The organism is Streptomyces sp. NPDC051740 (assembly GCF_044453165.1).
Taxonomy (GTDB): domain Bacteria; phylum Actinomycetota; class Actinomycetes; order Streptomycetales; family Streptomycetaceae; genus Streptomyces; species Streptomyces atrovirens.
Map to the genome: position 1 here is coordinate 526,003 of NZ_JBITCL010000002.1, position 55,675 is coordinate 581,677.

The following is a 55,675-nucleotide window of genomic DNA, read 5'->3' on the forward strand; positions in this document are numbered from 1 at the left end:
TCAACTGTCAGTGGCTGACATTACTGTCGAACGTATGACTAGTCAGACCACCATCGACAAGACGGGGCCGGGGGACGGCACGCCGGACGCCCCGTCGGACGGGACCCCGGGCAAGGGGCTGCGCGGGCACCCCTGGTTCACCCTCATCACCGTTGCCGTGGGCGTCATGATGGTGGCCCTCGACGGCACCATCGTGGCCATCGCGAACCCGGCCATCGGCAAGGACCTGGGCGCCACCTGGACCGATCTCCAGTGGATCACCAACGCCTACTTCCTCGCCCTCGCGGTCTCCCTGATCACCGCGGGCAAGCTCGGTGACCGGTTCGGCCACCGGCAGACCTTCCTCATCGGCGTGGCGGGCTTCGCCGCCTCGTCGGCGGCCATCGGTCTGTCCGACGGCATCACGATGGTCATCGTCTTCCGTGTCTTCCAGGGTCTGTTCGGCGCCCTGCTGATGCCGGCCGCCCTCGGTCTGCTGCGGGCCACGTTCCCGGCCGAGAAGCTCAACATGGCGATCGGCATCTGGGGCATGGTCATCGGCGCCTCCACCGCGGGCGGCCCGATCCTCGGCGGTGTCCTCGTCGAGCACGTCAACTGGCAGTCGGTGTTCTTCATCAACGTGCCGGTCGGCGTCCTCGCCGTCGCGCTCGGTGCGTGGATCCTGCTCGACCACCGCGCGGAGAACGCGCCGCGCTCCTTCGACCTGCTCGGCATCGCGCTGCTGTCCGGTGCGATGTTCTGCCTCGTCTGGGCCCTGATCAAGGCCCCCGAGTGGGGCTGGGGCGACGTCCAGACCTGGTCGTTCATCGTCGGCTCGTTCGCCGGCTTCGGGGCCTTCGCCTTCTGGGAGACGAAGGTGAAGGAGCCGCTGATCCCGCTGGCGCTGTTCCGCTCCGTACCACTGTCCGCGGGTGTCGTGCTGATGGTCCTGATGGCCATCGCCTTCATGGGCGGCCTGTTCTTCGTCACCTTCTACCTGCAGAACGTGCACGGCATGAGCCCGATCGACGCCGGTCTGCACCTGCTCCCGCTCACCGGCATGATGATCGTCGGATCGCCGCTGGCCGGAGTGATGATCACCAAGGTCGGTCCGCGCATCCCGCTCGCCGGGGGCATGGCCCTCACCGCGCTCGCCATGTACGGCATGTCCACGCTGGAGACGGACACCGGCAGCGGTGTGATGTCCCTCTGGTTCGCCCTGCTGGGTCTCGGTCTCGCGCCCGTCATGGTCGGCGCCACCGAGGTCATCGTCGGCAACGCGCCGCTCGAACTCTCCGGTGTCGCCGGTGGTCTCCAGCAGGCCGCCATGCAGATCGGCGGCAGCCTCGGTACGGCCGTGCTGGGCGCGGTGATGGCCTCCAAGGTCGACAACGACCTCGTCGGCAACTGGGCGGACGCGGGGCTGCCGAAGCTCACCCCGGAGCAGCTGGCACAGGCCGAGCCGCTGGTCCAGCAGGGCATCGCCCCCGTGGCCGAGGGCACCCCGGCACAGATCGCCGCGAAGATCACCGACGTCGCCCACGACACCTTCATCTCCGGCATGAGCCTGGCGTCCCTGGTCGCCGCCGGGGTCGCCGCCGTGGCGGTGCTGGTCGCCTTCCTCACCAAGCGCGGTGAGAACGCGGAGGCGGGCGCGGGCGTCGGCCACATCTGAATTCACCGCGGAAGCGGGGGTACCCGTCATGTCAGCCAACCCTTCAGGGAGTTGATGATGGCGAGCTTCGGACACGGAACGCGCAGGCACCCCCGCACACGTGGCCGGACGTGGTCACGGTCCGGGCCGGATCGCGCGACGCTCGGGATCATCGGAACCATCTGCGCGGTCGCCGGTTTCTTCGTGCTGGGGATCATCCTCGGCCCGGTGGCGATCGTCTGCGGGTGGCTGGCCATGGGCCGCAGCTGGACGGGTTCCCGTTCGGTACCGGCCCTGGTCGCCCTCGTCCTGGGCGCCATCGACACGCTCCTGGCCGTCATCTTCCTGGCCGGAGCGACCACGTCGGGCTATTCGATGTTCTGACGTGGCGTCAGTGGAGAGGCCCCCGGCACAACGCCGGGGGCCTCTCCACGTACAGAGCTGCGGGCAGTCGCGCCTCCCCCAGCGCCCGAAGGGCCTGGGAGGTACCCCCAGGGCGATGGGGGTCCCCCCGCTCATGGGGGTCCCTCCGCTCGAGCGAAGCCGGGAGTGGGGGAGAAGCCGGGAGTGGGGGGAGGCACCGTGCCGCCACGCGCCCCCCACCCCGCCCGAGCCCTACGCGTCGCCCCCCGCCGCCCCGGGGTCGGCCGCGGCCACGTCCAGCAACTGGTACCGGTCGATCGCCTGCTTCAGCACCGACCGGTCCACATGCCCCTCCCGCGCCAGCTCCGTCAGCACCGCCAGCACGATCGACTGCGCGTCGATGTGGAAGAACCGCCGCGCCGCCCCCCGCGTGTCCGCGAACCCGAACCCGTCCGCGCCCAGCGACTGGTACGTCCCCGGCACCCACCGCGCGATCTGGTCCGGCACCGACCGCATCCAGTCGGACACCGCCACCACCGGCCCCCGCGCCGCCGCGAGCTTCCGCGTCACGTACGGCGTGCGCTGCTCCTCCTCCGGGTGCAGCAGGTTGTGCCGCTCGCAGTCCACCGCCTCGCGCCGCAGCTCGTTCCAGGAGGTCGCCGACCAGACGTCGGCCTTGACGTTCCACTCCTCCGCGAGGATCCTCTGCGCCTCGATCGCCCACGGCAGCGCGACCCCGGACGCCAGGATCTGCGCCGGGAGCGAGCCCGCCGTGCCCTCGCTGAAGCGGTAGAGGCCCTTGACGATGCCCTCCGCGTCGACGTTCTCGGGCTCGGCGGGGTGCTGGATCGGCTCGTTGTACACCGTCAGGTAGTAGAAGACGTCCTCGCCGTGCGGGTGTTCCTCGTCGGAGCCGTACATCCGGCGCAGCCCGTCCTGCACGATGTGCGCGATCTCGAACCCGAACGCCGGGTCGTACGCGACACACGCCGGGTTCGTGGACGCCAGCAGCTGCGAGTGGCCGTCCGCGTGCTGGAGACCCTCACCGGTCAGCGTCGTACGCCCCGCGGTCGCACCCAGGACGAAACCGCGCGCCATCTGGTCGCCCATCTGCCAGAACTGGTCACCGGTGCGCTGGAAACCGAACATCGAGTAGAAGACGTACACCGGGATGAGCGGCTCGCCGTGCGTGGCGTACGCCGATCCCGCCGCGATCAGCGAGGCCGTGCAGCCGGCCTCGGAGATGCCGTCGTGCAGCATCTGCCCGTTCGGCGCCTCCTTGTAGGCGAGCAGCAGTTCCCGGTCCACCGACTCGTACTGCTGGCCGAGCGGGTTGTAGATCTTCGCGCTCGGGAAGAACGAGTCCATGCCGAACGTACGGTACTCGTCCGGCGCGATCAGTACGAACCGCTTGCCGATCTCCTTGTCCCGCATGAGGTCCTTGAGGAGCCGGACGAAGGCCATGGTCGTCGCGATGGACTGCTGGCCGGAGCCCTTCTTCACGGTCGCGTACGTCTTGTCCTCGGGCAGCCGCAGCGGCTTCGACCGCACCACCCGCGTCGGCACGTACCCGCCGAGCGACTTGCGGCGGTCGTGCATGTACTGCATCTCCTCCGTGTCCGGCCCCGGGTGGTAGTAGGGCGGCAGACCGGACTCGAGGTCCTGGTCGGAGATCGGCAGGTGCAGCCGGTCCCGGAAGTGCTTGAGGTCGGTGACCGTCAGCTTCTTCATCTGGTGCGTGGCGTTGCGGCCCTCGAAGTTCGGGCCCAGCGTCCAGCCCTTGACCGTCTTCGCGAGGATCACCGTCGGCTGGCCCTTGTGCTCGACCGCCGCCTTGTACGCCGCGTAGATCTTGCGGTGGTCGTGACCGCCGCGCCCCAGGTGCAGGATCTGGTCGTCGGTCATGCCCTCGACCATCGCGCGCAGCCGGTGGTCGTCGCCGAAGAAGTGGTCGCGGATGTACGCGCCCGACTCGGTGGCGTACGTCTGGAACTGGCCGTCCGGCGTGGTGTTCATCCGGTCGACCAGGATCCCGTCCCGGTCCTGTGCCAGCAGCGGGTCCCAGGTGCGGTCCCAGATCAGCTTGATCACGTTCCAGCCGGCGCCGCGGAAGACCGACTCCAGCTCCTGGATGATCTTTCCGTTGCCGCGCACCGGGCCGTCGAGCCGCTGCAGGTTGCAGTTGACGACGAAGGTCAGGTTGTCCAGGCCCTCACGGGCGGCGAGGGTGAGCTGGCCCAGCGACTCCGGCTCGTCCATCTCGCCGTCGCCGAGGAACGCCCACACGCGTGAGCGCGAGGTGTCCGCGATGCCGCGCGCGTGCATGTAGCGGTTCATCCGCGCCTGGTAGATCGCGCCGATCGGGCCGAGGCCCATCGACACGGTCGGGAACTCCCAGAAGTCCGGCATCAGCCGCGGGTGCGGATACGACGACAGGGTGTACGGCGCCTTCGACTTCTCCTGGCGGAAGCCGTCCAGGTGCCGCTCGCTCAGCCGGTCCAGCAGGTACGCGCGGGCGTAGATGCCGGGGGAGGCGTGCCCCTGGAAGAAGACCTGGTCGCCGCCGTCGCCCTCGTCCTTGCCGCGGAAGAAGTGGTTGAAGCCCACGTCGTACAGCGACGCGGAGGAGGCGAAGGTGGCGATGTGGCCGCCGACCCCGATGCCCGGCCGCTGCGCGCGGGAGACCATCACCGCGGCGTTCCAGCGGGTGGCGTTGAGGATCTTGCGCTCGATCTCCTCGTTGCCCGGGAAGAACGGCTCGGCGCGGGTCGGGATCGTGTTGACGTAGTCCGTGCTGCGCATCTCGGGCACGGCCACGCGCTTCTCGCGGGCACGTTCGATCAGTCGCAGCATCAGGTAGCGGGCCCGCTCCCGGCCGCGCTCGTCGACCGCGGCGTCGAGGGAGTCGAGCCACTCCTGGGTTTCCTCGGGATCGAAGTCAGGAACCTGACTCGGAAGGCCGCCAATGATGATCGGGTTGCGATCGGATGCGGAAGCCACGCTGTTCCTTACCTGTCAGAGGGCCGTGAGGCGGGCCGCTGTTTTTTCACCGGTACGGCCCGGATTGCGCCGCTCCCCATGGTCCACCTCGGGGCCGTCGGCGTCATCTCTACCGGGAGGTAATCCGGAGCCGGGACCAGTACGGTGTTCATGGGGCTCGTCCATTCGAGTCTTCGTACACGTAGACGGTTCCCAAAGGGCCAAACGGGGCACAAAGGTGTGGTGTGCGTCACTTCAGGCCATGATGGTGTGCCTGGAGTTGCGGTGACCCGGCCAGGATCGTCACCGTTTCGGCGGTCTGTACGGCCGGGTACTTGCGCGATCCGTCCCGCCCGTGTGGACTACGGCCAATGCTTCGCGCACGCGCGTGGCTGAGTTATTCCCAAGACATGATCAGGAGGCAACCCGTGAGCGCGACCGCGGACCACGCGGAGGAGCGGACGAACCCTGCCGCCAGGCTGGGTTTCCAGCCCGGGCAGGTGGTCCAGGAGATCGGCTACGACGACGACGTCGACCAGGAGCTCCGCGAGGCCATTGAGGGCGTCATCGAGAGCGACCTTGTCGATGAGGACTACGACGACGTGGCTGACGCCGTTGTGCTGTGGTTCCGCGACGACGACGGCGACCTGACGGATGCGCTGGTGGATGCCACCACGTACATCGAAGAGGGCGGCGCGATCCTGCTTCTCACGCCGAAGACAGGCCGTTCGGGCTATGTGGAGCCGAGCGACATCTCGGAGGCGGCCACCACGGCGGGCCTGACGGCGGCCAAGAGCGTCAGTGTGGGCAAGGACTGGAGCGGCAGCCGGCTGGCGACGCCGAAGGCGGCCAAGTCCAAGCGGTGAACCACCCCCGGACGGGCCGGTCGCGTCACGCGTCGGCCCGTCCGTCGGCCTGTCGTACTCCCTGCGTAGGGTGGTCGGAGCGAACCACCCCGAAGGGATGAACACGACGATGGCGATCCAGGTCGGCGACAAGGCCCCCGACTTCGAACTCAAGGACAACCACGGGGCGACCGTGAGGCTGTCCGACTTCCACGGGCGGAAGAACGTGGTGGTGCTCTTCTATCCGTTCGCCTTCACCGGCGTGTGCACCGGCGAGCTGTGCGAGGTCCGCGACCGGCTGCCGCAGTTCTCCGACCGCGACACCCAGGTGCTCGCCGTCTCCAACGACTCCATCCACACCCTGCGCGTCTTCGCCGAGCAGGAGGGCCTGGAGTACCCCCTGCTCAGCGACTTCTGGCCGCACGGCGACGTCTCGCGCGCGTACGGCGTCCTCGACGAGGACAAGGGGTGCGCCGTGCGCGGGACGTTCATCATCGACAAGGAGGGCGTCGTGCGCTGGACCGTCGTCAACGCCCTGCCGGACGCCCGTGACCTGAACGAGTACGTCAAGGCGCTCGACACCCTGTGATTCTTCGGCCGCGGGGCCTGCGGCGGCCGGGAACCCGTCACTAGGATCGAATCGTTGATCCGACATCCGACGCACTACGGGGCACCCCGCCCCAGGACACCAATGGAGGACTCGTGGGAGTCAGCCTCAGCAAGGGCGGCAACGTATCGCTGACCAAGGAGGCGCCGGGCCTGACCGCGGTCATCGTCGGTCTGGGGTGGGACATCCGCACCACGACCGGTACCGACTTCGACCTCGACGCCAGCGCCCTGCTGCTGAACAGCGGCGGCAAGGTCGCCAGTGACGCGCACTTCATCTTCTTCAACAACCTGAAGAGCCCGGACGGCTCGGTCGAGCACACCGGTGACAACCTCACCGGTGAGGGCGAGGGCGACGACGAGCAGATCAAGATCAACCTCGCCGGGGTCCCCGCCGACGTCGAGAAGATCGTCTTCCCGGTCTCCATCTACGACGCCGAGAACCGCCAGCAGTCCTTCGGCCAGGTGCGCAACGCGTTCATCCGCGTCGTCAACCAGGCCGGCGAGGCCGAGATCGCCCGTTACGACCTGAGTGAGGACGCCTCCACCGAGACCGCCATGGTCTTCGGTGAGCTGTACCGGCACGGCGCGGAGTGGAAGTTCCGCGCCATCGGCCAGGGCTACGCCTCGGGCCTGCGCGGCATCGCGCAGGACTTCGGTGTGAACGTCTGAGAGGCCCCACAGGGCGGCCACGCCCGAGCCCGGCCGCCTGCCGCGGCCACACCGCCCGGCGCCGCACGGTTTACGTGCGGCGCCTGGGGGGCGCCCCCTCTGGGGGAGCGCAGGACCACCTGAGAAGCATCGCCACCCGGGGAGGGACCAGCATCATGGGCGTCACGCTTGCCAAAGGGGGCAACGTCTCCCTGTCCAAGGCCGCACCCAACCTCACGCAGGTCATGATCGGGCTCGGCTGGGACGCGCGCTCCACCACCGGAGCCGACTTCGACCTCGACGCCAGCGCGCTGATGTGCAGCGGCGGCCGGGTCATGGGGGACGAGTGGTTCGTCTTCTACAACCAGCTCAAGAGCCCGGACGGCTCGGTGGAGCACACCGGTGACAACCTCACCGGTGAGGGCGAGGGGGACGACGAGTCCCTGCTGGTCGACCTCCCCAAGGTGCCGGCCCAGTGCGACAAGATCGTCTTTCCGGTCTCCATCCACATGGCCGACGAGCGCGGCCAGGCCTTCGGCCAGGTCAGCAATGCCTTCATCCGCGTGGTGAACCAGGCGGACGGCCAGGAACTCGCCCGCTACGACCTGAGCGAGGACGCGTCCACCGAGACCGCGATGATCTTCGGCGAGCTCTATCGCTACCAGGGCGAATGGAAGTTCCGTGCGGTGGGACAGGGGTACGCGTCGGGGTTGCGGGGCATCGCTCTAGACTTCGGAGTCAACGTTTCGTAAAGCCGATCACGGCAGCGGGGGAGACCCGTTAACACACCTGGGGTAGCCAGTGGTTCTGAAAACCTTCGGCTGGTCGTTCGCGGTCACCGCGCTCGGTCTGGTCGCAGCGATCCTCTTCGGGGGGTGGACCGCCTTCGGCATCGTGGCGATCCTCTCGATCCTCGAGATCTCGCTGTCCTTCGACAACGCGGTGGTCAACGCCGGCATCCTGAAGAAGATGAATGCCTTCTGGCAGAAGATCTTCCTCACCATCGGCATTCTGATCGCCGTCTTCGGCATGCGGCTGGTCTTCCCCGTCGTGATCGTCGCCGTCAGCGCCCAGCTCGGCCCGATCGAGGCGGTCGATCTCGCGCTCAGCGACAAGGACCGTTACCAGGAACTGGTCACCGACGCCCACCCGGCGATCGCCGCGTTCGGTGGCATGTTCCTGCTGATGATCTTCCTGGACTTCATCTTCGAGGACCGGGACATCAAGTGGCTGGCCTGGCTGGAACGCCCGCTGGCCAAGCTGGGCAAGGTCGACATGCTGTCGGTCTGCATCGCGCTGATCCTCCTGCTGATCACGTCGATGACCTTCGCCACCCACGCCCACCTGCACGCCGGTCCCGCGGACAAGGCCGAGACGGTGCTGCTCGCCGGGGTCGCGGGCCTGATCACCTACATGATCGTGGGCGGGCTCTCCGGCTACTTCGAGGACAAGCTCGAGGAGGAGGAGGAACACGAGCACGAGGAGGAGGAGAAGGCCGCCCGCGAGGGCAGGCCCCGCACCGCGGTGGCCATGGCCGGCAAGGCCGCGTTCTTCATGTTCCTCTACCTGGAGGTCCTGGACGCCTCCTTCTCCTTCGACGGCGTCATCGGCGCCTTCGCCATCACCAACGACATCGTCCTGATGGCACTCGGCCTGGGCATCGGCGCCATGTACGTGCGGTCCCTGACCGTCTACCTGGTCCGCCAGGGCACCCTGGACGAGTACGTCTACCTGGAGCACGGCGCGCACTACGCCATCGGCGCCCTGGCGCTGATCCTGCTCGTCACCATCCAGTACGAGATCCCCGAGCTCATCACCGGCTCCATCGGCGTCATCCTGATCGGCGCCTCCTTCTGGTCCTCCGTCCGCCGCAACAAGCGGCTCGCACAAGCCGAGGGGAACGCCGACGACAAGACCGAGGTCCCCTCCGGGGTGTGACAGCCCTCCGGGTGAGGAACGCTCTCGACGGGGCGGCCACCGAGGACCACTCCTCGGGGCCGCTCCGTCGGCCGTCCGGGAGTCCCGGCGGCCCGAGCGGGGTTCGGCGACTGGACTTGGGGCGGGAATGGGTTTCCTGGACGGACTGCGGCGCGGACGTGAGAGCGCCTTCGACTCGGGCAGCGCGGCCAGCAATGCCATCGAGCTGACCAAACGGCACGGTCAGGTGTCCCTGACCAAACAGGGAGCGGCCACCGGCCATCTGCGGATCAACCTGAGCTGGCGGATGCGCACCTCCGACTTCGGCGGTCCCCAGCGGGAGAGCCTGCTGCGCCACCCCCTCAAGGCGCTCAAACCGCCGGAGGTCGTCGGCCACAGCCAGTCCATGGTCAACGTCGACCTCGACCTGGGCTGCCTGTACGAGCTCCAGGACGGCACCAAGGGCGTGGTCCAGCCCCTCGGCGGCCTCCTCGGCGACGTCAACGCCGCGCCGTACGTCAAGCTCAGCGGCGACGACCGGTTCGGGTCCGGCTCGGGCGAGACCATGTACGTCAACCTGGACCACCGCGAGAACATCAAGCGCCTGCTGGTCTTCGCCTACATCTACGACCAGACGCCCGCGTTCGACCGGACGCACGCCATGGTCACGCTCTACCCCAGCAACGGCCCGCGGATCGAGATCGGCCTCGACGAACGCCACCCCCAGGCCCGCTCCTGCGCGGTGGTGATGATCGAGAACGTCAAGAACGAGATCATCGTCCGCCGCGAGGTGAAGTTCGTGTACGGATTCCAGGCGGAGCTGGACCGGCTGTACGGGTGGGGGCTCCAGTGGGGGAGGGGCTTCAAGACGAAGGCCGATCGCTGAGAAGCCCTTGATCGCGTGGGCGTCGGCCCGTCAGCGCCCGATGAACTGCGGACCCTGCGGCGGAAGCCGGAAGTCCGGGTCGGGGGAGACGGCGGCCGGCGGCGGGAAACCGTACCCGCCCGGCGCCCCGGCGGCGGCCGTGGCGGGCGCCGGCGGGTATCCGTAGGCGGGCTGGCTGGTCGGCTGGGGATAGCCGTAGGCCGGCTGCGTGGCCGCGGGCTGCTGCGGCGGATAGCCGTACGCGGGCTGCGCGGGCACCCCCGCCGGCTGCTCGGGCGGCAGCGGCCGGGACACCTCGGGCACCGGCGGGGCGAGCGGGGCCTGCGGCTGCGTCAGGGCCTCGGAGGAGGTCCGGTCGGAGGCCGGTACGTGCGCCGTCGGGGGCGGAAGCTGGGTGACGTCGGAGGCGTCGGGCTCCTGCGCGGCCTCCGACTCGTCCACCGAGATGCCGAAGTCGGTCGCCAGACCCTTCAGACCGTTCGAATAGCCCTCGCCGAGCGCCCGGAACTTCCAGCCCTCACCGCGCCGGTACAGCTCACCGCAGATCAGCGCGGTCTCCTCGCCGGTCTCCGGCTTGATGTCGAAGTACGCCAGCGCGTCCCCGTCGGCGGCCTGCGCGTCGTACAGCAGGATGCGCAGGTCCCGTACGCGGTCGAAGGCGACGCCGTCCGCCGACGCGACGAGCAGAATCCGGCCGACACCGGGCTCGACACCGGCGAGATCCGTCTGGATCGTGTCGGTCAGGCCCTCGGCGACGCGCTTCTTGCCGAGCCGCCACACCTGCCCGGCAGGATGCCGTGGCTGGTTGTAGAAGACGAAGTCCTCGTCGGAGCGCACACGACCGTCGGGGCCGAGGAGCAGCGCGGAGGCGTCGATGTCCGGCACCCCCTGCCCGGACGGCCAGCGCAGCACGGCACGTACCGTGGTGGTCTCGAGAGGGACGTTCGACCCCTTGAGCATCGCGTGCGTCATGCGGTCATCCTGCCTTCTCCGTCCTGGTCACGACAACGCGGGGGTTGGGGTCGACACGGCGGGGTTACCTGAAGTTCACGCCCCGAGGGAACCGCCGACATGGATCCCTACGTACTATTACCGGCCACCTTCCGACATTCCATAGCTTCCATAGATTCCAGAGAGGCCACGGGGGAGTTCAATGCAGCATTTCGGGCACCTTGCCCCTGCGGTGCGGAAACGTCTCTTCTACCGGGAGCCCGGCGAGTTCACGCCGGACTCCCCGGCCCGGCTGCTCTCCGCGGCCCTCGGCGCCACTCTCTACAGCCCCGCGACCCGGCCCCGGCTCGCCGACGACGTCGTCAAGCAGGGCGGAAACGGTGTGGTCTCCATGGTGCTGTGCCTGGAGGACTCCATCAACGACGCCGACGTACCCGCCGGTGAGGAGAACCTCGTACGGCAGTTCACGGACCTGGCCGGCCGGCCCGGGGCGGATCTTCCGCTGCTGTTCATCCGGGTCCGCACCCCCGAACAGATCCCCGACCTCGTCCGCCGCCTCGGTCCCTCCGTCGCGCTGCTGTCCGGATTCGTACTGCCGAAGTTCACCGCGGAACGCGGCCTGCCGTTCCTGGAGGCGCTGACCACCGCCGAGGCCGAAAGCGGCCACCGGCTCTTCGCCATGCCCGTGCTGGAGTCGCCCGAGCTGCTCTACCGCGAATCCCGCGTCGAGACCCTCGAAGGAATCTTCCGCGCCGTCGACAAGTACCGCGACCGCGTGCTCGCACTGCGCCTCGGCGTGACCGACTTCTGCTCCTCCTACGGGCTGCGCAGAGGCCCCGACATGACGGCGTACGACATCCAGGTCGTCGCCTCCGTGATCTCCGACGTGGTGAACATGCTGGCCCGGGCCGACGGCACCGGATTCACCGTGACGGGGCCGGTCTGGGAGTACTTCCGGGTCCAGGAGCGCATGTTCAAGCCACTCCTGCGGCAGAGCCCCTTCCACGAGGTGCAGGCCGTGGCACTGCGCGAGAAGCTGATCGAACACGCCATGGACGGCCTGCTGCGCGAGATCTCCCTCGACCGGGCCAACGGCCTGCTGGGCAAGACCTGCATCCACCCCTCGCACGTACTCCCCGTGCACGCGCTGTCCGTCGTCAGCCACGAGGAGTTCAGCGACGCCCAGGACATCCTCCGGCCGGAACGCGGCGGCGGGGGTGTACTCAGGTCGGCCTACACGAACAAGATGAACGAGGTGAAACCCCACCGCGCCTGGGCCGAGCGGACCCTGCTGCGCGCCGAGGTCTTCGGCGTCACCAACGAGGACATCGGCTTCGTGGAACTGCTCGCGGCGGGCCTGGCCGAGTGACCGGGACGGAGAAGACTGTGAACGAGGGGATGCGCCACCCGGCGCGTCACGGAACCCGGGTCGGCGAGGACATGTGGTCCGGCAGCTGGGTCACGGAGCGGCTCGGCGTCGAGCTGGCCGGGGACGAGAGCCTGCCCGGACTGCTGGGGCTGGCGCTGCGCCGCAATCCCAAGCGGGCCCACCTGCTGGTCTCCAACGTCCTCGGCAAGCACGTCCCCCAGTCCCCGTCCGTCGTGTACGGCCACGGCGTCACGCTCGGCCGCCGGGTGCGCGAGCTGCTGGGTGACTCGGCGGAGGACGCGGTCGTCCTGGGGTATGCGGAGACCGCGACCGGCCTCGGCCACTCCGTCGCCGACGGCCTGGGCGTCGCCCCCTACCTGCACTCCACCCGCCGCCCGGTCGTGGGAACCGCCACGGCCGGCGGCTTCGAGGAATCCCACTCCCACGCCACGTCCCACCTGCTGCTCCCGGAGGACCCGTCCCTGCTGGCCGGGGACGGCCCGCTGGTCCTGGTCGACGACGAGTTCTCCACGGGGAACACGGTGTTGAACACCGTTCGGGATCTTCATGCGCGGTATCCGCGGGGGCGGTACGTCGTGGTCGCCCTCGTCGACATGCGGTCGCCCGCCGACACCGGCCGCCTGGACGAGTTCGCCCGCGAGATCGGGGCACGCATCGACCTGGTGACGACCGCGTCGGGCACGGTGCGGCTGCCTGACGGCGTCCTTGAGAAGGGGCAGGAGCTGGTGGCGCGGTACGAGGGTGCCACGAAGGGTGATCGGTCGTCTGCGGCTGCGTCGGGGCCGGTCGCGCAGTTCCCCGCGCCCCTTGAGGGAGATGCCCGTACCCCGGGCCTGGAAGCCGGTGCCCGGACTCACCCTCCGGGGGCGCGGGACGTAGTCGAATCTGCGGCTACCGCAGCGTGGGCGCGACCAGCCGCATCCGGCCCGCACCCGGCCGACGAGCCCGGCCGCGCCACGCGAGTGGACCTGAGCTGGCCGGACGGCCTCCCCGACGGCGGCCGCCACGGCTTCACCCCCGCACACCGAGCCCGCCTCGAACACGCACTCCCCGGCATGGCCGCCCGCCTCGCGAAGGCACTCCCCGCCAAGACGCACCGCGTCCTCGTCCTCGGCTTCGAGGAACTGATGTACACCCCGCTGCGCCTGGCAGGCGAGCTGGAGCGGACCATCCGCGCCGACGTACGCTTCTCCACCACCACCCGCTCGCCCGTCCTCGCCGTCGACGACCCCGGCTACGCGATACGCACCCGCCTGGTCTTCCCCGCCCACGACGACCCCGCCGACGGCCCCGGCGAGCGCTACGCCTACAACGTCGCCGGCGGCGGCTTCGACACCGTCGTCGCCGTCGTCGACTCGGCCGCCGACACCCCCGCGCTGCACGCGCCCGGCGGCCTGCTCGCCCGGCTCGCCGCGCACACCCCGCAGGTCCTCCTCGCGGTCGTACCGTCCTACGTGCCCGCACCCCAGGACGTTCCCAAGGACGCCCGACCGGACGCCCCCGAAAGGCCCGCCACCATGCTGCCCGAGCCCCTCAGAGGCCCCGCCTTCTCCTCGTACGCGCCCGAGGAGGTCGGCTGGCTGCTCCAGGACCTCTCGGACGTGACGCTGGAGGCGCCGACCGAGGAGCGCGAGGAGGCCATCCAGAGCGGCGGCGCCCACTACGCGGAGTCGCTGCCCGTGGAGTACCAGCCGAGCGAGCAGTATCAGGAACTGTTCCACGCGGCCCTGAACGAGTCGGCGGCCCGTCTGGCCCACGCGGTGGGCGTGGTCACCGAGACCGTGCTCGCCGAGCGGTCGCCCCGGCCGGTACTCGTCTCCCTGGCCCGTGCGGGCACTCCCGTGGGCATCCTGATGCGCCGCTGGGCGCAGTACCGCCACCATCTCGACCTCCCTCACTACGCTGTTTCGATCGTCCGCGGCCGGGGCATCGACGCCAACGCGCTGCGCTGGCTGGCCGCCCACCACGACCCCCGGGACGTGGTCTTCGTCGACGGCTGGACCGGCAAGGGCGCCATCACCCGCGAACTCGCCCAGGCAATCGAGGAGTTCGAGAAGGCCGAGGGTGTCACCGGCTTCGACCCGGAGATCGCGGTCCTGGCCGACCCCGGCTCCTGCGTCCGCACCTACGGCACCCGCGAGGACTATCTGATCCCCTCCGCCTGCCTCAACTCCACGGTGTCCGGCCTGATCTCACGCACCGTGCTCCGCGCCGACCTGGTCGGCCCGCACGACTTCCACGGCGCCAAGTTCTACCGCGAACTCGCCGGCGCGGACCTCTCGGTGGCCTTCCTGGACGCCGTCTCCGCCCGCTTCCCGGAGGTCACCGACGCCGCCTGCGCCCAGGCCAAGGAACTCCTCTCCACCGACCGCACCCCCACCTGGGAGGGCTGGGCGGCGGTCGAACGCATCAGCGAGGAGTACGGCATCCACGACGTGAACCTCGTCAAGCCCGGCGTCGGCGAGACCACCCGGGTGCTGCTGCGCCGGGTGCCCTGGAAGGTGCTCGCCCGGGCCGGAGCCGGCAGCGACCTCGACCATGTACGCCTCCTCGCTCAGCAGCGGGGCGCCCCCGTCGAAGAGGTCGACGGACTCCCCTACACCTGCGTCGGACTGATCCACCCCCGCTACACCCGTGGCGCCACCGGCGCCGACGGCAAGGCGGTGACCCGCTGATGCCCGTCATCGTCGCCAGCGACCTCGACCGCACACTCATCTACTCCGCCGCCGCCCTCGCCCTGACCATGCCGGACGCACGGGCACCCCGGCTGCTGTGCGTGGAGGTCCACGAGAGCAAACCCCTGTCCTATATGACGGAGACGGCGGCCCAACTCCTCACCGACCTCGGCGACGAGGCCGTGTTCGTCCCCACGACGACCCGCACCCGCAAGCAGTACCAGCGCATCAACCTCCCCGGCCCGCCGCCGACCTACGCGATCTGCGCCAACGGCGGACACCTCCTCGTCGACGGCGTGTCCGACCAGGACTGGCACACCCGGGTGCTCGCCCGGCTGGCCGACGAGTGCGCCCCGCTGTCCGAGGTCCAGGAACATCTGCTGCGGACCGCCGACCCGGTCTGGGTGCGCAAGCACCGGGTCGCCGAGGACCTCTTCGCCTACCTCGTCGTCGAGCGGGAACTGCTGCGCGAGGAGTGGGTGAAGGAACTCGGGGAGTGGGCGGAGAACCGCGGTTGGACCGTGTCCCTCCAGGGGCGCAAGATCTACGCCGTGCCCAAGCCCCTCACCAAGAGCGCGGCCATGCACGAGGTCGCCCGCCGTACCGGAGCCGATCTCACCCTCGCCGCCGGCGACTCCCTCCTCGACGCCGACCTGCTCCTCGCCGCCGACCAGGGCTGGCGCCCCGGTCACGGCGAACTCGCCGACGACGACTGGACGGCCCCCGCGATCAGGGCCCTCCCCGAGCGGGGCGTCCTGGCCGGCGAGCGCATCCTGCGCGAATTCCTGCAGACGGTGCGCTCACCTCGGTGAGACCGTGAGGCCGGGAGGCCGGGAGGCCGGGGCGTCAGCGGTGGCGTCGCAGGCTCATCGTGTCGGCGGAGTCGTACCCGTGGGCGGGTACGTCCCCGCCGGCGTACTCGGCACCGGCGGCCGGGTGCGACGGGCGTATGTGATCCGTGCCCGCTCGCCCGTCCCGCCGCCGGCGGCCGTCGCCCGAGCGCAGCAGCCGCAGCACCACGAACGCCACCAAGGCCAGCGCGGCCACGCCGAGGACCACCTTCGAGTACGCCGACACGATGGTCGACACCTGCTCCCAGTTGTCCCCCAGCGCGTACCCCGCGAGCACGAACGCGGTGTTCCAGATCGCGCTGCCCAGCGTGGTCAGACCGAGGAACATCGGCAGCCGCATGCGCTCCACACCGGCCGGCACCGATATGAAACTGCGGAAGAGCGGAATCATCCGGCCGAAGAACACCGCCTTCGGCCCGTGCCGCAGGAACCAGGCCTCCGTCCTCTCGATGTCCGCGACCTTCACCAACGGCAGCCGCCCCGCTATCGCCACCGTCCGGTCCCGGCCGAGCAGCGCGCCCACTCCGTACAACGCGAGCGCGCCGATCACCGAGCCGGCGGTCGTCCACAGCAGCACGGCGAGCAGACCCATCCGCCCACTGCTCGCGGCGAACCCCGCCAGCGGCAGGATCACCTCGCTGGGGATGGGAGGGAAGAGGTTCTCCAGCGCGATGGCGAGGCCGGCCCCGGGAGCGCCCATGGCGTCCATGAGGTCGTTGACCCACTGCGGTCCGGCACTCCCGTCCGCGGCCGCTGTGATCGTGTGCGCTGCGATGGCTGTCATGCCTGCCACGCTAGAGAACCGGAGCTGAAGGAACGCTGAGGAAAGCCGCACGACGCCTTGCGGTACTCCACAGCCGCAATTGCGGTTTTCCGCAGTGTGCCCCCATGCCGCGTCCGACTAGCCTCGCGATCATGCGAGACATGGTGCGGCGCGTGACGCGGTGCGCGGTGGGGCTGATCTGGGGCGCCGCCGCGGCCGTCGTCGAGCTGCTCTACACCGTCCTGGCCGGCCTGCTCCTCCTGCTCGTCGTGGCCTGGCCGCGCGGCCGTCGCGCCGTGCTCCGCCCGGTCCTCGCGGGCGCGCGAGGACTGACGGAACTGAACCGCACCCGGCTGCGGACATGGCTGGGAGCACACACCTCACCCGCGTACGAGGACACGCAGGCCCTGGGATACCTGGCCTGCCGCTGGACCCTGGGTGTCCTGGGCGCGGTGGTGATGCTCTCGGTGGCGATCGGCCTCGGGTACGGCACGTCGTGGCTGTACCTCTGGCTGCTGGTCGACGAGATACGCACGCCCGGAGCGGTCACCCTCACCTCCCTCGGAGGGCTCTTCCTGCTCTTCCTCGCCGTCCAGGGGATAGTCGGCGTGGCCGAACTGGAGGGGAAGCTGGCCCGCCGTCTGCTGGGCCCCCGCCACCAGGACGCGCTGGAGCGGCGCATCGCCGAGCTGTCCGCGAGCCGCGCGGCCGTGGTCGACGCGGTGAACGACGAGCGGCGGCGCATCGAGCGGGACCTGCACGACGGAGTGCAGCAGCGTCTGGTCGCGCTCGGCATGCTGCTCGGCCGCGCCCTGCGCAGCGAGGACCCGGCCCGCACCGACCGGCTGCTGCGCCAGGCCCACGGGGAGAGCCGGCACGCCCTGGACGACCTGCGCGAGGTGGCGTGGCGGATCTATCCCACCACGCTGGACGAGGCAGGGCTGCGGGCGGCGCTGGAGACGGTCGCCGAGCGGGCCTCCGTCCCGGTACGGGTGGAGTACGGGCTCACCGGGGAGCCCGAGCGGGCGGTGGGGACGGTCGTCTACTTCGTCGTCTGCGAGGCCGTCACCAACGCGGTGAAGCACGCGACACCGACCCGGATAGTGGTCGAGGTCGGATCGAAGGAAGGAGCGTTGTACGTGAGTGTCGAGGACGACGGCAAGGGCGGCGCGAACGCGACGGGCAGCGGACTGTTCGGCCTCGCCCGGCGGGTTGCCGCACTCGACGGGCGTCTGGAGGTGCGCAGTCCGCCGGGCGGACCGACCCTGGTGACCGCGGAGCTGCCATGCGCCTGATCCTGGCCGAGGACTCCACCCTGCTCAGAGAGGGCCTGGTGCGGCTGCTGGCGGAGGAGGGACATCAGGTGCTGGCCGCCGTCGGCAACGCGGAACTGCTGCTGCGGGCGGTCGCCGAGGACCCGCCGGACGTGGTGGTCGCCGATGTGCGGATGCCGCCCACGCACACCGACGAGGGACTGCGCGCGGCCCTGGAGATCCGCCGGCGCTGGCCGTCCGTGGGGGTGCTGGTGCTCTCGCAGTACGTGGAGAAGCGGTACGCGACCGAGTTGCTGACCGGTGAGTCGGAAGGAGTCGGCTATCTGCTCAAGGACCGTGTCGTCCAGGTCGACGAGTTCCTGGACGCCCTGGAGCGGGTGGCGCAGGGACGCGCCGCCTTCGACCCGGAGGTCGTACGGCAGCTGCTCGGCCGTACGACCCACACCGACCCGCTCGCCCGCCTCACCGCGCGGGAGCAGGCGGTGCTGGCCGAGATGGCGCAGGGGCACACCAACGCCGCCATCGCGCGGCGGCTGCACATCTCGCAGAGCGCGGTGGAGAAACACACCAACGCGATCTTCGACAAGCTCGGGCTGACGGGGGGTGAGGGCTATTCGCGCAGGGTGCTGGCGGTGCTGCGCTACCTCGGCAGCTGATGCTGCGCTGTCCGGGCAGCCGATGTGCGGCTGACGCCCAGTGCCGTGTCCTCCGGCGGGGATCAGCCGCAGCAGCCGCCACCGCAGCAGCCGCCACCGCCACCGCCGCCCGCGCGGGGAGCCGGGGCCGCGGCGGTACCGGCCACCGCGACCGTGGAGAGGAGCTTGACCGTGTCGTCGTGACCCGCGGGGCAGGCCGCGGGCGCGGAGGACTCCGCCATGGGACGGCTCAGTTCGAAGGTGTCGCCGCAGGTCCGGCAGCGGTACTCGTAGCGAGGCATGGGCACAGGTTAACCGGCTCGGCCGGACCAGTGGCGGTCAGTACCAGTGGCGGTCAGTGGGCGGCGCCGCCGCGTTCCTCCCGGATCCGAACCACCACACGGCTCACCGTCGCCCGTACCTCCTCCGTCTCCGTCAGGAAGTGCCAGTAGTCGGGATGGCGGCCCTCCAGTCCGGCGACGGCCCGCTCCAGACGGGCCACGGAGTCGTCCAGGGGGCGGGCGTGGCGAGGGTCGGGTGTGTTGCGGCCGGCCATGGCCAGACGTTGGGCGTCCCGGATGGCGAACCGGGTGCGTTCGATCTCCTGCCCGGGGTCCTTCTGCACCGCGTTCAGCCGCCGCAGCCGGTCACCGGCGGCCGACACCGCCTCGTCGGTCGTGTTCAGCAGCGCCCGCGCGGTCGACAGCAGAGCGGTCGCGTCCGCCCAGCGCTGCTCCTCGCGGGCCGCCCGGGCCTCGGCGAGTCTCGCCTCCGCCTGGCCCACGTTCTCCGAGGCGACGTCGGGGACGTGCTGCAGGTCCTGCCAGCAGGCGGCGGTGAAGCGGCGGCGCAGTTCGCTGAGGACCGGTTCGACCTGTTCGGAGCGGGTGGTGAGGGCCTGGGCGCGGGTGCGCAGGGAGACCAGCCGGTGGTCGATCTCGGCGGCCCGTTCCGGCAGCCGGTCGGCTTCGGCGCGGACCGCCTCGGCCTCGCGCGTGACCCGCTCGGCCCGCTCCAGGGTCCCCGGCACGCCGTGCTGTCCCGCGCCCTGGTTCAGCTTGGTCAGTTCCGGGGAGAGCGCGGCGAGCCGGGCGGCGAGGTCGTCGGCCCTCAGGCCCGATCCGCGTGCGGTGTCGAGGGCGTTCGAGGCGGCGAGCAGCGCCTGCCGGGCGCGTTCGACGGCGGGCGCGAGCCGGGCGAGCTGGGTCTCGGCCTTGCCGAGGAGGGAGCCGAGCCCGTCGGTGAACCGGTCCAGCTCCTGTCTGACCCGGTCGAGCTCGTCCTTGGCGGCGGTCAGCCGGTCGCGGGCCTGGGCGGCGGCCGAGGCCTCCAGGTCGTCGCGGTCCAGGTCATGGGCGTCGACGGCGCTGATGTACCGGTGGCTGGCCTCGTCGATGCGCCGGCCGAGCGCCTCGAAGTCGGCGACGGCTCGGCGGGCGGCGGGGGAGTCGTCGACCGCGGTGATCGTCTCGATGGAGATCCGCAGGTCGCGCTGGGCGGTGTCGAGTTCGTAGAAGGCGGCGGCCGCCGCGTCCTTGGCGGCCTGCGCCTCGGCCCGCTGGTTCTCGGCCCGTCCGCCGAACCAGCGCCGCGTCCCGCCCCCGGCGAACGCGGCGGGCAGCACCAGCGCCGCGACCAGCGGCATCCCCACGAGCGCGAGCACGTCCCGCAGCGCGCCGCGGGCCCGGCGGACACCCGGCCGAGGACGAAGCCGGAGAGGAAGAGGAGGTACGGCACGAGGCACGCGAGGCACGCGCGGCTCCGACGGCGAGTACGGCCGCGCTGGTGTCGCCGTCACATCCCTCTCCCGTACTGTCGTTCGCCCTGCCCGATGTCATTCTCCCACCGGTGAAGGACGAAGACACGGGTCGGTCAGTTCGCCGTGCGGACGGTGAGTTTGCCGTCACCGGTGCGCGCGGTCACCACGTGGGAGCTGGAGTCGTCGCGGGTCACGGACACGTCCTCGGCGCCGTCACCGGTCCCGGTGTCCACGCGGTAGGAGGCCCGCGGCAGGTCGATCGTCAGGGAACCGTCGCCGCTGCGGGAGTCCACCAGGTCGGGTACGGCGGCCAGTTCGAGGTGGACCGAGCCGTCACCGCTGTGGGTGCGCACCGTACGGGAGGAGACCTCCGCGCGCACGGACCCGTCACCAGTGCGCAGTTCCAGCGGCCCGGTGGAGTCCGTGACACGGACCGAGCCGTCCGTCGTGCGGATGCTCAGCGCGTCGCGGAAGCCCCGCGCCCGTACGCTGCCGTCCTTCTCCTCGACCTTGACGGAGACGCCGCGGGGCACCTCGATGCGGTGCTTGGCGGAGCAGTCGGCGACGAGCCCGGAGCACTTCTCCCGCAGCACCAGCCGGTCGCCGTCCATGGACCAGGTGACCTCCGGGTCCGTGCCGAGGGCGACGGTGCCCTGGAACCAGCGGGTGACCCCGACCTTGCCCGAGGGGCTCTCGTCCGAGGCGACGATCTCGAGGGCGGAGTCGTCGGAGTCGATGGTGAGGGTCCTGCCGGGCAGGTCGAAGGACCGGTGGTCGGGATCGTCGTCGTCGGCGGCCGAGGCCCCGCAGGCGCTCACACCCGCGACGATCACCACGGTGGACCCGGCGAGGGCGAGGGCGCGTGTCCACGCGGCACGGCGGTCGGAGGCGGGGCCGGTGCTCCGGGCGGTACGGGTGGCGGTACGGGTGGTGGTACGGGTCATGACGGTCTCCCCCTGGGACGGACGGTGGCGCTCACCGGCGGTGTCCGAGCGCTCTTCGACCGTACGGACGGGGAGCCCGCAGGGGGATCCGGGTGGCTGGTGGATCCGGGGTGGGGATATCCGTTGCTTTGGGTCTCAGTGACTCTCAGCATTCCGGGTGTTTCCGCCCGGAAGGTTCGTGACGGTTTCGCCAGAGCGCGAGTTGCTCGTGTCCGGTGTCCTGTCGACGATCTCTCGTTTCCGTCCCCTGGCGGGGTGTTGCGCCAGCCGCCCGCGTGCCCGTCCCCTTGCGGGTTCGGGCGGTGCGGGTCTTCTGCTTGGCTCCACGAGGCTTCGGCACCACCGCCAGGGCGGGGCCCGGGTCTCCGGCCACTCCGGTACCCGTTTCACGGTTGGCCGCCGCGAGGGCGGCCAGGTTGTGGCCCGCGTTCGCGTCCCGGTCCAGGACGAATCCGCAGGCGTCGCACTCGAAGACACGCACGCCGAGGGGCAGCTTGGCTTTCACCACACCGCAGCGGGAGCAGGTCTTCGAGGAGGGCATCCAGCGGTCGGCGACGATCAGACGTCCACCGTGGCGCTGGGTCTTGTAGGTGAGCTGGCGCCGCAGTTCCCCGAACGCCGCGTCGGAGACACGGCGGGACAGACACCGGTTGCGGACCATGCCTTTGACGTTGAGGTCCTCGACCACGACGGTGCCGTACTCGGCGGGGATACGCGCGGTGGCCTGGTGGAGATGGTTCTCCCGCAGGTTCGCCACCCGGTGGTGCACCCGGTTGCGGACCGCGTCGGCTTTCTCCCAGCGGCGGGACGGAGCCTGCCCGGTGCGCCGGTCCGGGCCGCGTCGGCAGGAAACGGCCCGGGATGCCTTCCGGAGCTGCGTGAGAGCCTGGTCGTAGTACTTGGGGTTGGCGACTTCGCGGACTTTGCCGGTCGAGTCCGCCATGACGAGGAGCGTCTTCACGCCGAGGTCGATCCCGACCGCCGTGCCGGACCGGGTGGCAGGGGTGATGGTGCGGCGTTCCTCGGTCTGCAGGACCGCGAACCAGCGGCCCCGTTCGAACCGCACCGTCACCGACAGAATCCGCATCCCGCCGTCGGTGATCGCGTCCACGAGAGGCTGGGCGTCCTCGTGGAGGCGGATCCGGCCGAGGCGGGGCAGGACGATATGCCGCCGATCATCGAGACGGATGGTGCCGGTGGTGAACCTGCACGCCAAACGGGCCTTCCGCTTCGACTTCAAACGAGGTCTGCCCATCGCCACGCCCTTGCGCTCGCCGCGCCGGGACCTGGCGTAGTTGTCGAACGCGGCGGCAGCGTTCGCGAGGCCGGTGTTGTAGGCCTCCTTGGAGTTCTGCGCCCACCACTCCCGCAGGAACGGGTCGGTGTGTTTGGCCTCGTTGAACGCCTTCCGCAACGAAGGCAGCGACCACGACCGCCACGGAACACGCTCTGCTTCGCAGATGCCGTAGGTCTCCTCCGCCGCACGCTGCGACCAACTTGCCAGTACATGCCGCACCGCCCAGTTGTAGGCGACCCGCGCCGCTCCGCAATGCGAGGCCAGAGCCCGCAAGACGGACGCGTTGGGGTCGAGGGCGAGCCTGTGGCCCACGACGTGGAAGCCGGGCCGCGCCTCGAACCCCCGGCGCTTCTTCTTCCCGCTCCCGGCGGACTCCGCCCTGCTCACCTGGTCGTCTCCGCCGCCGGGGCGGTGGCCTCGGCGACAGCGCGAGCGGCACGGTCCTTCGCCGCCCGCTGCCCGTACAGCCGGGCGCACACCGACATGAGGACTTCGGTGATGTCCCGGACCAGATCGCTGGTCGACTCCTGCGGATCGAGCACCACCAGGCGCCGGCCGGAAGCCGACAAGACCGATTCCAGATACTCGACGCCGAAGCGGGCCAGCCGGTCACGATGCTCCACGACGATGACGGCAACGGCCGGATCCGACAGGACGCGGTGCAGCTTTTGCCGCTTCCCGTCCAGCCCGGATCCGACCTCGGTCACCACCTCGGCGACGGAGAGCCCCAGCCCGTTGGCGCCCCGCACGACGCGGGAGACCTGCCGGTCGAAATCCGCCCTCTGGTCACCGGACGAGACACGGCAATACGCCACCGTCCGCCCGGCGGCCTCGGGCGAGGACTCTTCGACCAGCCACATACCGGACGGCGTCTGCACGACAGGGACCGGCATACGGCCCTCTTTCGCCCACGTCCACGCGGTCTGGTAGTGCACGCCATTACGCGCCGCCCACTCGGAAAGCTTCACATCATCAAGATAAAGACTGATGAAGGCAGATAACCACTGATAAGGAATGAGACTATTGTTCACCCTCGGTGACCGGTAGGGGTGTGCCGGTCCATGCCCCGGCCATGTAGGCTGTCGACTCGACCTGGGCGCACGGCCCGGGTCCCGGGTGCGTAGCTCAGGGGTAGAGCGCCTGCCTTACAAGCAGGATGTCGGCGGTTCGAAACCGTCCGCGCCCACCGGGACACAGGGCCTCCGGAGTTGCTCCGGGGGTCCTTGTCGTTGTGCCCCCTCGTCCCGCCGCCCTTGTCCTGTGGCTCTACGAGGGCCCCTCCGTCTCCTCGGGGGTGTGCTTGAGCCGGGAGCGGGCGTGCATGCGGTCGGCGCCGGTGAGTTCGGCCCAGTAGCGGTGGGTGCTGACGAACACCGCGAGCTCGTGCTCCCGCTGCCGGAGCTTCTCCACCTCGGCCTGTTCGTCGGCGGTCCAGCCGGGTGAGGCGGGGCGCTCGATCTTGCGCCAGCCGTTGTCGTCGCTGAAGCCGTCGAGGGGCTCGACCGACCAGGGGAGCCGCTTCAGCAGGGCGGACAACTCGCCCCGGACCTGTTGCAGTTCCTCCTGACCGGCGAGGAGGTCACTCGGAAAATCGTAGGTCGCAGCCACGACCCAATGATACGCCTGTTCGATTTTGGGTGGCGAGTTGCCGAGGGGGCGCGTCAGACTGAGGGCATGTGCCGGAGTATCAAGACCCTGCGTCCGCCCGTGCAGCCGGAGGAGGCCACGGAAGAGGAGATCCGGGCTGCCGCCCTGCAGTACGTGAGGAAGGTGTCCGGGTTCCGGGCGCCGGCCGCTCATAATCGCGAGGTGTTCGAACGGGCGGTGGAGGCGGTTGCCCTGGCGACGGCCGAGTTGCTGGACGGGCTGGAGGTGCGTGGGGGCGCGGCGCGGCGGGCGGCGGGGTAGGGACGCCGGTGCCGGTGCCGGTGCCGGTGCCGGTGCCGGTGCCGATGTGTCGGTACCGGTGCCAGGGCTGGGCGGGGGGTGTTGCGCGGCCCGGCGTTTGCGGGGTGCCGCTGCGCCCACCCGTGCCGCCCCAGCGGCACGACTGCCCGCAGCTGGGGGGTGGGCGTCGGGCCGGTGGCACGACTGACCGCAGTTGGGGGGGCGTCGGCTCAGTGGTGCGGGTGTCTGTGGCCGGGGTGGTTCATGAAGGGCGTGGGTGGCGGCGCATCAGGTAGCCCGCGCCTGCGCCCGCTGCGAACAGTGCGCCCACCGATACCGCCGTGGCCAGCCAGGTCGCGCCCAGCCAGTGGGCGCCGAAGTAGCCGAGGGCCACGCTGTACGCGGCCCAGGACAGCCCGGCCAGGGCGGACCAGGGGAGGAAGTCGCGGGCGCGGTGGCGTGCGGCGCCGGCGCCGAGGGAGACCACCGAGCGTCCGGCCGGGGCGAAGCGGGCGAGGACGACCAGCGCGCCGCCGCCCCGGGCGAGCGTCGCGCCGAGACGTTCCTGCGCGCTCTTCAGTCGCCGCGAACGGGCGATCGCCCTGTCCAGCCGGGCGCCGCCGCGCCAGGCGAGGCGGTAGGCCACCAGGTCGCCCAGGACGGAGGCGGTGGCGGCGCACAGCGTCAGCACCAGGATGTCGGGCACGTCGGTCGCCGTGCCCGCGGCCGCCGCCGTGGCCGCGGTGATCACCAGTACTCCGCTCGGCAGGACCGGGAGGAACACGTCGAGCAGGACCGAGAGGGCCACCACCGCATAGATCCACGGGCTGCCGACCAGCGACCCCAGACTCTCCACCCGAACTCCCCGTGGCTCCCCCGCAGGGCCGCGCCGTGCCGCGCTGACGCGCGGAGCGGCAGGAGTGGCAGGAGTGGCCGATGACAGCCATACAGCGTACGCCCGGCGAGTGACAGAAAGGTCACGGGGGGTTCGCGTGTGCGGTGCCTGGCGTTCCTCTTCCCTTTCCCCGTGCAAAGGGGAAGGGTGCCCTCCCCGTCGTACGAGGGAGGGCACCCGTGCGGTCCCGTGCGGTCCCGTGGGGTCCCGTGGGGTCCCGTGGTCCCGTGCGGTCCCGTGGTCCCGTGGTTCCGTGTGGTCCCGTGGTCCCGTGCGGTCCCGTGGTTCCGTGCGGTCCCGTGGTCCCGTGCGGTCCCGTGGGGAGGGCGGTCAGGCCGTCACCGGGGTCCGCTCCGCCTCCCGTTCGCCGTTCGCCGACGAGTCCTTGGTGAACAGGCGGTCCAGGCCGAGGGCTCCGGAGCCGGTGAAGACCAGCAGGAACATGGCCCAGCAGTACATGGCCGCGCTCTCGCCGCTGTTCTCTATCGGCCACAGGGCCTGGGGCTGGTGGACCTTGAAGTACGCGTAGGCCATCGCGCCGGACGAGACGAACGCGGCGGCGCGGGTGCCGAGGCCGAGCAGGACCAGGGTGCCGCCGACGAGTTCGATCAGGGCCGCGTACCAGCCGGGCCAGGTGCCGGTCTCGACGGTGCCGCCGCTGCCGTCCGCACCGCCGAACAGGCCGAGCAGGTCCACGGCGCCGTGGCAGGCGAAGAGCAGTCCGATGACGATGCGGAACATGCCCAGGGCATATGGCTGGGCACTGTTGAGGCGTCCGGTCATGTGGGGGGTCTCCTTCGGTCAGGCCGGCTCCCGGGTGGGGCCGGTCCGGGGGACGGAACCGAGTCGACTCCCCACGTTAGGTGTCCCTGACTAATACTTGCAAGTTCAACATTTAGCCCTTGGGTTTGCCCTGATTCGGCTGTTCGGGCGCTCGCTCCCGCCGGTCAATACGGCGTTCGCCCCGCCGTCATGACCATCGGCGTGACCGAATCCACACCACGGTTCACAGACGACTCACAGGCTTCGGATCTCACCGGCTCAGCCGGGTCTCCGTCACGCTCCTGAGACGCGTCCCGGTCTCCTCCCGCTGCGCGTGCTCAAGGCGCAGCACCGCCGAACGCCCCTCGGTCGTCAGCGTCATGAGCTGGTTGCCGAACCAGGGCCCGCCCGTCTTGCGCCAGGTGACCGGCGGCGGGTCGAGGCGGCCGTGCCGCGCGAACAGGCGGCCGAGGAGCCGGGCGGCCCCGCCCCAGCCCACGCGGAAGCCGAGCCTCATCGACAGCGGGATGGAGTTGTGGACCGGCGAGCAGGTCAGCTGCACCACCCGGGAGTCGGGACCGGTGCCGTCCGGCCAGCTCGGCTCGGCGACATAGGCGTGGTGGACGTCCCCGGAGAGCACGCACACCGTCGCCGGCGCCTCCGGCCCCGTACCGGTCTCGGCGATCAGCCCGGCCAGTTCGCCGAACGACTCCGGGAAGGCCGCCCAGTGCTCCAGGTCCGCCCCGCGCCGCAGTTTCTCCCCGAGCCGCGCCCAGCGGGTGCCCCTGTCGCCCCGGCACAGCGCGGAACTCCACGCCTCGACGTCGTGCACCAGGTGGGGCAGCAGCCAGGGCAGGGACGTGCCGATGAGCAGGTGGTCGTAGGAACCGCGCCCGTCCAGGGCCTGTTCGCGCAGCCAGTCGGCCTCGGCCGCGTCGAGCATGGAGCGCCGGCCCTCCTCCAGGACGCGGGCCGCGCGGCTGTCCACCATCACCAGGCGCACCCGGCCGAAGTCGCGCCGGTAGCTCCAGCGCACGGTGGCCGCGTCCGCCTCGGCCCGGGAGGCGAAGGCGCGCAGCGCGTCGGTGCCGTCGTCGGCCGCCCGGACGGACGCGTACAGCGGGTCGGCCTCCAGCTCGGTGGGGGAGAGGTTGCCCAGGTGCTGGTACACCCAGTACGACATCAGGCCGCTGAGCACCCGCTCGTGCCACCACGACGTGGCACGCATGTCGGCGACCCAGGAGGCGGAGGTGTTCCAGTCGTCGATCACGTCGTGGTCGTCGAAGATCATGCAGGTGGGCACGGTGGACAGCAGCCAGCGCACCTGAGGGTCGAGCCAGGACTCGTAGTAGAGGTGGGTGTACTCCTCGTAGTCCGCGACCTGGCCGCCCGGGGGGTCGTCCAGGTCGCGGCGGGTGGCGAGCCACTCGCGGGTGGCGTCGGAGGTCTCGTCGGCGTACACCTGGTCGCCGAGGAGCAGCAGGACGTCGGGGCGTTCGCCGTCCGGGTCGGCGGCGATGCGTTTCGCCAGGGCGTCCAGGGCGTCCGGGCCGACCGGGTCGGGCTCCCCGGTGGGCGGCGAGGCCCAGCGGCAGGAGCCGAACGCGACGCGCACACGGCCGTCCGGGCCCGGGGTGGGGATGACGGACGGCGGGAGCGACGGGAAGGGGTCCTCGGCCGGCGGCCACACCCGGGTGTCGTCCAGGAAGACCTCGTACGGGGTGGCCGTCCCCGGCGTGAGACCGGTGACGTGGACGAGCGCGTAATGGTGATCCGCGATGCGGAAGGTGCCGGCCGTCCCGCCGGTCCCGTCCGCGCAGCGCACCTCGACGGTGCCCGGATGGCCGGTCTCGACCCAGATGGTGGCGGCCGAGCCGTCGATGTACCTCAGCAGTGGTCCGAGCCGCAGTCCGGCCATGGTGACCCCTTCCTCCGTCGCCCCGTACGGTACGCAGCGACGGAGGCCACCGGGGAGATTTGCGCACCCGGCAATTCGTCTCAGCAGCTCGCGAGGTGGTTCTGCAGGGCGGTCTTCTCGGCGGAGTCGACCGACAGGTCGTAGTAGTACTTCACCTGGACCCAGGCGCGGACGTAGGTGCAGCGGTAGGCCGTGCGGGACGGCATCCAGGTGGCGGGGTCCTGGTCGCCCTTGGACTGGTTGACGTTGTCCGTGACGGCGAGGAGCTGCGGGCGGGTCAGGTCGTTGGCGAAGGACTGGCGCCGGGAGGTGGTCCAGGCGCTCGCGCCGGAGTCCCAGGCCTCGGCGAGCGGGACGAGGTGTTATCCGCACCTTGTTTTTGGTGCCGCTGACGTCTGTGACGTGGCGTGGTGGGCCGTGTCTTCTCTGTGAGCGGTGCGTTATCCGGTACAGCGGTGAGGTGCCGCTCACAGAGATGACAGTGGGGTGTGGTGGCGAGTACGCAGCGGGTTGCCACGGAGGAAGGGGCGACGTGGACGGTCGTCGGCGAGGATTTCCGCGTCGCTGAGCCGGTCGAGCAGTACCTGGAGTTCCTGAGATCGAGGGACTGCTCGCCCAACACCATCAAGAGCTACGCGAGGGGACTTGCCCTGTGGTGGACGTTCCTGGAGCGGCGAGCACAGTCGTGGGACGCGATCGGAGTGAGTGAACTCGGAACCTTTGTCGGGCAGTTGCGCCGAGGGAGTGTGGCTGAGGAGGTGGTGCCGCTCCACGACAGGGCGAGGGCGGCCGACGCGACCGTGGCGAGCCGGGCCCGCGCGGTCATGGGGTTCTACCGCTACCACGCCGCGCGCGGAGTCGAGGTCGCCGGCCGGCTGTACGAGACGGTGCAGGCCAGGCCGGGCAGCTATCTGCCGTTCCTGGAGCACGTGGCGCGCAGGACGGGACGTCGTTCGAGTGTGGTCAAGGTTCGTGTACGGACGAAGCCGGTGCCGGTGCTGCTGCCCGATCAGATGGCAGCGATCCGTGACGCGGAGGCGTCCTGGGACCCGGCGGGTGCGGTCTGGTCGGGCGAGCTGCGGTATCGCCTGCTCTGGGCGCTGCTGGAGGAGACCGGGCTGAGGCTCGGCGAGGCGCTCGGCCTGCGCCACCGCGACTGGAAGACCGGCACGGGCACGACCGCGCAGGTCGAGGTCGTCCACCGCGAGGATCACCCGCACGGCCTGCGGGCCAAGAGCGGCCACCGTCGCGTCTTCGTCGGTTCCGCCCTGGACCGCCTGTACGGGGACTGGGTCTGGACGCTGTGCGAGGCAGGCGCCGACGTAGAGCTGGACGACTGGGACAACACGTACATCTTCTGCAACCTCCACCGCGGGCGCCGCTTCGCCCCGCTCCGGTCGGAGAGCGTCTACAAGCATCTGGCCGCGCGGAAGAAGGATGTGCCCGTTTTGTCGCCGGCCATGACGCCGCACTGGTACCGGCACACCCACGCCACGGCCCTGCTGCTGTCCGGCGTGCCGATGCACGTGGTCAGCCGGAGACTCGGCCACGCGGACGTCCAGACCACGATCAACACGTACGCCCATGTCACGGAGGATGCCGAACTGAGGGCGTGCGCCGACTGGCAGAAGATCACGCAGGCATGGGGGACCGACCATGACTCCTGATCCGGCCAAGACCACGACCCTGCCGCAGCAGCGGGACACGGCACCACGGGTACGGGAACGAAACCGGCGGGACAAGCGGGATCCACGGCTGCCGATCGCCGAGCTGTTCAGCGAGGAGCGGGCGAGGCGGCTCTGGGAGAGCCTGCCGGAGGAGCACCGGCAGGATCACTTCGATGCCGCCAACATGCCTGAGGACTACCTCTCCGCGTTCAGCAGGCGGACGATCGACAAGGAACGCGGCTGGTTCACGCAGTCCCTGAGTCTGCGAGGGCTGCCGGAACCGATGCTGTGGGAGCTGACCTGGTGCGTGCACCAGCAGGTCGCCGACGGATACAGCATCAACACCATGCGCATGGGGGAGTTGCGTCGCGGGCTCGTTCTCGCGGTGGAGCACGGGAGCCCGGCTGCGCGATCAGCGCGTTCGCTCACGGCTCTGACCCACGAGGAGTGGGGGCGGGAGGTCCGTGGGGCCTTGATGCGCACGAACGCCTCGGCCAATTCCCACCTGCCGGTGTTCGTCGAGAACGGCCTGAAGCATCTCCAGGACCGCCTTGCCCACGCCTACCACGACGGCGAGTGGTGGCGTCTGAACGTCTGGAATCCGGCGTTGGACCGGCGCATTCCGCAGAGGGAGCACGAACCGTACGGCCGGACGGTCGCGAACTTCAGCCAGCTGACCACGGACTGGTTCCGGGAGGCCGCGAAATGGTGGTTGTCGGTGCAGTTGTCGACGGAACGGTACGTGTGGTCGTCGGTCAAGAGCCGCCTGGACCATCTGAAGTGGTTCCAGTGGTACATCGACCAGGTGGGATGCGCCGGCCCGCACCTCGTGGACAGCCCGGAGGAACTGCGGACCTGGCTACGGGGGTTCGTGGACCTGCTCAACAACCATACGGCGATGACCGGCGCGAACAAGGGCGGCCGGCTCGCGAAGAACAGCCGGCGGGGTCCGCTGGTGACCATCGAGGCGTTCTACCGCTGGATGTACGACAACCGCGCCGAGGCCGTCAGAGTGCTCGGTGACCGCCGCTGGGGCGCCCTCGGCGGGCACCACTCCGTGTTGTTCCGGCTGGAGGACAAGCCGCGGCTCACCAACCAGCCGCCGGACGACATGGCCCTGGAGGACGAGGTGATCAGCAAGATCGCCGCAGGCTCCGGAGTCCTCGCGGCTCCCAAGGGCGAGAGTGGCCTCGACGACCGGCAGGCTTTCCATGCGCTCATGTTGCTGATCCGGACCGGCCGACGCATGAACGAGATCCTGATGATGGACTTCGAACCACTGCTTCCGCTCCTGACGGCGGGTGGGCGGGAGGGCAAGGAGCCGGACGGATTCGTGGCCCGGCTCGCCTATCAGCAGACGAAGATCACTGGCGGGGATCCACCAACGATCCCCGTCGACCAGGAGATCGTCGACATCGTCCGCCGCCAGCAGGAGTGGGCTCGGGAATTCATCGCCACCCAGGGCGCCCCGGAGGGAACGGACCCGCGCTACCTCTTCCTGCAGACGAGGAACAACCGGCTCGGGAAGAGGCCGTATGCCTCGGCGACCTTCCACAGCCGACTCGGCGCGCTGACCGAGAAACTGGCGATCACCGACAGCGTCGGCCGCCCAGTCAAGATCTCGAAAACTCACACTTTCCGGCACACGCGAGCAACCGACCTGATCAACGCCGGGGTCCCGATTCACGTCGTCATGCGCTACCTGGGGCATGTCACACCGGCCATGACCATGCACTACGCCAAGACCCTGACTGTGACGGCCGAGCGCGAGTTCCTCCGCTACAAGAAGGTGACGGCCGACGGCCGGACCGCCGAGGTGAACCCCAGCGACCTCTATGACCTCCTCCACCTGGACCAGCGGGCCGACCGAGTACTGCCCAACGGCTGGTGCATGCTGCCGCCCCGGCAGGTCTGCTCCAAGGGCAACGCCTGCCTCACCTGCGACAAGTTCGTCACCGACGCCAGCCACCGCGACGAACTCCAGCACCAGCTCCAGCAGACCGAAGCGTTGATCGCGCGCCGCCAGGCCCAGTTCACCGCCCGGCACGGGGAGCCGATGGGTGAGGACAACATCTGGCTCGCCGGCCGCCTCGCCGAGACCCGCGCACTGACCAAGGTCCTCGTCGCCCTGGACCAGGTCAGCGTCCACGAGGACGGCCACCTCCGGGCGGTTCGCGGGGCAGGCGCTGCCGACCGCCCCGAACCGTCGCCCGCTGCCCGACAACAGGAGCCGACCACATGACGCTGCTGCCCAAGCACCTTCGCCAGGCCACCCGTGCCCGTACCCAGGAAGCTGAGAAGCGGGCGCGCACTGCCCTCGCCGAGCTGGCCAAGGCGGGCAAGCCCATCAGCTTCACCGCCGTGGCCCGCCAGGCCGGGGTGAGCACGGACTTCCTCTATCGGAGCCCGGAGCTTCGGACGCAGATCGAGCGGCACCGAGCCAAGGCCGGACCGGTTCCGGCGGGGCCCGCGGATCCTCCGGGCGACTCCTCGACCTCCGCCGCAGTGAGGGCACTGAGCGCCCGCCTCACGCGGCAGCAGGAGGCTCACCGTGAGGAGGTGGCGAAACTCCGCCAGGCCCTTGCAATTGCGCAAGGTGAGAACCTCGACCTGCGCAGGCGCCTGGCTCGCTACGAGGCCGACTGAGGCAGCAGAAAACGGCGTGTCCTTCCGACCAGCCCTCTCATAGGCTCACGGCGTGAGCGACCGGATACAGAAGATCGTGATGCGACTGCCCGACCTGAAGAGCGTGACCGAGGTGTGGGACATGGCCGAGCGCAGGCTCGGCCAAGGTGATGTCGCGTTCGTGGCCGATCTCGGCATCGCCCTGGCCGACCGATACGGTTCCTCCGCCGCTCAGGTCTGGCAGTACCGCAGTGTTTTCGACCGTCTCCTCCGCCTGCTGACCACGACCTCGGGTCAGGAGTACGTCGAGCAGACGTTGCGGCTCGTGTCGGCCGCCTCGCCCGGCAATCGGAAGCTGGCCCGTTACACGGCTTCACTGCTCGCCGATGGCCAGACTTCGCAGGACCTGACCTTCGTCTTCGCAGGCGGCAGCTCACGCGCCGCAGCCTCGGAGGAGCTTCGGGTCTGTCTCGTGCACGAGTTGGTGCTCAGAGGCGTCACGATCGCGGAGTCGCCGGCGATCGAGGCGTGGGCGACGTCACCGCACTGGCGCCATCATCCGCTTGCCCGGCTGCCGTTGGAACTGTTCGCGATCGAGGAGACGCCGCCCCTCCCGAGTTACTCAGTGGGTGGGGGCAGCTATTCGATGCCTTACGGGCCGCAGGGCGGCCCTGGTGTCGTACTGGGCCGCGTTACGCACCTGCCGCAAGTGACGGATACAACGACGGAAAAGTTCAGTGAGGCCGCTGCTGCAGCGGTGGCCAACTGGGCCGAGGAGTCCAACGGCCGCAGCGAGGCCGGAACGTACGACCTGGCGGAGCCGGTCGAGACGGAGGCCCTTCCTGGCCTGTTGGTGACACTGGGCCTGGAGTGCCTGAACGGGGTAGGTCCGCGCAAACGCCTCGCCCTGTCCTCCTGCCGACCGGAGCACGCCTGGCGCATGCTTTTCGCGGCGGCATCGACAGGTGGCGCGTATAACAACGGCGACTACGGCGCTTACGGGCGACTGGCCGCTTGGCGTTCCCTCGCCGCCTTGTCCGGAGCATCCACGGTAGTACCGGTCAGCGAAGTGGAACGAAACGCTCAGGCGTGCGACTGGTACAGCTTCGGGGCCGCCACGAAGTGGTTCGAGCGCGTGGCGTGGGACATAGGACTGGTCTCCGTCGCCCCGGGGGCTCGACGAATCTCCGTCCTGGCAGCCACGGACACGGACTGATTCCGCTGAGGAGATTCAATCATCCCCCGGTCTCCCGGGCTTTGTCGTGGTGGACCAGCTCGGTCATCTTCAGCAGGAGACGGAAGTACTGAAATGCCTGGGGAAAGTCCCGTGGACAGCCCAGGTGGGCGAGGTGTCGGCGTAGCTCCGGCAGGCACTTCTCGATGACGGTCTGTCGGTCGGCATCAAGCTCCGCGTTGTTCGCGAGGTAGGTCGAGACGCAGTCGGCCAGCCATGTGTCCAGCTCGACCAGGGCACCCTTGTTGTCGGCCGGAACGTCGGGGAAGGGGGATCGGCAGTGGGTTTCCCAGAGCCGCCCGACCTCACCGAGTGTCGCCTGTTTCCCGTCGGGACCGGGCCATCTCCACCCGAGCAGGTAGCGAACCTCCGCCCGGCGTGGAGTCCGCCGGTGCCGGGCCTTGCAGACGCGGCGGCGATCGGCGAACGACTCCATTTCCATCAGCCATACCGTGCGGCTGGCCTCCAGCTTCTCTAGGGCGTGAAGTAGTGCTGCCTCATCGTTTCTGAGGTCACCCGCCGTGCTCAGATACGACAACGTTCCGTGGAATCCGAGCGGGCAGCAGCAACTCACAGCACTTCTCAGAGCCAGGTGGCGCCTGCTCAAAGGGAGATCGCGACCACGGACGTGCCTGGCATACACACGGAAGCTCATGCGCTGATCATCTCGCAGCCGCCAGTTGTCAGCGATATGCCGCTGACGTATTGAACTGTAGAAATACCGATTCAGATCGTCGCGGCTACGGATACGAGGTGGTCGATGTCGACGTCGGAGGCGGCGGACCAGGTGGCGCCGTCGTACGGGGAGTACCAGCTGCCGCTGGTGGCGGCGCAGGAGGAGTCGGTGACGACGCCCGAGCCGTCGCGCTTGAGGACGGTCTCGCGGGTGTTGCAGGTGCCGGACTGGGTGATCCAGTGCGGGAAGAGGTCACGGTCGTAGCCGGTGCGGTTCTCGGTGCGGACGTCGAGGGTGGCGAGGTAGCCGCGGGCGGTGGCGGCGCTGACCGGGGTGGGGAGGGCGGCGGAGGCGTTCGGTCCGTTGAACAGGCCGACGGAGGCTATGAGTCCGGTGAACGCCGCGACTATGCTGAGCCGTCGACGCGCGTAGAACTTCGACATGCGAACTCCCTTGTGGGGTGGGGCCGTTGGCGTGCGGGCAGGGGAATGCTCGCGACGCCGGGTGGCCGGGAGGGGTGGATCCGGTAAGAAGGTAATGACGCGTGCATGACACGTCTATGGTTCAGGCGTGAAATTTCCGCGTACGAGGTCCGGCGCGGACGTCGCGTACCATGGGCGGCGCAGAAGGGGAGTAGCTCTTCGCCGGACCGTCGACATACTGCTCAGCTCGTCTGAGCCGGCGCCCGGAGGCGGGCCTCGTGACGCGAGGCCGGCCAGCGAGACCTTCGGCAAGCAGTGCACGCCCGTGCCGTACGGCACGGGCGCCACGTGTGCTGCCGTGCCGAGGTGTCCCGTGGAATCGCACAGCACTCTCGGCGGGGCAGTCCCGACCGATTGAGGAACCGTTGATCAGCCTGACCGTGACGGCCGTCGTCTTCGGCGTCGTCTTCCTCGCCGAACTGCCGGACAAGACCGCGCTCGCCGGCCTCGTCCTCGGCACCCGCTACCGCGCCTCCTACGTCTTCGCCGGTGTCGCCGCCGCCTTCGCGCTGCACGTCGCGCTCGCGGTGGCGGCCGGAAGTGTGCTCACGCTGCTGCCGCAGCAGATCGTGCACGCGATCACGGGTGTGCTCTTCCTGGGCGGCGCGGCGGTGCTGCTGATGAGGAAGGACGAGGACGAGGAGGAGGTCCGCAGGCCGGAGAACCAGTCCTTCTGGAAGGTCTCCGGGGCCGGGTTCATGCTGATCCTGGTCGCCGAGTTCGGCGATCTGACGCAGATCATGACGGCCAACCTCGCCGCCCGCTACGACGACCCGCTCTCCGTCGGCCTGGGTGCGGTGCTCGCGCTGTGGTCGGTCGCCGGGCTCGGCATCGTCGGCGGAAAGGCGCTGATGAAGCGGGTGCCGCTCAAGCTGATCACGCAGATCGCGGCGCTGCTGATGCTGGGTCTGGGCGTGTGGAGCCTGTGGGAGGCGATCGCCGGGTGACGCCCGGCCGCGCGGGCCCCTCGCGGTGACGGCGGGCCGAAGCGTCGGTGAACGGTCGGCGAAGGAGGTGGCGGGATGCCGGGTTTGTTTTGTACCGTGGGTGAACAAAGTGGCTCCCGCCCGTTTTCCCTGACCGGCGGGCGGGGTCACTCTGTCCCCCGGGCCACCCCGCCCGACGCCTCCTCCGCCGCGTCTTGGAGCTGCCGATGACGGCCACCGCCGTACTCACCGCCCGCGCCCTCCTGCTGGACATGGACGGCACCCTCGTCAACTCCGACGCCTCCGTCGAACGCGTCTGGCGGCGCTGGGCCGGCCGGAACGGGCTCGACGGCGACGAGGTCATGAAGGTCGTGCACGGGCGCCAGGGATACGCCTCGATGGCCCTGCTGCTGCCCGGCCGCCCGATGGAACGGAACCACGCCGACAACGCCCGCATGCTCGCCGAGGAGACCGCGGACACCGAGGGCGTCGTCGAGGTGCCGGGCGCCCGCGCGTTCCTCGCCTCCCTGAAGGGGCTGCCGCACGCGCTCGTGACCTCCGCCGACGTCGCCCTGTCGACGGCGCGGATGGCCGCCGCCGGCCTTGAGCAGCCCGGCGTGCGGGTGACGGCGGAGTCCGTCGGCGCGAGCAAGCCCGACCCCGAGGGCTTCCTGAAGGGCGCGGCGGAACTGGGCGTCGACCCGGCCGACTGCGTGGTCTTCGAGGACTCCGGCGCGGGTATCGCCGCGGGCCGCGCGGCCGGGATGCGGGTCGTGGGCATCGGCCCGCGGGCCGGCTTCCACGCTCCGGACGCACTCGTACGCGACCTGACCCGGGTACGGGTGGAGGCGGCGGCCGACGGCACGATCCGGTTGCACATCACGGAGTAGCCCTCCCCAGAGGGCCGCGCCCTTACGGCTCGCGCTTCCGGCGCCAGGCGCGTCCGTGGGCGGCCCGTACCCGACCCGCCCGACGTGCCGCGGTCGCCACACGGCCCGGGACGCGGGCGCCCGCGACTCGCGCGGGCCCCGTCCGCGACGGCTCCCGAGGTTTCGTGAAGCCTCCCCCGGTCGCCGAGGGCGTCGTGCGGTCCGGTGTGTGGCGCTGGGCCGGCTGCGGCCCGCGCGGGCCTCGCCCGTAGCGGCTTCCGGGGCTTTGCGGGGCGGCGGGCCGGGTGCTCTCCCGGTTGCCGTGGACGCCGGGCGGTCCGGTCGTGGCCCCGCGTGGGCTCTGTGCGCAGCGGCTTGCGGGGCGGCGGGCCGGGTGCCCTCCCGCTCGTCACGGACACCGGGCGGTCCGGTGTGTGGCCCCGTGTGGGGCCGGGGTGTCACGGCTCCTGGGTCTCCGTCTCCAGGCGGGTCCGGGTTTCCGGGCCGTAGACGCTCAGTTCGGACTGGAGGCCCCGGGGCCACTGGTAGTTGCGCAGGGCTTCCTCCACGCGGCGGTTGAACTGGCCGTTGATCTCGTCGTTGTAGAGGTACAGCTGGCGCAGGCGCTGCTGGAGTTCCGTGACCTCCGCGCCCCGGTCGCCGTGGCGCAGTACCGGGCCGGTGCTGCCGCCTTCGGCCTCCTCCGTGTCCTCGGCGGAGTCGGCCGGTGCCGTGGTCGTCGGGGTCGAGGCCGGTTCGGCGGACTCCGACGGGCTCGCCGACGTGGTGGACGCCGACGGTGACGGCGAGGCCGACGCGCTCGCGCTCGCCGACGGGGAGGCCGACGGGGAGGCGGACGACGACGGCGCGGCGGAGGACGCGTCGGCCGACGGTTCCGCGGAGGGCGAGGAGGACGACGGGTCCGGGACGCTCGCCCTGACGTCCTCCGGCGCCGCGCCGTCCCGGGACGGCGTCTCGTAGGAGAACACTCCGCTCGCCCACCCCGCCGCCCCCACCACGGCGACCACGGCCCCGGCGACCGCGAGCAGCATCCCGCGCCGGCGCCGGCGCGGCGGTGCCTCGTCGGAGTGCGCCGGGCCGGGCGCGGCGGGGACGGCCGCGAGGGGCCGCGTGGTGTCGAACAGGTGCAGATCGGTGGCGTTCGGCCGGGCGGCCCCGGGCGCCAGCGGCGTCGGCAGGACGGACGTCGGGTCCGTCGCGCCGGGCGCCGCCTCCGCCGGGACGGCGCGCAGGGTCATGGTCTCGTCGGCCGCCCCCGGGGCGCCGGGCTCTCCCGCGGACGGAGCGGGCGCACCCGCCGCACCGGTGGCCTCCGCGGGCCCGTCCGGCGTACTCCGCCCGGCCCCGCCGTCCAGCTCGACGTACGGCCGTATGCGCAGCGGATCGAAGTCCTCCGCGGCTGCGGCCTCCGCCGTACGGGCGTCGCGCAGGGCGTCGGACGCGCGGACGGTGCAGGCGCATGACGGCGTGTTGTCGCTGTTTCTGGGCGCACCGCACTCCGGGCACGGGTGTCCGTTCGGCTGTTCCACGTGTTCGTCCCTCCCCTCGCGAACTCCAGAGATTATGCAGATCTTCTTCACAGTCCTGTCCGCGCGCCCCCGGAATGTGGACTTCCGGAAGGGCTCAACAGGCCATAACAGGACACACCGATCACGATGGACGGTGGAACCAGTTCTCTGTGGAGGTCTTCATGGCCGGGGACGCGCGCCGTACGACGCCGAAGGTGAGCAACGCGGGGCCCGTACCCGGCGCCGGACCACCGGGCCGTGCCACCGGCGACCGTGCCGCCGGCGACCGGGAGCACGTGTCCGGGAACGTCGTGGTCTCGATCGGCGCCCTGCTGCTCGGCCTGCTGCTCGCCGCCCTCGACCAGACCATCGTCGCCACCGCGCTGCCCACCATCGTCAGCGAACTGGGCGGCCTGGAACACCTGTCCTGGGTGGTCACCGCGTATCTGCTGGCCTCCACCGCCGCGACCCCGCTGTGGGGCAAGCTCGGCGACCAGTACGGGCGCAAGAAGCTCTTCCAGACCGCCATCGTGATCTTCCTGGTGGGCTCCGCGCTGTGCGGCGCGGCGCAGGACATGTCCCAGCTGATCGCGTTCCGCGCGCTCCAGGGCCTGGGCGGCGGCGGGCTGATCGTGCTGTCGATGGCGATCGTCGGCGACCTCGTCCCGCCCCGCGAACGCGGCCGCTACCAGGGCATGTTCGGGGCGGTGTTCGGCGCGACGAGCGTCCTCGGACCCCTGCTCGGCGGACTGTTCACCGAGCACCTGAGCTGGCGCTGGGTGTTCTACATCAACCTGCCCGTCGGGGTCGTCGCCCTCGCCGTGATCGCGGCGGTGCTGCACATCCCGCGCCGGCGGACCAAGCACGTCATCGACTACCTCGGCACCTTCCTCATCGCCTCCGTCGCCACCTGCCTGGTGCTGGTCGCCTCCCTCGGCGGCACCACCTGGGAGTGGGCCTCACCGCAGATCATCGGGCTCGCGGTGCTCGGCGCGCTCCTCGCCGTGGCCTTCGTGGCCGTGGAACGGCGGGCCGCCGAGCCGGTGCTGCCGCTGAAGCTGTTCCGGGTGCGCACCTTCACGCTCTCCGCCGTGATCAGCTTCATCATCGGCTTCGCCATGTTCGGCGCGATGACCTATCTGCCGACCTTCCTCCAGGTGGTCCAGGGCGTCACCCCCACCATGTCCGGCGTGCACATGCTGCCGATGGTGGCCGGCATGCTGCTGTCCTCCACCGGCTCCGGCCAGATCGTCAGCCGCACCGGCCGCTGGAAGGTCTTCCCCATCGCCGGCACCGCCGTCACCACCCTCGGACTGCTGCTGCTCCACCAGCTCGACGCGGACAGCTCCACCGCCGAGATGAGCGCGTACTTCTTCGTCTTCGGCCTCGGACTCGGCCTGGTGATGCAGGTCCTGGTGCTGATCGTGCAGAACGCCGTCCCCTACGAGGACCTCGGCGTCGCCACCTCCGGCGCGACCTTCTTCCGCTCCATCGGCGCCTCGTTCGGCGTCGCCATCTTCGGCACGATCTTCGCGAGCCGCCTCGGCAGCGAGCTCACCGACGCCTTCAGGGGAACGCGGCTGCCGCCCGGCGTCTCCGCCGACTCCCTGGAGGCCGACCCGCGCGGCATCGCCGCCCTGCCGCCGGCCCTGCGCCCGCCGGCGCTCGACGCGTACGCCACCGCCATCACCGACGTCTTCCTGTACGCCGTACCCATCGCCCTCCTCGGATTCGCGCTGGCCTGGTTCCTCAAGGAGGACCGGCTGCGCGCCTCGGTCACCGCGCCCGACGTCACCGAGACGCTCGCCAGCAACCCCGTGGAGCGGTCCTCGTACGACGAGGTGTGCCGTGCGCTGTCGGTGCTCGGCACCCGCGAGGGACGCCGTGAGATCTACCGGAGGATCACCGACCGCGCGGGCTACGACCTGCTGCCCGCGACGAGCTGGATGCTCCTGCGCATCAGGAAGCACGGCTCGGTGGAACCGGCCCGGCTCGCCGAACGCAGCCCCGTCCCGCTGAACGTCGTCCTCGAAGCCGCCCGCCAGGCCGAGATACGGCACCTCGCCGTGCGCCGGGGCCTCGACATGGTGCTCACCGACGAGGGGCGCCAGGTGACGGAGCGGCTGGCGCGGGCCCGCGAGGAGTCGCTGGCCGAGCTGCTCGGCGACTGGTGGGGGCCGGACCGCCCGACCGACCTGGTGCGGCTGGTGCACGAACTGAACGACGAGCTGTGCGGCTCCCGGAGCGAACGCCCGCACGACGAACGGACGGTGGCACGGGCCCGCTGAGGCGCCTCCTCGGCCCGGCTCCTCAGCCCAGCTCCTTGGCGAACCAGTGCTCGGCGTACGGGTCGGTGTTGTGCGGCCCGGTCTCCGTGTAGCCGAGCCGGGCGTACAGCGCCCGCGCCTCGACGAGGTCCCCGCGCGTGTCCAGGATCATCCGGGTGGCGCCCGAGGCACGGGCCGCGTCCTCGGCGGCCCGCACCAGCAGCGCCGCCCCGCCCCTGCCCCGCATCCCCTCGTACAGGAACACCCGGGTCAGCTCGGCGGTCGTACCGGCCGGCAGCCGGACGCCCGCGCTGCCGGCCGGCTCGCCCGCGTACCGCGCGACCAGCAGCAGGCCCTCCGGCGGTGCGAGGTCGGCCCCCGACACGGCGGCGATCTCCCGCTCCAGCTCCTCGGGGCCGGTCCGCCGCCCCTCGTGCAGCAGGTACCAGCGGTCGCTGACCTCCGTGTAGTACGCCCGCCACAGCGCGGCGGCGACGGGGGAGTCGTACGGTTCCGGGGCCACGGTCCACACCATGCCCGCATTCTCGGCGGGCCCTCCGGCCGGCCCGCAAGCGAATAAGCCGTGGCGGACCGTGACGGCCCCGAACTGTTTGTGGGTGAACCTTCGGGCAACCCGGAAGACGAACCGGCTCGCGAGGAGTGCCGGTTGGGCCGATAACCCGGAAGGCATCCATGTCCACTGGCCTGATCATTGCGTTGATCGTGATTGTCGCGGTCGCCGTCGTCGCGGCCGTACTGATTTCGCGCGCCCGCGGCCCGCGGCACGGCGCCGGTCTGAAGCGGCGCTTCGGACCCGAGTACGACCGTGCCGTCGCCCGGCACGACGGGGACACCAAGGCCGCCGAGCGGGAGCTCGCCGAGCGCGTGGAGCGCCACGGCGACCTGCGCGTACGGCCGTTGGAGTCCACCGAGCGGGAGAGGTACGAGGTGCGCTGGACGGCCGTCCAGGAGCGGTTCGTCGACGCGCCGCGGGAGGCGGTCGCCGAGGCGGACCGGCTGATCGCCGAACTCGCCGCCGCCCGCGGCTTCCCCGCCGACGGGCACTACGAGGACCAGCTCGCCGCGCTGTCCGTGCACCACGCCCACCATGTCGAGGGCTACCGGCGCGTGCACCGGGTGGCGCAGGCCCGCGCGAACGACGGTGGCGCGGGCACCGAGGAGATGCGCGAGGCCCTCGTCGAGGCCCGCGCGCTGTTCGAGGAACTGGTGCGGCCGTCCCGGCACGAGGCCGGACGCCACCGCGCCGGCGCGGACGGCGACCGTACGTCCCCGGCCGCCGGCCGCGGCCACCACACACCGTCGTTGTTCCACCGGCACCAGGCGAAGGAGAGCTGACCGATGACCGACGCCACCCGACGCCCCGGCGACACCCCGCCTGTCGAGGGGCACCGCACCACACCCGACGTCCGGAGCGACGCCTCGGCCCCCGATGCCCGGAGCGACGCCCCGGACCCGGGCGCCCGCGGCTTCGGCACCCGTGGAGGGGCCGGCCGTACGGCCCCCGGCCCCCTGGGCGAGGCCTCGGTTCCCGGTGCCCGGGGCGGCGCCCCGGACGCGGGCACACGCGGCTTCGGCACCCGCGAGGAAACCGGCCGCACCGCTCCCGGTGCCTGGGGGGACGCCCCTGACGCGGGAGCCCGCGGCAGCGGCCTCGGCACCCGTGAGGAAACCGGCCGCACCACCCCCGGCGGCGAGAGCCCGCCGGCCGCCGCACACCCGAAGCCCGACGCCACCGCCCCTGCCGGCACCGGTACGCACCACGACGCCGACCGGACCCCCGTCGCCCGTCTTCTCCGGCTCGACGACACCGACAAGCTCACGGCGCGGTTGCAGCACGCCGTGGCCGGGTTCGTCGACGCGCCGCGGGACGCCGTGCAGGAGGCGGATCGCGCACTGGAGGAACTCACCGCGCGCTTCACGGACGCGGTGACCGAGCGGCGCCGTACCCTGCGGCGGTCCTGGCACACCGACGGCGCCGAAACGAGCGGGGCCGCGGCGGCGACCGACACCGAGCAACTGCGGCTCGCCCTGCGGGACTACCGCGAACTGGCGGAACGGCTGCTACACGCCTGAGCCGTCCGACCCGCCCGTCGCCGCCCGGCGCTCCCGCCACTGCCCTACGACGTCCTCGACGTCGTAGGGCTTCTTGCCCAGCGGGGGGCCGGGCGGCGGCTTGAACATCATGTCGCTGATCTTCGCGTTGATCTCCGTGAGGATCTTCCGGACGATCCGCTCCGAGGGTGCCGCGAGGGCCGCCTCCAGCGCGTCCTCGGCCTCCTTGCGCAGGGCCAGCGTCGGCGGCAGCACCGAGAAGCCCTCACGGGCCATCTTCCGCTTGACCCACCACAGTTCGTCGTAGGTGGTCTCGACCTCGCGGGGGAGTGGCTTGCCCACCCCCGCCAGCTGCTCGAACTCGCCGCGCGCCTCGGCATCACGGATCTGCTTGTCGACCCAGCTCTCGAAATCGACGCCAGGTGGCTTTCGCTCGGTCATGAGGCCATTGTGCCGGACGCCGTGGAGCCGGGCGTTTTATCATTCGGCGGCAGCGGGTCCGGGCCCCTCCGGTCCGCCAGGACGTCTCAGGAGGAGCCCACGTGCTCGAACTCACCATGGCCGCGGTGTCCGCGGCGGAAGCGGGCGCCACGGCCGGCATGCTCATGGCCGACGCGCCCAGCGAGCCGGGCACCGTGCTGCGGGTGGGCCGGGACAAGTCGCTGTGCCGGCTCTCCACGCCGGACGACTGGCTGTTCGTCTCGCGGGTCCACCTGGAGTTCCAGTGCGCGCCGGACGGCACCTGGCAGCTGGCCTGGCTGCGAGGCTCGCTGCCCGAGCCGTCCTCCGAGGTGCGGCTGACCGTCGGCGGGTACGAGCACCCGGTCGCCTACGGCGGCACCGTCGCGCTGCCCCGGGGCGGCAGCGGCGAGGTCGTCGTCCAGGACCGCACCGCCCCGCGCAGCGTCAACGTGGGCTTCTACCACGAGGTGTAGGGCACAGGGCTCAGGCCAGCACCCGGGCCAGCGCGAAGCCGTCGTAGTCCTTGGCGCCGACCGTCTGGACCGCCGTACCGCTCAGCCGGGGGTGGCCGCCGATCAGGTCGAGGGCGGCGCGGGTGCCCAGCACGTCCGGGTCGGTGTTGTCCGGGTCGGCCACCCGGCCGCCGCGCACCACGTTGTCGAGGATGATCAGGCTGCCCGTGCTGGTCAGCCTGAGCGCCCACTCCATGTAGTGCGGGTTGTTCACCTTGTCGGCGTCGATGAAGACCACGTCGAACGGCGGCGGGTTCTCGTCGGCCAGCCGGGGCAGCGACTCCAGCGCCGCGCCCACCCGCACCTCGACCTGCTTGTCGAGCCCCGCGCGGGCGATGTTGCGGACGGCGACCTCGGCGTGGCCGGGGTCGTACTCCAGGGAGATCAGCCGTCCGTCGGCGGGGAGGGCGCGGCCCAGCCAGATGGTGCTGTAACCACCGAGCGTGCCGATCTCCAGGATGTTCCTGGCCCCCTGCAGCTGGGCGAGGAGCTGGAGCAGCTTGCCCTGCAGGGGCGACACGGCGATCGGCGGGAGCCCGGCGGCGTCGCTGTCGCGCAGGGCCGCCGCCAGGGCGTCGTCGTCGGGGGCGTCGGGCAGGAGACGGCCGGTGAAGTAGTCGTCCACCTTCTGCCAGAGCTGCGACTCGCTCATGCACCTGTACCTTCCGTACGGCTGGTTAGCTTGTCTAACTAATGCCGTTGACGAAGATACGCCGTGCCCCCGCCGCCCGTCAGGCGTTCTCCCGGTGTGTCCCGGCCTCCCCGGCCTCCAGCGAGGGAGCCGACCCCGGCAGCGGGCGGCCCGCCGACTCGGCCATGCGCCACACCGCGAAACCGCCGATCACGGCCGCCGCCATCATGTAGTAGGCGGGCATCATCATGTCGCCGGTCGCGCCGATCAGGGCCGTGACCACCAGCGGGGTGGTGCCGCCGAACAGGGACACCGAGACGTTGAAGCCGATCGACAGCGAGCCGTAGCGCACCCGGGTCGGGAACAGCGCGGGCAGCGCGGACGGCATGGCGGCGGTGAAGCAGACCAGGAGCAGGCCGAGCGCGCCCATGCCGGCGGCGACCGCGAGCAGACCGCCGTCGCGGATCAGCAGCAGCGCCGGCACGGACAGCACCAGGAACCCGGCGCAGCCGGCCGCGATCACCGGACGGCGGCCGACCCGGTCGGTCAGCGCGCCGGCGAACGGCTGGACGATCATCATCAGCACCATCACGCCGAGCACGACGACCAGGCCGTGCGTGGCGTCGTAGCCCAGCTCGCTGGTGAGGTAGCTCGGCATGTACGACAGCAGCATGTAGTCGGTGACGTTGAAGACCAGCACCAGGCCCACGCACAGCAGCAGCGCGCGCCACTGGCCGGTCACCATCTCCCGCAGCGGCACCTTAGGGCGCTCGCTCTCGGCCTTGGCGACCTCGGCCGCGAACGCCGGGGTCTCCTCCAGGCGCATCCGCAGGTACAGGCCGATGATGCCCATCGGGCCCGCGATCAGGAACGGGATCCGCCAGCCCCAGGACAGCAGGTCGTCCGACGACAGCAGCGCGGTCATCAGCGTGACCAGGCCCGCGCCGCCGATGTATCCGGCGAGGGTGCCGAACTCCAGCCAGCTGCCGAGGAAGCCGCGCCGCTTGTCGGGGGCGTACTCGGCGATGAAGGTGGAGGCGCCGGCGTACTCGCCGCCGGTGGAGAAGCCCTGCACCAGACGGGCCGCCAGCAGCAGGATCGGGGCGCCGACGCCGATCGCGGCGTAGGACGGGATGAGGCCGATGGCGAAGGTGCCCGCCGCCATCATGATCATCGTGAGGGCGAGGACCTTCTGCCGCCCCACGCGGTCGCCGAGCGGGCCGAAGACCATGCCGCCGAGCGGGCGGACCAGGAAGGCCGCGGCGAAGGCGCCGAACGTGGACAGCAGCTGGGCGGTGGGGTTGCCCGAGGGGAAGAAGACCTTGCCCAGCGTGACCGCGATGTAGCTGTAGACACCGAAGTCGAACCATTCCATCGCGTTGCCGAGCGCCGCCGCCTTCACGGCGCGCCGGACGAGCGCGGGGTCGGTGACGGTGGGAGCGGGGGTGTGCGCGGCGCCGGCCTTCTGTGAGGCCTTCCGCGTGGACGGGGGAGCGGTGACCGTGACAGTGGCCAAAACTTCGCTCGCCTACCTTTCGACGGGAACAGGGACGGGTCCGCGCGGCGGCGCTGTCGGCGGGCCGAAGAAAACGACGATAGGCGCCGTTGGTGCCGTTACGGGCGGTACGGACTTAGCTGCACAGTGCACCTAAATGGGGGGTGTGCAGGCACGCGGCACCGCCCCCGAGGGCTTCGGCCGACCGTCCGGTGTGACCCTTCTCGCGCCCTTCGCGGGCGACGGCGATCGGTGTGATCCCTCACCGTCCGGGCAAAAGCCGCGGGGTCGTCGGGCGGGGCGGGAGTCGCTTGCGGCCTGCCCGGAGGGCGCGAACCCTATGCTCGTCACGGAGAGGTATCACACGGTGACGTGGTGTGAGGTGGGCGGGTGGGAGGCCGGCGAGGGTGAGGAACGCGGACCGCAGCGGACGAGCGGCGGAGCCCTACGGGGCGACAGCCGCCGGTGGCACCCGGGCACGGCTGCGCATGGCACGCCTCGGACTCTGGACGCTCGCCGCCGCCCTCGCCGCACGCCAGGTCACCGCCGTCCTCACCACGTCACCCGGGGAACGGCTGACCGAACCGGAGACCTGGGTGGGCCCCGGGGGCGTCCTGCACGTCAGCGGCTCCCTCTACGACTCCACCCGGTTCACCGGCACCCCTTTCGGCGGGCTCGTCCTCAAACCCCTCACCGGCCCCGCCGAACAAGCCCTCGGCTGGGGCTGGACCTTCGGCACCCTGCTCCTGGTCGTCGCCCTCGGACTGATCGCCGTCCGCGCCCTGCCCCAGCCGGTCGGCCGCCGCACCGCGATCCTCGCCGGGCCCGTCGCCGTCAGCCTGCTCATGCTGTCCCTGCCGGTGCGCAACACCCTCTGGCTCGGCCAGACCAGCATCATCCCGGTCCTGCTCGTCCTGCTGGGCTGCTTCGTCGCGCGGGGGCAGCGCGTCAGCGGCGTACTGACCGGCGTCGCCGCCGCCCTCCAGCCCACCCTCCTCCTCTTCACCCCGCTGCTGTGGTTCACCGGCCGCCGCCGGGCCGCCGCCGCCACGGGCGTCACCTTCGCCGCGGCCACCGCGCTCGCCTGGGCCGCGCTGCCGCACGACTCCCCCACCTACTGGGTGCACCACCTGGCGGGCACCGGCCTCGGCGGCCCCGCCGACGATCCCGCCAACCAGTCCCTGCACGGCGCCCTGCTCCGCCTCGGCCTCCGGGGCCCACTGGAGACCGGCCTCTTCCTGCTGACCGGCGCCGCGGTCGTGGCCCTCGCCCTGCGCCGCGCGGTGCGCTACACCCGCGACGGCCAGCTCCTGCTCGCGGTCGCCGTCACCGGCTGCGCCGTCATCGCCGTCTCCCCCACCGCGTGGCAGCACCAGCTGCTGTGGGTGCTGCTCACCGTGGCCGGCCGGGTCGGCGGACGCGCCCGCGACCGCCTGGTGTGGCCCGTCGCCGTCATCCTGGTGATGACACTGCCGGCGAAGGCGATGCTGCCGAACATGGCGTTCCTGCACCCGCTGCGCGACAACACCGTCCTCCTGGCGGCCCTGGCCGCGGCCACCGCGGTCCCCTTCCTCTCCCGCGGCTCGCCGTACTTCCGCACACCGGTCCCGACCCCGTACGCCCCACCCGTCCCGGCCCGCTTCGCGTTCGTCCCGCTGCTGCCGTTCCTGCGCCGGGTGCTCATCCGCCCGAACCTCCTGCTCGAGCTCCTGCTGATCCGCGTCGCCTACACCGCGTACGCCCAGGTCCGCCTCGCCGCGACCGGCGGCAGCAACTCGGCGGGCCGCGCCCGCGCCGAGGAACACGGACGGCAGATCCTCGACCTCGAACGCCTGCTCCACATGGACATCGAGTACGCCGTCAACCACGCCGTGGTGAGGATCGGCCCGCTGCGGGAGTTCTTCGACTTCTACTACACGTCGTTCCACTTCGCCGTCCCGCTGGCCGTCCTCGGCCTGCTGTACTGGCGCCGCCCCGTCGACTACCGCTGGGCCCGTGCGAGCCTGGGCTTCGCCACCCTCCTCGCCCTGGTCGGCTTCTGGCTCTACCCGCTCGCCCCGCCCCGCCTGATGCCCGGCCTCGGCATCATCGACACGGTCCACGGCGTCCAGGACTTCACCCGGCCCGACTACGGCACCCTCACCCACCTCACCAACCAGTACGCGGCGATGCCGTCGCTGCACTTCGGCTGGTCCCTGTGGTGCGGACTGGTGATCGCGGTCATCGCGCCCAGGCCGTGGACGAAGGCCCTCGGCCTCCTCCACCCCCTGCTCACGGCCGCCGCGATCGTCACCACCGGCAACCACTGGATCCTGGACGCGGCCGGCGGCGCGGTCGTCGTCGGCGCCGGCTTCGGCCTGGCGTACCTCCTCCAGGGCCCGCGCTCCCGTACGGCGGTGGCCGCGGCCGAGCCCGGCGGTGAGCCGTCGGCGCCGGTGAAGGACCGTACTCCGAGCTGAGCCGGCACCCGCCGGGTGCGGACACCGTGAGCCGGGTGAACGCGCCGTGGCGGGCCGACGGACAGGGCTGGAACACGGGCCGGCGGTCGACTTCCCGCTGTCGGGAGACTCAGTCGAGTGTGCCGACGAGGCCCACGTGGAAGGGGTTGAGATCCTCGGCTCGGCCGCTGAGTACCTTGGTCAGCCAGTCCGGATCACCCAGGAGGGCCCGGCCGACCGCCACGAGGTCGAACTCGTCCCGTTCCAGACGGGCGAGCAGGCCGTCGATGTCGGTGACGCCCGCCTGTTCGCCCTGGAACACCTGGAGGAACTCGTTGCTGAGGCCCACCGCTCCCACGGTGATGGACGGTCTGCCGGAGAGCTTCTTCGCCCAGCCCGCGAGGTTGAGGTCGGAGCCGTCGAACTCGGGCAGGTGGAAACGGCGGGTGGAGCAGTGGAAAGCGTCGGTGCCCGCCTCGGCGAGCAGGCTGAGAATGGTCTCCAGTTCCTGCGGCGTCTCGGCGATCTTCGCCTGGAAGCCGTTCGTCTTCCACTGGGAGAGCCGGAAGAGGATCGGGAAGTCCTCGGACACGGACTCCCGGCAGGCCTCCACTATCTCTGCGGCGAAGCGGGCGCGGGAGGCGACATCGCCGCCGTACGCGTCGCTGCGCTTGTTGGTGTGGGCCCAGAGGAACTGGTCGATGAGATAGCCGTGCCCGCCGTGGATCTCGATGCCGTCGAAGCCGAGCGCCTCGGCCGCCGCTGCGGCGGTGGCGTAGGCCGCGATCACGTGATCGATGTCCGCCTGCGTCATCGCCTCCCCTGTCACCGAACCGTCCAGCGCGATGCCGGACGGACCGATCCGCGGGGCGTCGGGCACCGGCGGGGCTCCGTCTGCGCGTTCCATGCCGACGTGCCACAACTGCGGCATGATCCGGCCACCCGCCTCATGCACCGCGTCCGCCACCGCGGACCAGCCGACGAGCGCGTCGTCACCGTAAAAGCGTGGCACCCGGCTGCTGCTCCCCGCCGAGTCGTGGCCGACGTACGTGCCCTCGGTGATGATCAGGCCCACGCCGCCGGCCGCCCGCCGGGCGTAATACCGCGCCACATCTCCGCCCGGGACGCCGTCGGGGGAGAACTCGCGCGTCATCGGCGCCATGACGACGCGGTTGGGAAGAGTGAGGCTTCCCAGGGAGAAGGGGCGGACCAGTAGGTCTCTGGCACGTGCGGCCGAGTTGCTGGGCATCGTTCGTTCGCCTTCGGTAGAGGGCCGATCGCACGGCGAGGGGGCATGTGAACCGTGCGATCCGTACCTGGTCGGGGTGATGTGGCCTGGGCGGTCGAGGGCTGGCCTCGGCCGCGGCAGGCGATCGGACGAGAGGATGGGGCTCAGTCCGCGGTAGGTGTCCTGAGAGCGGCCTGTGCCGCGTCGGCGTCCGGTGGGTCCGTGGTCCCGGGGGCTGTCGCGTCGGCAGCCGGCGCCGCCCGTATGAACCACGCCGTGGCGAACGCGATCGCCGACAGGACCGCGGCGCCGACCACGACACCGTGCAGACCGCTGCTGACGGCTTCTTCGACGGCGTCGCGTGCCCCGGCGGACATGTCCTTCAACAGGGCCGGGGTGAGTTCGCCCCCGGCCGTCAGCCCGTCCTCGGCTTCGGAACCGAGCCGCTCGGCCAGCACGTCGCCCATGCGGTTGCTCTGCACGGCCCCCAGGACGGCGACCCCCAGGGAGCCGCCGAGGGTGCGCACGAGGGTGACCGTTCCGGTGGCGGCTCCCATGTCACGCGGAGCGGCGTTGTTCATGGTGGTGAGCAGGGTGGTCTGCATCAGGATGCCGACACCGACCCCGATGGTCAGAGTGAGCGCGGAGACCACGGCCACAGGGGTGTCCGTACCGGGCAGGAGCAGCAGCAGCGCGCCGCCGGTCATGACGGCACCGCCGGTGAGCGGCAGGACGCGCTCCAGGCCACCGCGGTCCACCATCCGCCCGGTGGTCAGCTGGGCCGTGAGTGAGCCGAGCATCAGGGGAAGGATGAGCATGCCGCTGACCGTGGACGAGGCGCCCTGCACGAACTGCAGGTACTGCGGAAGATAGTTGATCACGGAGACCAGAACGGCACCGACCAGGAAGCTGAGAACCTGGGCGAGGGCGAACTCGCGGCTGCGGAACAGGCTCGGCGGTGTGATCGGTTGCGCCGCGCGCAGCTCGACACGGGCGTACCACGCCAGGCTCACCGCGGCCGCCGCGCCGAGTCCGGCGATCTGGGGCGACGCCCAGGCATAGCTGGTGCCGGCCCAACTGGCCAGCAGGGTGAGGGCCAGGATGCCGGTGGTCAGGAGAGCCGCACCGAGGTAGTCGACCCGGACCTTGACGCGTTCGGTGTGCAGCACTACGCCTTGGGAGACCGCCAGCAGCGCGACGACACCGACCGGTACGTTCACGTAGAACGTCCAGCGCCAGTCCATGTAGTCGGTGATGAACCCGCCGAGCAGTGGCCCGCCGACAAAGGCGACGGGCAGCATCACGCCGACCATCGACTGGATGCGGCCCCGCTCCTGTTGTGGCACCAGCACCCCGATGACCGAAAGCGCCCCGACCATCAGCCCGCCGGCACCGAGCCCCTGAACGGCCCGGAAGGCGATGAGCTGGCCCATGCCCTGAGCCAGGCCGCACAGCATCGACCCGACCAGGAAGACCACCACCGCGGACATGTAGGCGCCCTTGCGGCCGTACAGGTCACCGAGTTTGCCCCAGACCGGGGTGGCGGCGGCCATGGTGAGCAGATACGCCGTCACCGACCACGAGAAGTTGTCGAGGCCTCCGAGGTCGCCCACGATCGTCGGGAGCGCGGTACTGACGATCTGCCCGTCGAGTGTGGCCAGGAAGATGCCGAGCATCAGCCCGAAGACGCCCAGGCGGGGCAGGGCCGGTCGGACGGGTGCGGGATTGTCCGCTGTGCGGTCGTTCATTGCTTCTCCCCCCATGCGCGCGTGGCAAGACGTCAGACGGCGTACGGACGGACGCGTTTGGCCTCACGCAGCGCGTGCCCCCACCAGCTGAGCTGGTCGAGCATGGCCTTGGCCGCGACGTCGCATCCCGGGTCGGACGGCTTGCCGTCCGCGTCGAAGACCTCGCCGTAGTTGTGGAAGCTGACGGTGTTGCGGATCGTCACCGCGTGGAGCTCCGCAAGCACGACGCGGAGCTGCTCGACGGCGCGCAGGCCGCCGGCGAGGCCGCCGTAGGACACGAAGCCGACCGGCTTGGCGTGCCACTGGTCGGTGTGCCAGTCGATGACGTTCTTCAACGGCGCCGGGAAGCTGTGGTTGTACTCCGGCGTGACGACGACGAAGGCGTCGGCTGCCGCCAGCCTCGGCGACACTGCGCCGAGCAGCCGCGTGACTTCCTGGGAGGGCGCCTGGCCGAAAGCCGGGAAAACCGTCGGCATGGGCGTCTCGACGAGGTCGACGAGATCCGCGGTCATGTTCTCGTGCCGCTGGATGTGGTCCTTCAGCCAGTCGGCCACGACGGGGCCGAATCGTCCGTCCCTGGTGCTGCCGATGATCACCGCGGTCCGCAGAGGACTGTCGTTCCGGTCGCCCATGAGAAACACCTCGATGTGTACGTCGTATCGGTTGCGTACAACGTACACATCAGAGTGTACGACGTCTACTCCTGATACGGTGTACATGAACGCTCGGCGGAAGGAGCCCGGTCGATGGCCGCCCAGGAGAGTCATGTGCGAAGCGGGAACGGGGACCATGTCTCCCTGTGGGAACGCCTCGAACGCCCTGCTCCCGCTCCTCGGACGACCCTCACCGCGCGGCGGATCGCCGACGCCGCGGTCGGGATCGCCGACGCCGAGGGCATCGACGCCGTCACGATGCGGCGCCTGGCCGCCGAACTGGGCGTAGCCCCCATGGCGGCGTATCGCTACGTCTCCGGCAAGGACGAACTCCTGGAGCTGATGGTCGACTTCGTCTATGGGGAGCTGGAACTCCCCGAGGAGGCGATGGACTGGCGCGAGGCCATGCGGACGCTCGCCCTGCGCATCCGTGACCTCCTGCTCAAGCACTCGTGGGTGACCCGCGCGACCTGGTGCGCACCGACCCCGAACCAGTTGGCGGTGCCGGAGAGGGCATTGGCCGCGCTCTCCGGGCTCGACACCGACACGGCGATGGCGGTCTACAGCACCGTCACCGCGTACGTGCACGGAGCGGTCGACTCGGAAATCGGCCTGACGCGAATGCTGAGGGTCCGAGGCTGGTCGAGCCGCGAGGACGCGCGCTCAGGACTGGCCTCGCACATGACCTGGCTCATGAACACCGGTCGCTACCCGAGGTACGAGCACTACATCGGCGATGCCGCGCGCAAGGACGACCTGCAGTGGCAGTTCGAGACCGGCCTCGACTGCGTCCTCGACGGCATCGCGGCACGCCTGGCCGCCTGAAGCGCTCCGCATCCGCTGTGCACCTCCTGGCTCTCCGCATGGCGCACGCCCGGAATGACGCCTCTCCACCGGTCGGGGCGTTCACCGCCGGGGCGTACGGGCCGCAGTACCGTTCGTGAACGGCGAAGGCGGCGGCCCCGGGGATCGTGGGGCCGCCGCCTTCGGTACGGGGGTGCGGGGCTGTCAGTACCAGTGGTTGGCCTGCCAGAAGGACCAGGCGTCACAGGCGCTGCCGTAGCGGTCCTTCATGTAGTCCAGGCCCCACTTGATCTGGGTGGCGGGGTTGGTCCTCCAGTCGGAGCCGGCCGAGGCCATCTTGGAGGCGGGCAGGGCCTGGACCAGGCCGTAGGCGCCGCTGGAGGCGTTGGTGGCGGTGGGGTTCCAGCTGCTCTCGTGCTGGACGATCTTCGAGAAGCACTGGAATTCGGCCGAGTCGCCGATCATCTCCTGCGCGGTCGCCCGGGCCGAGGAGGCGCTGGTCGTGGTCGCGGCCTGGGCGGGCGCGGCGGCGATCAGGGTGCCGCAGGCGGCGGCCGCGAGGGCGGCGCCGGCGAGGGCCTTCTTCGGGGCGGCGACGGTGCGGAGGAGGGAAGCGGCGGACACGTTCGGCCTTTCGGTCGGGAGCTGGGCGGTCGCCGTACGCCCGGTGCCGTACGGATGTCGTGCGGCGGGGGCATGCGTCGGCGCCGCGACCCGTGAGGGACGTCGGCGCCCGGCGACCGCTCCACGGAAACAAATCCCGGCATTGCCCGCAAAGGTCCCTTTTACTAAGCGCGGTCGCAGTGGGGGCGAGGCGCGGAGGCGTTCGCGGCGGTGCCCGCGGGACGCCCGGCTACGGCCCTGCCTCGTATGTGACCCGGGTCATGTGGGGCCCTTCACCCACTCGTTCACGGGGCGCGAGCGGCTGCTCACCGAGGGGTCTCCTCGAATGTGACCGGCGCCTCGAAGGCCGCCCGGCGGGTGGCGCGGCGCAGGGCCTTCAGGACCGGGGTGCCGAGGGTGAGGGTCAGGGCGACCGTGACCAGGGCCCTGCCCAGGTCCCAGCCGAGGGACGTGGCCAGGCAGTACGCCAGGAAGCGGGCCAGGTTGACGGGGAGCGACGCGTCCGGGTCGAAGGAGATGTTCGAGGCCAGGGCGGACATGAAGGGCCAGCCCGCCATGTTCATCACCGTGCCGTAGGCGAAGGCCGCCAGGAAGCCGTACGCCGCGAGCAGGCAGAGCTCCGCGCGTCCGCGCAGGCGGTCGGCGCCCGGCAGCAGGGCCGCGCCCGTCGTGAACCAGCCCATCGACAGCATCTGGAACGGCAGCCAGGGGCCGACACCGCCGGTGAGCAGGGCGGACGCGAACATCGTCACCGAGCCGAGGACGAACCCGAAGCCCGGCCCGAGGACCCGGCCGCTGAGGACCATGAGGAAGAACATGGGCTCCAGGCCGGCCGTGCCCGCGCCGATGGGGCGCAGAGCCGCGCCCGTCGCCGCGAGGACGCCGAGCATCGCCACCGACTTCGGGCCCAGGCCCGATTCCGAGATCGTCGCCGCCACGACCGCCACCAGCAGGACGAGGAGGCCCGCGAAGAGCCACGGCGCGTCCTGGGCGTGGGCGTTCACGGAGGAGTCGGGCGGGGCGAGGAAGGGCCAGCCGACGCCTGCCACGCCCACCGCGCTCACCAGGGCGAGGGCCGCCCAGGAGCGGGGGCCCAGGCGGACGGCCCGGGTCTGGCGCTGGGTGGGCGTGCTTCCGGCGTCGGTCATCGCAGCGCCTCCCGGACCTGGGAGACCGTGAGCCAGTGCTGCGGGGCGAGGATCTTCGCCACCTGCGGGGCGAAGGACGGGGACGCCACGACCACCTCCGCCGCCGGACCGTCCGCGATCACCTCTCCCTCGGCGAGCAGGACCACCCGGTGGGCGAGTTCCGCCGCCAGTTCCACGTCGTGCGTGGCCATGACGATCGCGTGGCCCTCGACGGCCAGCCCGCGCAGGATCGTCACCAGGCGGGCCTTCGCCGCGTAGTCCAGACCGCGGGTCGGCTCGTCGAGGAGGAGCAGGGGCGGGCGCGCGGTCAGGACGACCGCCAGGGCGAGGGTCAGGCGCTGGCCCTCCGACAGGTCGCGGGGGTGGGTGTCGTCGGCCACCGAGGGGAGCAGCTCCGTCAGCAGGGCGCGGCAGGTGCCCGGCTCGGCGCCCGCGTCCTCGTCGGCGGCCGCGCACTCCGCCGCGACCGTGTCGGCGTACAGGAGGTCGCGGGGTTCCTGCGGGACCAGGCCGACGCGGCGGACCAGGTCGCGGGGGCGGGTGCGGTGGGGGACCGCGTCGCCGGTGCGGACCGAGCCCGAGGAGGGGGCGACCAGGCCCACGAGCGCGCTGAGCAGCGTCGACTTTCCGGCGCCGTTGCGGCCCATGAGGGCGATCGTCTCGCCGGGGGCGACGGTCAGGTCGACCCCGCGCAGGGCCTGGACGCGGTCGCGGCGGACCGCGAGGGAGCGGACCTCGGCCACCTGGGCGGGGGCCGGGGTGTCGGGCTTCTTGCGCGGGAACAGGCGCCTGGGAGCGGGTGCCGGCTTCGGCCCGGGTTCCCGTGCGGGCGGCTGTCCGTCGGCGAGGCGGTCGCGCAACGGGCCCGCCCTGCGTCGGGCGTCGCGGACCGTCAGGGGGAGGGGGGACCAGCCGGCGAGGCGGCCCAGGCCGACCACCGGGGGGTGGACGGGGGAGACCGCCATCACCTCCGACGGGGCGCCGAGCCACGGCCGCTCGCCGGGGCCCGGCAGCAGGGCCACCTGGTCGGCGTACTGGATGACGCGTTCCAGGCGGTGCTCGGCCATGAGGACGGTGGTGCCGAGGTCGTGGACCAGGCGTTGGAGGACCGCGAGGACCTCCTCGGCCGCCGCCGGGTCGAGTGCGGAGGTCGGTTCGTCGAGGACCAGGACCCGGGGGTGCGGGGTGAGGACCGAGCCGATCGCCACGCGCTGCCGCTGGCCGCCGGAGAGGGTGGCGATGGGGCGGTCGCGGAGACCGGCGAGGCCGAGGAGGTCCAGGGTCTCCTCCACCCTGCGGCGCATCACGGCCGGGGGAAGGCCCAACGACTCCATGCCGTAGGCGAGTTCGTCCTCCACCGTGTCCGTCACGAAGTGGGAGAGCGGGTCCTGGCCCACCGTCCCCACGACGTCGGCGAGTTCGCGCGGCTTGTGGGTGCGGGTGTCGCGGCCGGCGACCGTGACCCTGCCGTGCAGGGTGCCGCCGGTGAAGTGCGGGACCAGGCCGCTCACCGCGCCGAGGACCGTCGACTTGCCGACGCCGGACGGGCCGACGAGGAGCACCAGTTCGCCCTCGGGGACCTCGAAGTCGACTCCGTGGACGGCGGGTTCGGGTGCTCCGTCGTACGTCACCGACACGTTCTCGAAGCGGATCACGTCGTCGGCTCCTCGCGGGTGTCCGTGGCCGCCTCGGGGGCGGGGGTG

Annotated in this window: 51 protein-coding genes, 1 tRNA gene and 2 pseudogenes (1 of these 54 cut by a window edge); 27 read left to right on the top strand and 27 right to left on the bottom strand. The window is 71.1% G+C overall.

Annotation, left to right across the window (positions count from 1 at the left end; genetic code table 11):
* Positions 1–34 precede the first annotated feature (34 nt).
* Together ACIA6T_RS05430 and ACIA6T_RS05435 are read left to right on the top strand one after the other, a co-directional pair.
* Positions 35–1,654, top strand: coding sequence for an MFS transporter (locus ACIA6T_RS05430; RefSeq protein WP_399445228.1), 1,620 nt, complete (start codon positions 35–37; stop codon positions 1,652–1,654).
* 54 nt (positions 1,655–1,708) lie between these two features.
* A complete protein-coding gene (locus tag ACIA6T_RS05435) occupies positions 1,709–2,017 on the top strand; it encodes a small hydrophobic protein (protein ID WP_399445229.1) in 309 nt (102 codons plus the stop codon).
* A 231-nt stretch (positions 2,018–2,248) separates the two neighbouring features.
* Here ACIA6T_RS05435 and aceE read toward each other — a convergent pair whose 3' ends face one another.
* The gene (aceE, locus tag ACIA6T_RS05440; RefSeq protein WP_399445230.1) at positions 2,249–4,996 is read right to left on the bottom strand and encodes a pyruvate dehydrogenase (acetyl-transferring), homodimeric type; all 2,748 of its coding nucleotides are present in this window, start codon (positions 4,994–4,996) and stop codon (positions 2,249–2,251) included.
* Between the two features lie 407 nt (positions 4,997–5,403).
* On the opposite strand from aceE, the gene ACIA6T_RS05445 reads away from it, so the two are divergent.
* From ACIA6T_RS05445 to ACIA6T_RS05470, 6 genes are all read left to right on the top strand, one after another.
* Entirely contained in the window at positions 5,404–5,841 is a 438-nt protein-coding gene (locus ACIA6T_RS05445) for a DUF3052 domain-containing protein (RefSeq protein WP_030218400.1), read from the top strand.
* Positions 5,842–5,950: 109 nt separating this feature from the next.
* Entirely contained in the window at positions 5,951–6,409 is a 459-nt protein-coding gene (locus tag ACIA6T_RS05450) for a peroxiredoxin (RefSeq protein WP_399445311.1), read from the top strand.
* 113 nt (positions 6,410–6,522) lie between these two features.
* Positions 6,523–7,098 (top strand): calcium homeostasis/redox stress adaptation protein, encoded by a 576-nt coding sequence (locus tag ACIA6T_RS05455; protein ID WP_399445232.1) that lies wholly within the window; start codon positions 6,523–6,525, stop codon positions 7,096–7,098.
* 155 nt (positions 7,099–7,253) lie between these two features.
* Positions 7,254–7,829, top strand: a complete 576-nt coding sequence (locus ACIA6T_RS05460) for a TerD family protein (RefSeq protein ID WP_399445234.1) — start codon at positions 7,254–7,256, stop codon at positions 7,827–7,829.
* A 49-nt stretch (positions 7,830–7,878) separates the two neighbouring features.
* Positions 7,879–9,015 (top strand): DUF475 domain-containing protein, encoded by a 1,137-nt coding sequence (locus ACIA6T_RS05465; protein WP_399445236.1) that lies wholly within the window; start codon positions 7,879–7,881, stop codon positions 9,013–9,015.
* A 127-nt stretch (positions 9,016–9,142) separates the two neighbouring features.
* Positions 9,143–9,880, top strand: coding sequence for a Tellurium resistance (locus tag ACIA6T_RS05470; RefSeq protein ID WP_399445238.1), 738 nt, complete (start codon positions 9,143–9,145; stop codon positions 9,878–9,880).
* Positions 9,881–9,910: 30 nt separating this feature from the next.
* On the opposite strand, the gene ACIA6T_RS05475 is transcribed toward ACIA6T_RS05470, so the two are convergent.
* Positions 9,911–10,852: a TerD family protein gene (locus ACIA6T_RS05475; protein WP_399445239.1), complete on the bottom strand. Its 942-nt coding sequence runs from the start codon at positions 10,850–10,852 to the stop codon at positions 9,911–9,913.
* Positions 10,853–11,033: 181 nt separating this feature from the next.
* On the opposite strand from ACIA6T_RS05475, the gene ACIA6T_RS05480 reads away from it, so the two are divergent.
* From ACIA6T_RS05480 to ACIA6T_RS05490, 3 genes are read left to right on the top strand one after another with little or no spacing between them, the layout of a single operon-like run.
* Complete coding sequence (locus tag ACIA6T_RS05480) at positions 11,034–12,200, top strand: HpcH/HpaI aldolase/citrate lyase family protein (protein WP_399445240.1); 1,167 nt, start codon at positions 11,034–11,036, stop codon at positions 12,198–12,200.
* Positions 12,201–12,229: 29 nt separating this feature from the next.
* Positions 12,230–14,896: a phosphoribosyltransferase gene (locus tag ACIA6T_RS05485; protein ID WP_399445312.1), complete on the top strand. Its 2,667-nt coding sequence runs from the start codon at positions 12,230–12,232 to the stop codon at positions 14,894–14,896.
* Entirely contained in the window at positions 14,896–15,708 is an 813-nt protein-coding gene (locus ACIA6T_RS05490) for an HAD family hydrolase (RefSeq protein WP_399445241.1), read from the top strand. Before ACIA6T_RS05485 ends, ACIA6T_RS05490 begins: the two co-directional genes overlap by 1 nt.
* 34 nt (positions 15,709–15,742) lie before the next feature.
* Here ACIA6T_RS05490 and ACIA6T_RS05495 read toward each other — a convergent pair whose 3' ends face one another.
* Positions 15,743–16,531 carry a DedA family protein gene (locus ACIA6T_RS05495; protein ID WP_399445242.1) on the bottom strand — a complete coding sequence of 263 codons (789 nt, stop codon included), beginning with the start codon at positions 16,529–16,531 and terminating at the stop codon, positions 15,743–15,745.
* 131 nt (positions 16,532–16,662) lie between these two features.
* Here ACIA6T_RS05495 and ACIA6T_RS05500 point away from each other — a divergent pair, with 131 nt between their 5' ends.
* Positions 16,663–17,805, top strand: a complete 1,143-nt coding sequence (locus ACIA6T_RS05500) for a sensor histidine kinase (protein WP_399445243.1) — start codon at positions 16,663–16,665, stop codon at positions 17,803–17,805.
* Positions 17,796–18,440 carry a response regulator transcription factor gene (locus ACIA6T_RS05505; protein WP_073935764.1) on the top strand — a complete coding sequence of 215 codons (645 nt, stop codon included), beginning with the start codon at positions 17,796–17,798 and terminating at the stop codon, positions 18,438–18,440. Before ACIA6T_RS05500 ends, ACIA6T_RS05505 begins: the two co-directional genes overlap by 10 nt.
* 62 nt (positions 18,441–18,502) lie before the next feature.
* Here the strand turns inward: ACIA6T_RS05505 and ACIA6T_RS05510 are convergent, their stop codons facing one another.
* The 5 genes from ACIA6T_RS05510 to ACIA6T_RS05530 form a co-directional block, all read right to left on the bottom strand.
* Positions 18,503–18,721: a zinc ribbon domain-containing protein gene (locus tag ACIA6T_RS05510; RefSeq protein WP_030859492.1), complete on the bottom strand. Its 219-nt coding sequence runs from the start codon at positions 18,719–18,721 to the stop codon at positions 18,503–18,505.
* Positions 18,722–18,774: 53 nt separating this feature from the next.
* On the bottom strand, positions 18,775–20,217 hold the full coding sequence (locus ACIA6T_RS05515; protein ID WP_399445244.1) for a hypothetical protein: 1,443 nt from the start codon (positions 20,215–20,217) through the stop codon (positions 18,775–18,777).
* A 74-nt stretch (positions 20,218–20,291) separates the two neighbouring features.
* Entirely contained in the window at positions 20,292–21,122 is an 831-nt protein-coding gene (locus ACIA6T_RS05520; RefSeq protein WP_399445245.1) for a hypothetical protein, read from the bottom strand.
* Positions 21,123–21,267: 145 nt separating this feature from the next.
* The gene (tnpB, locus tag ACIA6T_RS05525; protein ID WP_399445246.1) at positions 21,268–22,806 is read right to left on the bottom strand and encodes an IS607 family element RNA-guided endonuclease TnpB; all 1,539 of its coding nucleotides are present in this window, start codon (positions 22,804–22,806) and stop codon (positions 21,268–21,270) included.
* Positions 22,803–23,387 (bottom strand): IS607 family transposase, encoded by a 585-nt coding sequence (locus ACIA6T_RS05530; protein ID WP_399445313.1) that lies wholly within the window; start codon positions 23,385–23,387, stop codon positions 22,803–22,805. The genes tnpB and ACIA6T_RS05530 overlap by 4 nt, the downstream gene beginning before the upstream one ends.
* A 146-nt stretch (positions 23,388–23,533) precedes the next feature.
* On the opposite strand from ACIA6T_RS05530, the gene ACIA6T_RS05535 reads away from it, so the two are divergent.
* Positions 23,534–23,605: transfer RNA gene (locus ACIA6T_RS05535), tRNA-Val, on the top strand.
* An 80-nt stretch (positions 23,606–23,685) separates the two neighbouring features.
* Here the strand turns inward: ACIA6T_RS05535 and ACIA6T_RS05540 are convergent.
* Positions 23,686–24,027 carry a hypothetical protein gene (locus ACIA6T_RS05540; protein WP_399445247.1) on the bottom strand — a complete coding sequence of 114 codons (342 nt, stop codon included), beginning with the start codon at positions 24,025–24,027 and terminating at the stop codon, positions 23,686–23,688.
* Between the two features lie 66 nt (positions 24,028–24,093).
* Between ACIA6T_RS05540 and ACIA6T_RS05545 the strand changes: the two genes are divergently transcribed.
* Complete coding sequence (locus tag ACIA6T_RS05545) at positions 24,094–24,327, top strand: DUF2277 domain-containing protein (RefSeq protein WP_073935759.1); 234 nt, start codon at positions 24,094–24,096, stop codon at positions 24,325–24,327.
* A 241-nt stretch (positions 24,328–24,568) separates the two neighbouring features.
* On the opposite strand, the gene ACIA6T_RS05550 is transcribed toward ACIA6T_RS05545, so the two are convergent.
* The 4 genes and pseudogenes from ACIA6T_RS05550 to ACIA6T_RS05565 all read right to left on the bottom strand — a co-directional run.
* Complete coding sequence (locus ACIA6T_RS05550) at positions 24,569–25,162, bottom strand: DedA family protein (RefSeq protein ID WP_399445248.1); 594 nt, start codon at positions 25,160–25,162, stop codon at positions 24,569–24,571.
* Between the two features lie 369 nt (positions 25,163–25,531).
* Positions 25,532–25,984: a DoxX family protein gene (locus tag ACIA6T_RS05555; RefSeq protein WP_399445249.1), complete on the bottom strand. Its 453-nt coding sequence runs from the start codon at positions 25,982–25,984 to the stop codon at positions 25,532–25,534.
* Between the two features lie 250 nt (positions 25,985–26,234).
* Positions 26,235–27,881: an alkaline phosphatase D family protein gene (locus ACIA6T_RS05560; protein WP_399445250.1), complete on the bottom strand. Its 1,647-nt coding sequence runs from the start codon at positions 27,879–27,881 to the stop codon at positions 26,235–26,237.
* A gap of 80 nt (positions 27,882–27,961) precedes the next feature.
* Positions 27,962–28,243, bottom strand: a pseudogene (locus ACIA6T_RS05565) (HNH endonuclease family protein); the annotation flags it as partial.
* A 129-nt stretch (positions 28,244–28,372) separates the two neighbouring features.
* Between ACIA6T_RS05565 and ACIA6T_RS05570 the strand changes: the two are divergent.
* Genes ACIA6T_RS05570 through ACIA6T_RS05585 form a run of 4 tightly spaced genes read left to right on the top strand, consistent with a single transcriptional unit; the run spans position 28,373 to position 33,389 of the window.
* Positions 28,373–29,548, top strand: coding sequence for a tyrosine-type recombinase/integrase (locus ACIA6T_RS05570; protein ID WP_399445251.1), 1,176 nt, complete (start codon positions 28,373–28,375; stop codon positions 29,546–29,548).
* The gene (locus ACIA6T_RS05575; RefSeq protein WP_399445252.1) at positions 29,538–31,790 is read left to right on the top strand and encodes a tyrosine-type recombinase/integrase; all 2,253 of its coding nucleotides are present in this window, start codon (positions 29,538–29,540) and stop codon (positions 31,788–31,790) included. The genes ACIA6T_RS05570 and ACIA6T_RS05575 overlap by 11 nt, the downstream gene beginning before the upstream one ends.
* Positions 31,787–32,194 carry a DUF6262 family protein gene (locus tag ACIA6T_RS05580; RefSeq protein WP_399445253.1) on the top strand — a complete coding sequence of 136 codons (408 nt, stop codon included), beginning with the start codon at positions 31,787–31,789 and terminating at the stop codon, positions 32,192–32,194. The genes ACIA6T_RS05575 and ACIA6T_RS05580 overlap by 4 nt, the downstream gene beginning before the upstream one ends.
* Before the next feature lie 52 nt (positions 32,195–32,246).
* The gene (locus ACIA6T_RS05585) at positions 32,247–33,389 is read left to right on the top strand and encodes a DUF6183 family protein (RefSeq protein ID WP_399445254.1); all 1,143 of its coding nucleotides are present in this window, start codon (positions 32,247–32,249) and stop codon (positions 33,387–33,389) included.
* A 19-nt stretch (positions 33,390–33,408) separates the two neighbouring features.
* On the opposite strand, the gene ACIA6T_RS05590 is transcribed toward ACIA6T_RS05585, so the two are convergent.
* Both ACIA6T_RS05590 and ACIA6T_RS05595 read right to left on the bottom strand, forming a co-directional pair.
* Positions 33,409–34,062 carry a hypothetical protein gene (locus tag ACIA6T_RS05590; protein WP_399445255.1) on the bottom strand — a complete coding sequence of 218 codons (654 nt, stop codon included), beginning with the start codon at positions 34,060–34,062 and terminating at the stop codon, positions 33,409–33,411.
* Between the two features lie 83 nt (positions 34,063–34,145).
* Positions 34,146–34,526 (bottom strand): annotated as a pseudogene (locus ACIA6T_RS05595) (hypothetical protein); the annotation flags it as partial.
* Positions 34,527–34,930: 404 nt separating this feature from the next.
* On the opposite strand from ACIA6T_RS05595, the gene ACIA6T_RS05600 reads away from it, so the two are divergent.
* Both ACIA6T_RS05600 and ACIA6T_RS05605 read left to right on the top strand, forming a co-directional pair.
* Complete coding sequence (locus ACIA6T_RS05600) at positions 34,931–35,512, top strand: TMEM165/GDT1 family protein (protein ID WP_399445257.1); 582 nt, start codon at positions 34,931–34,933, stop codon at positions 35,510–35,512.
* Between the two features lie 206 nt (positions 35,513–35,718).
* Positions 35,719–36,381, top strand: coding sequence for an HAD-IA family hydrolase (locus ACIA6T_RS05605; RefSeq protein ID WP_399445258.1), 663 nt, complete (start codon positions 35,719–35,721; stop codon positions 36,379–36,381).
* Between the two features lie 437 nt (positions 36,382–36,818).
* Here ACIA6T_RS05605 and ACIA6T_RS05610 read toward each other — a convergent pair whose 3' ends face one another.
* Positions 36,819–37,910, bottom strand: a complete 1,092-nt coding sequence (locus tag ACIA6T_RS05610; RefSeq protein WP_399445259.1) for a peptidoglycan-binding protein — start codon at positions 37,908–37,910, stop codon at positions 36,819–36,821.
* 161 nt (positions 37,911–38,071) lie between these two features.
* Here ACIA6T_RS05610 and ACIA6T_RS05615 point away from each other — a divergent pair, with 161 nt between their 5' ends.
* Entirely contained in the window at positions 38,072–40,177 is a 2,106-nt protein-coding gene (locus tag ACIA6T_RS05615) for a DHA2 family efflux MFS transporter permease subunit (protein ID WP_399445260.1), read from the top strand.
* A gap of 22 nt (positions 40,178–40,199) precedes the next feature.
* Here the strand turns inward: ACIA6T_RS05615 and ACIA6T_RS05620 are convergent, their stop codons facing one another.
* Entirely contained in the window at positions 40,200–40,691 is a 492-nt protein-coding gene (locus ACIA6T_RS05620; RefSeq protein ID WP_399445261.1) for a GNAT family N-acetyltransferase, read from the bottom strand.
* A gap of 158 nt (positions 40,692–40,849) precedes the next feature.
* Here ACIA6T_RS05620 and ACIA6T_RS05625 point away from each other — a divergent pair, with 158 nt between their 5' ends.
* Positions 40,850–41,512 carry a hypothetical protein gene (locus tag ACIA6T_RS05625; RefSeq protein WP_399445262.1) on the top strand — a complete coding sequence of 221 codons (663 nt, stop codon included), beginning with the start codon at positions 40,850–40,852 and terminating at the stop codon, positions 41,510–41,512.
* A 3-nt stretch (positions 41,513–41,515) separates the two neighbouring features.
* A complete protein-coding gene (locus ACIA6T_RS05630) occupies positions 41,516–42,250 on the top strand; it encodes a hypothetical protein (RefSeq protein WP_399445263.1) in 735 nt (244 codons plus the stop codon).
* On the opposite strand, the gene ACIA6T_RS05635 is transcribed toward ACIA6T_RS05630, so the two are convergent.
* Positions 42,239–42,670: a DUF1992 domain-containing protein gene (locus tag ACIA6T_RS05635; RefSeq protein WP_399445265.1), complete on the bottom strand. Its 432-nt coding sequence runs from the start codon at positions 42,668–42,670 to the stop codon at positions 42,239–42,241. The two genes, ACIA6T_RS05630 and ACIA6T_RS05635, sit on opposite strands and share 12 nt — an antisense overlap.
* Before the next feature lie 101 nt (positions 42,671–42,771).
* Here ACIA6T_RS05635 and ACIA6T_RS05640 point away from each other — a divergent pair, with 101 nt between their 5' ends.
* Positions 42,772–43,164 (top strand): hypothetical protein, encoded by a 393-nt coding sequence (locus tag ACIA6T_RS05640; RefSeq protein WP_399445266.1) that lies wholly within the window; start codon positions 42,772–42,774, stop codon positions 43,162–43,164.
* Positions 43,165–43,174: 10 nt separating this feature from the next.
* Here ACIA6T_RS05640 and ACIA6T_RS05645 read toward each other — a convergent pair whose 3' ends face one another.
* Both ACIA6T_RS05645 and proP read right to left on the bottom strand, forming a co-directional pair.
* Positions 43,175–43,855, bottom strand: coding sequence for an O-methyltransferase (locus tag ACIA6T_RS05645; protein ID WP_399445267.1), 681 nt, complete (start codon positions 43,853–43,855; stop codon positions 43,175–43,177).
* A gap of 79 nt (positions 43,856–43,934) precedes the next feature.
* Complete coding sequence (gene proP, locus ACIA6T_RS05650) at positions 43,935–45,350, bottom strand: glycine betaine/L-proline transporter ProP (protein WP_399445268.1); 1,416 nt, start codon at positions 45,348–45,350, stop codon at positions 43,935–43,937.
* A 386-nt stretch (positions 45,351–45,736) separates the two neighbouring features.
* On the opposite strand from proP, the gene ACIA6T_RS05655 reads away from it, so the two are divergent.
* Positions 45,737–47,788, top strand: coding sequence for a bifunctional glycosyltransferase 87/phosphatase PAP2 family protein (locus tag ACIA6T_RS05655; RefSeq protein ID WP_399445269.1), 2,052 nt, complete (start codon positions 45,737–45,739; stop codon positions 47,786–47,788).
* A gap of 109 nt (positions 47,789–47,897) precedes the next feature.
* Here ACIA6T_RS05655 and ACIA6T_RS05660 read toward each other — a convergent pair whose 3' ends face one another.
* The 3 genes from ACIA6T_RS05660 to ACIA6T_RS05670 all read right to left on the bottom strand — a co-directional run bounded on the left by ACIA6T_RS05660 (position 47,898) and on the right by ACIA6T_RS05670 (position 51,375).
* Positions 47,898–49,016 carry an NADH:flavin oxidoreductase gene (locus ACIA6T_RS05660; protein WP_399445270.1) on the bottom strand — a complete coding sequence of 373 codons (1,119 nt, stop codon included), beginning with the start codon at positions 49,014–49,016 and terminating at the stop codon, positions 47,898–47,900.
* A 143-nt stretch (positions 49,017–49,159) separates the two neighbouring features.
* Positions 49,160–50,743 carry an MDR family MFS transporter gene (locus ACIA6T_RS05665; protein ID WP_399445271.1) on the bottom strand — a complete coding sequence of 528 codons (1,584 nt, stop codon included), beginning with the start codon at positions 50,741–50,743 and terminating at the stop codon, positions 49,160–49,162.
* Between the two features lie 32 nt (positions 50,744–50,775).
* Complete coding sequence (locus ACIA6T_RS05670; RefSeq protein ID WP_399445272.1) at positions 50,776–51,375, bottom strand: NADPH-dependent FMN reductase; 600 nt, start codon at positions 51,373–51,375, stop codon at positions 50,776–50,778.
* 114 nt (positions 51,376–51,489) lie between these two features.
* Between ACIA6T_RS05670 and ACIA6T_RS05675 the strand changes: the two genes are divergently transcribed.
* Positions 51,490–52,221, top strand: coding sequence for a TetR/AcrR family transcriptional regulator (locus ACIA6T_RS05675; protein WP_399445273.1), 732 nt, complete (start codon positions 51,490–51,492; stop codon positions 52,219–52,221).
* Between the two features lie 183 nt (positions 52,222–52,404).
* Here ACIA6T_RS05675 and ACIA6T_RS05680 read toward each other — a convergent pair whose 3' ends face one another.
* The 4 genes from ACIA6T_RS05680 to ACIA6T_RS05695 form a co-directional block, all read right to left on the bottom strand.
* Positions 52,405–52,824, bottom strand: a complete 420-nt coding sequence (locus tag ACIA6T_RS05680; protein ID WP_399445274.1) for a transglycosylase SLT domain-containing protein — start codon at positions 52,822–52,824, stop codon at positions 52,405–52,407.
* 305 nt (positions 52,825–53,129) lie between these two features.
* Entirely contained in the window at positions 53,130–53,972 is an 843-nt protein-coding gene (locus ACIA6T_RS05685) for an ECF transporter S component (protein WP_399445275.1), read from the bottom strand.
* On the bottom strand, positions 53,969–55,627 hold the full coding sequence (locus tag ACIA6T_RS05690) for an ABC transporter ATP-binding protein (RefSeq protein WP_399445276.1): 1,659 nt from the start codon (positions 55,625–55,627) through the stop codon (positions 53,969–53,971). Before ACIA6T_RS05690 ends, ACIA6T_RS05685 begins: the two co-directional genes overlap by 4 nt.
* Positions 55,624–55,675, bottom strand: partial view of an energy-coupling factor transporter transmembrane component T gene (locus ACIA6T_RS05695; protein WP_399445277.1) — the final stretch only. Its footprint extends 1,265 nt past the window's final position; 52 of the gene's 1,317 nt are visible here — the last part of the coding sequence; its start codon lies beyond the right edge, outside the window — the gene reads right to left on this strand; its stop codon occupies positions 55,624–55,626. The genes ACIA6T_RS05690 and ACIA6T_RS05695 overlap by 4 nt, the downstream gene beginning before the upstream one ends.

What these genes read in the sequence shown, in the direction of transcription:
- ACIA6T_RS05430 (WP_399445228.1), top strand. Translation starts at nt 35, where the DNA reads ATGACTAGTCAGACCACCATCGACAAGACGGGGCCGGGGGACGGCACG.
- ACIA6T_RS05435 (WP_399445229.1), top strand. Translation starts at nt 1,709, where the DNA reads ATGATGGCGAGCTTCGGACACGGAACGCGCAGGCACCCCCGCACACGT.
- ACIA6T_RS05450 (WP_399445311.1), top strand. Translation starts at nt 5,951, where the DNA reads ATGGCGATCCAGGTCGGCGACAAGGCCCCCGACTTCGAACTCAAGGAC.
- ACIA6T_RS05460 (WP_399445234.1), top strand. Translation starts at nt 7,254, where the DNA reads ATGGGCGTCACGCTTGCCAAAGGGGGCAACGTCTCCCTGTCCAAGGCC.
- ACIA6T_RS05470 (WP_399445238.1), top strand. Translation starts at nt 9,143, where the DNA reads ATGGGTTTCCTGGACGGACTGCGGCGCGGACGTGAGAGCGCCTTCGAC.
- ACIA6T_RS05475 (WP_399445239.1), bottom strand. Translation starts at nt 10,852, where the DNA reads ATGACGCACGCGATGCTCAAGGGGTCGAACGTCCCTCTCGAGACCACC.
- ACIA6T_RS05480 (WP_399445240.1), top strand. Translation starts at nt 11,034, where the DNA reads ATGCAGCATTTCGGGCACCTTGCCCCTGCGGTGCGGAAACGTCTCTTC.
- ACIA6T_RS05485 (WP_399445312.1), top strand. Translation starts at nt 12,230, where the DNA reads ATGCGCCACCCGGCGCGTCACGGAACCCGGGTCGGCGAGGACATGTGG.
- ACIA6T_RS05490 (WP_399445241.1), top strand. Translation starts at nt 14,896, where the DNA reads ATGCCCGTCATCGTCGCCAGCGACCTCGACCGCACACTCATCTACTCC.
- ACIA6T_RS05495 (WP_399445242.1), bottom strand. Translation starts at nt 16,531, where the DNA reads ATGACAGCCATCGCAGCGCACACGATCACAGCGGCCGCGGACGGGAGT.
- ACIA6T_RS05500 (WP_399445243.1), top strand. Translation starts at nt 16,663, where the DNA reads ATGCGAGACATGGTGCGGCGCGTGACGCGGTGCGCGGTGGGGCTGATC.
- ACIA6T_RS05505 (WP_073935764.1), top strand. Translation starts at nt 17,796, where the DNA reads ATGCGCCTGATCCTGGCCGAGGACTCCACCCTGCTCAGAGAGGGCCTG.
- ACIA6T_RS05510 (WP_030859492.1), bottom strand. Translation starts at nt 18,721, where the DNA reads ATGCCTCGCTACGAGTACCGCTGCCGGACCTGCGGCGACACCTTCGAA.
- ACIA6T_RS05520 (WP_399445245.1), bottom strand. Translation starts at nt 21,122, where the DNA reads ATGACCCGTACCACCACCCGTACCGCCACCCGTACCGCCCGGAGCACC.
- ACIA6T_RS05545 (WP_073935759.1), top strand. Translation starts at nt 24,094, where the DNA reads ATGTGCCGGAGTATCAAGACCCTGCGTCCGCCCGTGCAGCCGGAGGAG.
- ACIA6T_RS05555 (WP_399445249.1), bottom strand. Translation starts at nt 25,984, where the DNA reads ATGACCGGACGCCTCAACAGTGCCCAGCCATATGCCCTGGGCATGTTC.
- ACIA6T_RS05560 (WP_399445250.1), bottom strand. Translation starts at nt 27,881, where the DNA reads ATGGCCGGACTGCGGCTCGGACCACTGCTGAGGTACATCGACGGCTCG.
- ACIA6T_RS05575 (WP_399445252.1), top strand. Translation starts at nt 29,538, where the DNA reads ATGACTCCTGATCCGGCCAAGACCACGACCCTGCCGCAGCAGCGGGAC.
- ACIA6T_RS05580 (WP_399445253.1), top strand. Translation starts at nt 31,787, where the DNA reads ATGACGCTGCTGCCCAAGCACCTTCGCCAGGCCACCCGTGCCCGTACC.
- ACIA6T_RS05590 (WP_399445255.1), bottom strand. Translation starts at nt 34,062, where the DNA reads ATGAGCTTCCGTGTGTATGCCAGGCACGTCCGTGGTCGCGATCTCCCT.
- ACIA6T_RS05605 (WP_399445258.1), top strand. Translation starts at nt 35,719, where the DNA reads ATGACGGCCACCGCCGTACTCACCGCCCGCGCCCTCCTGCTGGACATG.
- ACIA6T_RS05615 (WP_399445260.1), top strand. Translation starts at nt 38,072, where the DNA reads ATGGCCGGGGACGCGCGCCGTACGACGCCGAAGGTGAGCAACGCGGGG.
- ACIA6T_RS05620 (WP_399445261.1), bottom strand. Translation starts at nt 40,691, where the DNA reads ATGGTGTGGACCGTGGCCCCGGAACCGTACGACTCCCCCGTCGCCGCC.
- ACIA6T_RS05625 (WP_399445262.1), top strand. Translation starts at nt 40,850, where the DNA reads ATGTCCACTGGCCTGATCATTGCGTTGATCGTGATTGTCGCGGTCGCC.
- ACIA6T_RS05630 (WP_399445263.1), top strand. Translation starts at nt 41,516, where the DNA reads ATGACCGACGCCACCCGACGCCCCGGCGACACCCCGCCTGTCGAGGGG.
- ACIA6T_RS05635 (WP_399445265.1), bottom strand. Translation starts at nt 42,670, where the DNA reads ATGACCGAGCGAAAGCCACCTGGCGTCGATTTCGAGAGCTGGGTCGAC.
- ACIA6T_RS05645 (WP_399445267.1), bottom strand. Translation starts at nt 43,855, where the DNA reads ATGAGCGAGTCGCAGCTCTGGCAGAAGGTGGACGACTACTTCACCGGC.
- ACIA6T_RS05660 (WP_399445270.1), bottom strand. Translation starts at nt 49,016, where the DNA reads ATGCCCAGCAACTCGGCCGCACGTGCCAGAGACCTACTGGTCCGCCCC.
- ACIA6T_RS05665 (WP_399445271.1), bottom strand. Translation starts at nt 50,743, where the DNA reads ATGAACGACCGCACAGCGGACAATCCCGCACCCGTCCGACCGGCCCTG.
- ACIA6T_RS05670 (WP_399445272.1), bottom strand. Translation starts at nt 51,375, where the DNA reads ATGGGCGACCGGAACGACAGTCCTCTGCGGACCGCGGTGATCATCGGC.
- ACIA6T_RS05675 (WP_399445273.1), top strand. Translation starts at nt 51,490, where the DNA reads ATGGCCGCCCAGGAGAGTCATGTGCGAAGCGGGAACGGGGACCATGTC.
- ACIA6T_RS05685 (WP_399445275.1), bottom strand. Translation starts at nt 53,972, where the DNA reads ATGACCGACGCCGGAAGCACGCCCACCCAGCGCCAGACCCGGGCCGTC.